This is a genomic window from Candidatus Binatia bacterium, assembly GCA_029243485.1.
Taxonomy (GTDB): domain Bacteria; phylum Desulfobacterota; class Binatia; order UBA12015; family UBA12015; genus VGTG01.
Genome location: JAQWRY010000013.1, coordinates 1 through 50,120, shown reverse-complemented (window position 1 = coordinate 50,120; position 50,120 = coordinate 1). Strand labels below are relative to the sequence as shown.

Here is a 50,120-nt window from a genome sequence, read left to right as displayed (position 1 = left end):
CCGGCATCACGCCGCTTCCCCCGTGTTCGAACTCTGGAGCCGGTTCGGTCGCTTCGATCAACCCTTTGGTTCAGAGCTTCAACTCGAACCTGAACTGCCAGTCGCCTAGTGGCGCGTTCATCGACACGGTTCTGTTCTAAGTCGACACTCGTCCCTTGAAAGAAAAAGGCGGGTGGGGAATCAACCCCACCCGCCTTTTTTCGTTCAGGAACCGCCGCCAGGCCCCCGAAAGCGCCTAGCCCGCGGCGTCGATCGCCTCGTTCACGTGCCCGATGGTGCGCCGCGTGAGAGTCGAGCCCAGGTCCGAGGTGACCTCGATCACGAGGAAGGCGCCGTAACCGCGGTCCTCGTCGAGCCAAGCCGTGGAGCCGTAGGCGCCCGGATCGGTGATCAGAGACGGGTTCTGCCGGTCGACCCACCAGCCCATGCCGTAGCCGGGCCCATTGCCGTACGTGCGCGCAACGCGGTCCTCGTGGAGTTGGGCGACCGCGGCCTCGGACAGCACGCGGTTCTCACCGCACATCCCGCCCCGCAGATGCATCAAGAGCAGTTCCCCGTAGTCGGCGATGGAGGTGTATACCCCGCCCTCCATGTTCGGGTTGTCCGACGGCAGCAGAACGCCCGGGTTGCCGTCGAAGGCGGGAGGGTAGCCGAAGGGATCTCCGTCTTCGGCCATGACCTGGACGAAGTGGTTGTTGTAACCCAGCGCCGTGAGGCCGCAGGGCTGGGTGTAGGTCTCGTCGATGAGCTCCGCCCAGCTCTTGCCCGAGACGATCTCGGCCACGGCACCCGCGACCTGCCATTGGGCGCCCCCGTAGCGGAACTCCGTATCGGGCGGGATCACGTCGGCGTCGTCCTGATCGGTCGTGAAGATCTGCCGAGCGCAGTCCTGGAGCGTGCCGGTGAAGAGGTACTGGCAGAGGTACGGCCCGTAGGTCGGATCGGGCCCGAGGCCCACCAGGCCGGAGCTATTCGACACAAGCTGGGCCGGGGTGATCGCAGGGTTGTCGTTCCCCCACTCCCCCACTGCCTCAACGATGGGCTCGTTCATGTCGAGAATGCCCTGATCCTGGAGCCGTAGAAGCACGCCCGCCGTGATCATCTTGGAGGACGACGCGATCAGCGAGATCCGGTCCTCGTGGTAGTTGCCGAAGCCCCTCTTCAGAACCACACCCTCGTCGCGGTGGACGATGATGGCGCCGACCCCTTCGACCTCGGCGTTATCCGCGATGAACGCGTCGACCTCAGCCTCGAAAGCCGAAAAATCGAATGTTCGTAGTGAGTTTTCGGGGTTCACCCCCGAACCAGTCGGGGAACTGTCGCCGCACGCGGCAAGGAGGAGCACCGCGCCGAGTGAGATTCGCTGAGCTGTCTTCATGACCTGGGACACTAGCCCCGCCGAATTGGACGGGAAAGCGCTTTCGAGCCCACCCGTCGAACCGGACGCCGACCCGACTCAGCGGCCCTCGAACGTCGCCTCGCGCTTTTCCAGGAAGGACGCCAGCGCCTCTGCGAAGTCCTTGGTGCGGAAAAGCTGGAGGAGCTCCGCCATCACGTGGTGGGCATTGGCATCGAAGCTCGACTCGAGCCCGAGGCGCATCGACCGCTTGGTCGCCGCGACCGCCAGGGGGGCGTTGGCCGCGATCTCCTCGGCCCAGGCACGGGCCTCGTCCAAGAGGCGATCGTGCTCGATGACCCGGTTCACGAGGCCCAATTCGAGCAACTGGGCCGGCTCGAGCGGCCGCCCGATGAGGAGGATCTCCGACGCCTTCTGCCAGCCCACCAGCCGCGGGAGGAGCCAGGTCCCGCCGCTCTCCGGCACGACACCACGCCGGACCGGGCAGACCATCTTGGCCCGGTCGGACGCCAGGATCATGTCGCACCCGAGCGCCAGATCCATCCCGTAGCCCGCGGCGGGCCCGTTCATCACACAGATGATCGGCGTATCGATCCGCCGCAGAACCATGGGCGGCAGACCGTCGATCTTGACGGCGCTCTGGCTCTGGCCGCGCCCGCCCGGGGCGAGACTCGAACCGCCCCCCATGGCCGACACGTCCTGCAGATCCAGACCCGCACAGAAGCCGCGGCCGGCACCCGTGAGGAGGATGCACCGCACGTCAGGTTCCAGGTCGGCGCTCCGGAGCGCGTCCGCGAGGCCGGTCAGCATGTTGCCCGAGATCGCGTTCATGCGCTCCGGGCGATTCAACGTGATCGTGAGAACGTTGCCGGAACGCTCGGTCTGCAGATCTGCCATGAAACCTCTCCTCAGGACGCCGCCGGCCAACCGACAGTCTTGGTCTCGGTGAACATCTCGAGCCCCTCGCGCCCGCACTGACGGCCGATTCCCGACGACTTGTAGCCGCCGAAGGGGGCGTCGGGGCCGTACCAGATCCCGCCGTTCAGCCCGAGCGTGCCGGTCCGAATACGGCGCGCGACGCTCTTCGCGCGATCGAGGCTCCCGGACGTGATCATCCCAGACAGGCCGTAGGGCGAGTCATTGGCGATTCGTACCGCATCGGCTTCGTCGTCGTAGCCAATCACGCACAGTACCGGCCCGAAGATCTCCTCCTGCGCGATCGTCATCGAATTGTCGACGTCGGCGAACACGGTCGGCTCGACGAAGAACCCCCTCGACAGGTGCTTCGGAATGCCTCCGCCCGTCACGACGCGGGCCCCCTCCTCGCGGCCTTTCGCGATGTAGCCGAGCACGCGTTCCTGCTGCAGCTTCGAAACCTGCGGGCCCTGGAAATTCGAGGCATCGGTCGGGTCTCCGTAGCCGACGTTCTCGAACGCGACCTTCGCGAGTTCGACACTTTCGTCGTAACGCGACTTCGGCACGAGCAGCCGCGTCGACATCGCGCAGCCCTGTCCGGCGTGCATGCACATCCCGGCGGCACCGGGAACGGTCGCGGCAAAATCCGCATCATCGAGAACAAGGTTCACCGACTTCCCACCGAGTTCGAGGAAGACGGGCTTCAGAGTCTCCGCAGCCGCCGCCATGATCCGACGGCCGGTGGCGGTCGAGCCGGTGAACGCGATGAGATCGACATCGGGCGACCTGCTTAGAACCTCACCCACCGCGTGATCTCGGGACGGCACGATGTTCACGACACCCGGCGGCATGTCGGTCTTCTCCGCGATGAGCCGACCGATCCGCGTTGCATTCCACGACGTGTCCGGAGCCGGCTTCAGGACGACCGTGTTCCCCATCGCAAGAGCGGGCCCAAGCTTGTTCAGGATGATCTCGAGCGGGAAATTCCACGGCACGATCACGGCGACGACGCCGATCGGCTCCTTCCAAACCTCGCGCTCGTTGTCCCCGATCCCGAACGGGTTCCCGAGGCCGATCGAACGCGCCCATTGGAACTCGTCGATCTGGGCGGCCGGCCAGGTGAGCGCCTCGCGCAGGGGTGCGTCGAGCTGTGGGCCGAACGTCGTCAACAGCGGACAACCGACTTCGGCCACCAACTCGGAGCGAAGCTCCTCGCGCTCGCCTTCGAGCGCGGCCTGGAGTTGGAGCAGGCACTTCTTGCGAAACGCTCCGTCCGTGCCCCAATCCGTGCCGTCGAAGGCACGGCGGGCGGCAGCGACGGCGCGCGCCATGTCGCTCGCGGAACCGCTCGCGACCTGCCCCAAGACCTCTTCGGTCGCCGGATTCAGGTTATCGAAAGTCGCCCCACCCTCGGCCTCCACCAGCTTGCCGTCGATGAGCATTCGCAGCTCGCCCATGGTTCGTCCCCTTCTGTCGTGCAGGTTGGAAGAATAGTCGGATGATTCCTAGCAACCGGCTCGCGGGGCGCACGCCCGGGCGGGGAAATACTCCCAGTCGCCAGGGAAGTTCTTTAATCTCGGCGGTTTCTCTAATCGTCACTCTTGTGGCGGTTTGTCGGAGGGGGGGCTTCGGTGGTTCGTCTTGGTCTCCAGCGGGCACGGGAGCTTCTACGGACCTCGGTCGGACGCGGGAGTCGCTGGCGGGTCGGAGCGATCCCCGGCGAAGGAGTTGGGGGTTTCACTGGCGCCGGGGTCAGGACGGGTCGAAGAGGACCGGCAACGTGACCGGCCCGCGAAACGCATGACCACGGATCTCGGCTGGCGGTGCACCGGGATCGAACCGCAGATTCGGCAATCGGTCGAGCACGGCGTTCACCCCGACCAACAACTCGAGACGCGCCAGATGCATCCCGAGGCACAGGTGGCGTCCCCATCCGAACGACAGGTGCCCCGGCTGTTCGGGACGATCGAGATTCCACTCGTCCGGTTCCTCGAAATGTTGCTCGTCGCGGTTCGACGCGCCGACCATCATCGATACCACCGTCCCCGCGGCGATCGGGCACCCGGCGACTTTAGTGTCCTGCTTTGCCACGCGAGACACCAACGTCACCGACGTCTGCCATCGAAGCGTCTCCTCGATCGCCCGAGGCACGAGCGAGCGGTCGGTGCGAACGCGTTCGAGCGCGCTCTGATCAGAGAGCAGTGCGAAGAGCGTGTTGCCGAAGACCCGGTACGTCGTCTCCGCTCCGGCCGGCAACAGAAGTCGGAGAAACCCGTAGATGTGCTCGTCGGAGAGACGCTCGCCGGCGACCTCGGCGGTCACGATGTCGGTCACCAGGTCGTCCTTCGGATTCCGCTTTCGTTCCTCGACGATGGGCGTGAGGTAGTCGCGCATCGCCTTGGAGGACGCGAGTCCGCGTTCGGGGTTGAGCGGGCCACTGCTCACGTCTTCCGCCCACGATTGGAAGCGATCCACATCCTCGACGGGTACGCCCATGAGGCTCGTGATCACTTTGAGCGGATAGCGGCTCGTGACAGCACGAACGAGGTCCGCGCGGCCGTCCGGGACGATCGCATCGAGGAGCTCCCCGATCGTCGGCTCGATGAGCTCCGACTCCCATCGCTCGAGGGCCGAGCGTCGGAACGCGTGCGAGACGAGGTTCCGGTACACGGTGTGCTCGGGGCCATCCATCCCGAGAAGGACCGTCCCCATGTACGGGCCCATGCTCTCCTGATTCACCCTCGCCGAGAAGGCGGCTTCATCCTTCAGCACGGCCTCGCACGCGTCTCGCGTGAAGGCCTTCGCGTTTGGAAGCCCCATCACCTGCTTGATCTCGACCGGCCCGGCCTCCCTGCGGGCCTTCCAATCCGGGTAGGGGTCGAGCACCGTCAGCTCGAGTTCGGCCAGCGTGGGCAGTCGATCGTCCATCGAGCCCGGCTTACCAGGATTCCGCCCACAGGCGAAGGCCACCGGACCCGCTGCTTGTTTCCGGAGCGCGCAACCGCGAATCTCGCTGGATGTCGTCGCGAAAGTTCGGCCTCGTCTTGCTAGCTCTGACCCTGGTCGCCTGCGGCCCGGCCGTCACCGTGAAGCGGGTGAGTCCGCACGACGTCTACCAAGGCGACTCGGCAAGCATCCTCGAGACCGGCGAGACCACGCGCTTCTCGAGCATCGAGTTGCACCTGGCGGGGATCTCCGAGGAGAAGGCCCGGCGCGACATGCTGATCAAGATGCACAAGCGCGCGGTCGTGGACGGCTACCGGGGGCCCCTGCTCGCTCTCGCGGAGCTCGCGTATCTCGAGGGGCAACGCACCGAGAGGCAGACCGAGTATCTCGGTGCGGCAGTCTACGCCTATCTCTACCTGTTCGGCGATCTCGAAGGAGCGAAGCCGACCGCGTGGGACCCGCGGACGCGCATCGCGGCGGACATCTACAACCGCGCTCTCGCCCGAGCATTCTCGACCGACGATGGCGACCACTTCCTGCTCGAGAGTGGCACACGACGGCTCCCCGTTGGGCAGATCGCCATCACCGTCCCTGTCTCGACGATCCAGTGGGAGGACAACGTCCTCTTCGAGACCTTCCAGCCGGCCGACATCTACGAGGTCGACGGTCTCGCGGCCCGCTACCGACAACCCGGACTCGGCGCTCCTCTCATCGGCACGCGAACACTCCGTTTAGGCGAGAAGGGCCTCTATCCGCCGGAGCTCGACATCCCGGCGACCGCGTTCCTTCGGGTCGACGGTGGGCTGGAGCAACTCCGGACCGGAACGCTCCACGGAACCCTGGAACTTTACGACCCACTCGCCACTCCGACGATCTCGGTCGCCGGTCAGGTGATCCCCCTCGAAGCGCAGACCACGACGGCGTATGCGTACCTGCTGGGCTCTTCCCCCGTGTGGGACTTCGAGTTGGCCGGATTCCTCTCCGGCGCCGACGAGACGATCCCGCCCGGGATCTCCCTCGCCGAGCCCTACCGGCCAGACGCAATCCCGGTCGTCCTGGTGCACGGTACCGCCTCGAGCCCGGCGCGTTGGGCCGGCCTGTTCAACGATCTGAACAACGACCCGACGATCCAGAAGTACTTCCAGTTCTGGTTCTTCACCTACAACAGCGGCAACCCGATCGCGTACTCCGCGGCCAAGCTCCGCAAGGCGATCGGCGAAACCCTCCACGAGCTCGACCCGGACGGCGACGACCCCGCCATCCGCGACATGGTCCTGATCGGCCATAGCCAGGGCGGGCTGCTGGTGCGCGGGGCGATCGCCGACTCGACGGAGCTCGACTGGAAATCGCTCGGGATCCAACCCCCAGGTGAGCTCGAGCTCGAACCCGACGAGCGCGCGACCTTGGAGGAGATGATGATCTTCTCACCGACGCCGGGCGTAAAACGTGCCGTGTTCGTCGCGACTCCACACAAAGGCAGCTTCGTCGCGGGGGGCATCTTCGGCCAGATCGGCGCGGGGCTCGTGTCCGTCTCGAAGACCGTCTTGAAAATCCCGATCCAAGCCGTCAGCGTTCCGCTCGAACTAGCGACGAAGGGTACGGTCGCGTTCAACGAGTCGGAGGTCCCCAACGCCGTCAACAACATGGCGCCCGACAGTCGTTTCAATCGAGTCCTGCAAGCGATCCCGATGGCAGCCCACGTCCCTCGCCACTCGATCATCGCCGTCGCGGGAGACGGTCCGGTCGAGGAAGGGAACGACGGCGTCGTCGAGTACAAGAGCGCCCACCTCGAAGAGGTGGAATCCGAAGTCGTCGTGAAGTCGAGCCACTCCGTGCAATCGAACCCGGCCACGGTCCGCGAAGTCCGGCGCATCCTGCTCGAGCACTTGAAGGCCTCGGGCGAGGAGAAGACCGCGGCGGGATCCGCGAGAGCACTGAAAGTTCACGTCACTCGGAGTGCCGAGAGCAATATGGCATCTGCCATTGCACCTGCGTGGGCCCGCCTTGTGGGTTGACCATGGGTATGACATCGGAGTATCGCCACGAAATAACATCGCGAACTCTATTCTCTAGTTCTGAAGGAGAAGCTCGATGAGGCTTCACGCTTTTTTCACGCCCCTGTACCTACTGCTCATCGCTGCGCTCGCGTTGCCCTCGGCCAGTTTCGCGATCGACTACCCGATTCGCGGCCAATCCGGCCTCGCGCGAATCGAGACCAACACCGGTCTACCCCGCCTTGCAAAGATGCGTTCACGCGCTCCCAGAGGGAGCAGCATCAAGATGCCCAAGCCCGGTAGCGCGGACGACCCGACCATCGTCGGCGGAACCTTCCGCAAGTGCGTCTTCCCGGCCGGCCCAGGCTGCGACAGAATCGACCTGCCCGCCGAAAACTGGCGAGGCCTTGGCTTCCCCGCCGGAATCAAGGGATGGCGCTACATCGGCTACGGCACGGCCAACGACCCCTGCCGATCCATCCGCATCACCCACAGCAGCATCAAGTTAACCTGCCAGGGCCCCCACAGCCTGGACGAGAACTTCACGCTCCCTGTGGGCGACAGGTCTGTCGTCGACGAGCTCACGCTCGGCGACACCCGCTACTGCACGAAGTTCAACCGCCCGTTCCGCAAGGACAGCGCGAAGAAAGGCAACTGGCGCTCGAAGGGCGCCCCGGCACCCGCAACGTGCCCTTCGCTCGACGCGATGCCGACGCCCGTTCCGACGCCGACATCCGTACCGACGCCGACGCTCGTTCCGACGCCGGCGCCGACGCCGGTTCCGACTCCGACTCCGACTCCGACGCCCGTTCCGACTCCGACGCCCGTTCCGACTCCGACGCCGACTCCGACTCCGACTCCGACTCCGACGCCGACGCCGACTCCGGAGCCGCTCTACGGATCGACCTCGGAAGCGTTTGTAGCTGCGACGGCAAGCTTTTTGGACTGAGGGATCCGGACCGCGGGCTGTGCGCGTAACGGCCGGGAGTCTTCTCGGAGCACCGGGATCTTACCGGCCGGGTTGAGCGCCAGGTACTCGGGCGTCTGCGTTTCGCCCGTCCGAGACTGGATGGGGCGCGTTTCGTGCGGCAGGCCCAGTTCGTGAAGAACCCAATGCACGCGCATCGTGCGCCCCGTCCCCGCTCAGAGCCGGTAGCTCAGTTCCGCGCCGTACGTTCGGCCGACCTGGAACCAGCGGTTTCCGGTCCCGAAACTCGAAGACGACGAGAACGCGTAGTCGAAGTATGCCTCGTCCAGGAGGTTTCGGGTCCACAGTCCGACCTGTGCCCGGTCGTCGAGGAAGTCGTAGCTGACCCGCAGGTGCACGAGATTGTACCCCGACTGCGTGCCCTGCGGGATCTCGGGGCCCAGATACAGGACGTTCCCTTGATAGGACCAGTCCACCCGGGGAGTGATCCAACCCTGCAGCCACTGCGGCCCCGCGAAAGACACCGGCAGCGAGTACTGGATAGCGATGTGGGACTGGATCTCCGGAGTCAGCAAGAACCGTTGCCCGGCCCGGTCGACGTTGTCGCCCGTCACGTCGTCTAGGCCTTCGAAGTCGTCATACCGAGCGTCGAGCAGTCCGACAGAGCCCGTGATTCGCAGCCCGTCCATCGGCAAGGCCTGCAGTTCGAGTTCGAGACCCTTCGTCGTCCCGCTCGCCGCATTGAGCGTAACGCGCTGAAGGTTCGGCAACCCGTCGCCATCGGTGTCGCCCAGGTCCTGGAACTTCGTGATCTGAATATCCTCATAGTTGCCGAGGAAGAGTGACAAGTTGAGCGTCACCCGTTGCTCGAACGAGATCGTCTTCACTCCAAACTCGAATGAATCGAGTGTCTCCGGATCGAACCGGTTCAGCTCCTCGGCAAACGGCGATGTCACCGCGTCGAAGCCGCCCCCTTTGAACCCGCGAGAGTACGTGAAGTACCCCATCAGGTGGTTCAGCGGCGTGCCGTCCGTATATTCGTCGGGCAGTCGAAGCGCGAGGCTCCCCATCGGTGTCCACGCAGAGAAGATCACGCTCTTGTCGCGATCGAGCTGCGGCGGCTCGGGCATGCGGGGATCGTAGAACAGGAGGTGCAGGCCCTTCTTGTCCTCGGTGTACCGCAGCCCCGCCGTGAGGCTCGCCCAATCCGTCATGTCCAGCGTTGCTTGCGCGAACGGCGCCCACGTCCAGTTGCTGAAGTCCACGTCCGTCGTGGTCGCCGCGTCGAGTGCGTTGCCCATTGCCCAGATCGTCCAGAGCGCGGTGCCCTTCTCCCACAATACGAAGTAGCCGCCCACGAAGTTGAGACGATCGTCCCACGCCGAAGCGTTCAGCTGGATCTCCTGGCTGATCTGCTGCTGGAACCCGGGCTCGCCGTCGAGCACCCCGCCGCCGACACTCGCGAGCTGGATTACGGGGAACTCCGTCATGTCGAAGTCGTCCCGCCCGCGCGGGTGCTGCTGACGCCACGAGGTGATCGACTTCACCTTGAGGTGATCAATGGGCCCGACTTCACCCACGTCCCATGCAATGGTTCCCCACGTGCCGTAGCTCTCGACGTCCGCGATCGTCGCGGGATCGGCTTCGAACTCATACTTCCCCGACGCGCGACACGCGTCGTACAGCCCCGGCTGCAGGTTTCCGAGGACGGTCTCGCGAACGACCAGGCATTGCCCGCCCCGCTGGCGACCGTGATTGCGCGACCACGAGCCACTCACGTTGATCGATACGTCGTCGACCGGCGTGAACCGAAGCGAGCCCAAGAAGGCGAGAGAGTTCGTATCGGACCAGTACTCATTTCGAAACGTGTTGTAGGTGTACCCCCGCCGATTCGTGGAACTGAACGCCACTCGCGCCGCCAGTCTCTCGCGCAGCCAACCGGTTCCGATCGGCGTGTTCACCATCATCCGCGTGTGCAACGAGCCCAGATTGCCGGGCCGCAACAGGGCCCACGCTTCGAGCTGCTGCGTCGGCTTCACGGTCGTGATGTTGAGCGCCCCGCCGACCGTATTCTTTCCGAAGAGCGTCCCCTGGGGGCCGCGCAGGACCTCCACCTGCTCGATGTCGAGCACGTCGACGAGCTGCCCGAGAGACCGCGGCAGATAAACGCCATCTACGTATACTCCGACGCCCGGATCGAAGGCGACCTCGCTGGTCGACGTGCCGATCCCTCGAATCCGAATGCGACCCTCGAGGCCCGAACGTCCCGTCGGCATCTGGAGGTTCGGAACGAGTTCCTGGATCTCGTCGAGGCGAGTGACACCGGCCTCGCGCAGCGTCGCCTCGCTCAGTGCCGTGACGGAGATCGGCGTATCCTCCAACAGCTCCGCACGCCGCCGGGCGGTGACGACAATCTCTTCGATGCTGCGGCTCTCGTGCCGCGAAAGGGTCGCGCCCTCGGGCGCAGTCTCTTGCCCGCCGGCAACGGTCGGCAAGCAGAGCGTCGCAAGGAGGCTCGAGAGGAGAAAAATTCCCGAACTCACACCCCCAGGGATATCGCGGCGAGCCCCCGCCGGGCAAACGCACCCCGCTCAGAAGTTCTTCGGCAGGCCGAGTCCGCGCGTCGCGATGATGTTCTTCTGGATCTCACTCGCGCCGCCGCCGATCGTGTCGACGACCGTGTACCGATAGCTGCGCTCGAACTTCCCATCCAGGAGCGCCCCCTCCTCGCCCGGGCGCAAAACGCCGTCGGGCCCCAAGAGATCGAGAGCGGCATCCGCCACGTGCTGTCCACATTCGTTCATAAACAGCTTGTATTGGGACGACTGGATCGTCGGAATCTTGTCCTTCAGCGCAGAGGAGATGACCCGCGCCTGAAGCATGCGCGAAACCTCGAGCTCGGTTACGAGCCGCGCGATCTGATGACGCACGATCGGGTCCTCTCGAAGACGCCGGCCGGAGACCTCGGCATCGTGCGCGTGCGCGCAAAGCGCTTCCACCTTCTTCTCGAGCCCACCGATCGGCATCATTGCAAATCGCTCGAGATCCAGAGCTTCGCAGATGTACGTCCAACCGTGATTCACCTCCCCGACGACCATGTCGGCCGAGACCTCGACGTTCTCGAAGAACACTTCGTTGGTGCGTTCGTCCCCGATTGTCCAGATCGGTCGGATGCTCAGCCCCGGGTGCTTCATCGGAATCAGGAACAGCGTGATGCCCTTGTGCTTCGAATCCGGATCAGTTCGGGCCCCCACCCAATACCAGTCGGCGAAGTGGGCGGACGTGGTCCACAGCTTGGCGCCGTTGAGAACCCAGCCGTCGCCCTTCCGTTCCGCCTTGAGTCGCATCGAAGCAGCGTCCGAGCCGGCGTCCGGCTCGCTGTAACCGATCGCGAATTCGATCTCGCCGCGAAGGATCTTCGGCAGGACCTCGCTCTTCATCTTGTCGCTTCCGTGCCGGATCAGCGTCTTGCCCACGATCCCGACGCCCTTGCCGGGCTGCGGCGCCCCACGCCGTGCAAGCGCCTCCGTGAGCACGAAGTCGTAGATGCCCGACATTTCCCGGCCGCCGTACTCTTTCGGCCAGGACATGCCGAGCCACCCACGCTCGGCAAGCTTCCCTATGAAAGCTCGCTTCGCCGGCGTATCCACCGTCTGGGACAACTGCTCGGGGTGCGGGTCCATCACGTCGGGCGATGCGTTCTCGTTGAGGAAGGCCTCGACCTCCTCCGCGAAGGCGCGCTCATCGGATTCAAGATCGAACTTCATGACGGTCAGTTTACCGAACCGCCGGCTGGTTTGCCCGTGGCGTCACCGCCGGGAGCGCGCGCCGCTTCCGATGATCCCAAGGTCGAACAGGGCCGCCAGGCCGACCGCGAACAGCGAGGCCCCCTGGACCGCGCCCGTGATCGGATCGAAGCAGTACGCGTAGACCAAGGTCGTGAGCGGAAGGAACAGCCACCCCACGAGGAGCCAGAGAAAGTTTCCACCGAAGACGTGCTCGACGGCCGCGGGCGCCATGAACCAAACGATGAAGAGAACCATCCGCGGAAAAAAAAAGCCGAGCAACGCAAGTAAAACGGGCATGTACGGAGAGTCTGGCAGACCCGTTGCCACCGCGAAAGCGCGGCCCGCGCCCTGGCCTCGAGACGACGCCGACGCACCCGCCTGATCCGAAGCTTCCAGACGACCTGCTAGACTCGACTCGTGACCCACCCCCAAGGCCCGGCGGGCGAGAGCACGAGCTATCGCGGTGCGTGTCGCGTGTGCGGTACACACCACGGCCTCGAGCGAACCCCCGACGCCGCGGCCGTCGCCCAGCAGCTGATGGCTCGGTTGCTGCACGATCCGAGATTCGAGCGCGCCGGCAAGATGTTCGGCGTCCTCGTCGGGGAATCTTCCGACGGCAGCGCCGCGGAGCTACATGCGTTTTCCGGCATGCTCGACGGAGAGCCCTTCGCGCACGGCTTCGTCGGTCCGACGCGATCCGCGCGGCTGACTGCCCAAGCGGAGGCGGCCACGCTCACGGCCCTCACCGAGTTGAGCACCCGAATCGAAGCGCTCGACGTCACGGGCGCAGAGCGAGCACTCGCGACCGCACGCCATCGCTTCGACCACGAGATCGCGGCGCTCGTGTCAGCGCGCAACGCACAAAAGCGGCTTCGCGAGCACGAGCGCGAAGCACTGCGAGCCTCCGGCGAGGACACCGCCGACCGCCTCGCGGAAATGGAGGCCATCTCCCAGCGCGAAGGCGGTCGTCTTCGCGCGATACGGCGCGAACGACGCGAGGCCCTCACACCTCTGGAAGAAACGGCCAGCGACCTGCGCGAACGCCGAGCCCTCCTCCGTCGCGAGCGCGGCGACCGGTCCCGCACTCTGCAGGCAGCCATGCACGCCTCCCACGGACTGCTCAACTTCGCCGGTCGCTACGCGCGCCTCGAGGAGTTCTTCCACGCGGGCATCCCGACCGGCGCCGGCGAGTGTTGCGCCCCGAAGCTCCTGCACGAAGCCGCGCTTCGCGGGATTCGACCCACGGGCGTCGCCGAGTTCTGGTGGGGGCCGCCGCCTGCGTCGGGCGGACGGGAACACGGTCGGTTCTATCCACCATGTGCCGAGAAGTGCGGGCCGATCCTCGGGCATCTCCTCTGTGGGCACGAAGCCCCGCACGCCCCCCTCGATATCCTGTACGAGGACGACGACCTCCTCGCGATCGACAAGCCCGCAGGCCTGCTCTCCGTTCCTGGCCGTACGAGCGCCTCTGCGGACTGCGTCGAGACGCGGCTGGAACTACTCCGTCCCCTCGAATTTTTGCGGTCCGCGCACCGCCTCGACCAGGCCACGTCCGGCGTCCTCGTGATCGCCCGCTCGCGCGAAGCCCACCGGCAGCTGAGTGCGGCCTTCGCGAGCGGCCGCGTCGCGAAGCGCTACCGCGCCAGGGTCGGGGGTAGGGTCGCCAAGGACTCCGGCGAGATCCGCCTCCCCCTCCGCGGTCCGATGGAGACGAGACCACGGCAAGTCATCGACGTGGACTCCGGACGACCCGCGTCAACCCGCTTCGTCGTCGTCGCTCGCGGGGAGAACACCACCGACCTCCTCCTCGAACCCCACACCGGCCGCACTCACCAACTGCGCGTGCATTGCGCCGACCCCGCCGGGCTGGGGACACCCATCATCGGCGACGCGCTGTACGGCACCGCCGCACCGGGGCAACGGCTCCTCCTCCACGCGAACGCGCTTCGACTCGCCCACCCGAGGACCGGAGCCCCCCTCGAGATTACCTCCCCACTCCCCGCGGAACTCGATCAGTAACGAGGCTTCCGCTCCGAGAAGAAGAGCTTCTCCGCGTTTGCGTAAAGGTACTTGTCGAGGACCCCTTCGCGGAGATCGAGCGCCTGCGCTTCCGCGAGGCAGCGGTTGAACGAGAGCACTGGGTGATCGGACGCGAACAGGACCTTGTCTTTACCCCGCGTGTTCATGAAATGAACGAACTCGTCGGGCAAGTACTTCGGCGAGTACGCAGACGTCATCAGATAGAGGTTGCGGTACTTGATCATGAGCCGGCTCGCGACACCCCACCAGGGATCCGCACCGTGCGCCATGCAGACCTTGAGTTCGGGAAACTGGAAACAGATGCGATCGAGGTAGATCGGATTCTGACACTCCCCCGGCATCGGCGGCCCCGGCAGCCCAGTATTGATGGACACCGGCAAGTCGAGCTCGATACATTTCACGTACAACGGGTAGTAGAGGGGATCCGTCGGAGGACGATCGACGGAGAACGGAACCACGCGCGCCATCGCGATCGGATAGTCGCGAACGAGCGCCTCGAGAGCCCACACTTCATCCATCTTGCCCGTGGGCTGCAGCCACGCCGCGTACGCAAACCGGCCGGGGTACTTCACGTGGAACTGAAGCACCCGTGGATCGGGCTGCTGAGTCCCGATGGAGAGCACGGCCTTCTCGATGCCCGCCGCGTCCATGTCGGCGACGAGCCTCTCGGCCTCGATGCTCTGAAAGAACTCTTCCCCGGCCTTGAAGTAGTCCTCCTTCACGCGAATGAGGTATTCCTCGGGCCGGGTCTCGCCCATGTTCACATTGACCCAGGGGTCAATCGCTCGAATCTTCATGAAGGTACTATGTCGATCCGTTATCGATCCGGCAACGCCCCGCGCTGGTCGAACGGGAACGTGCAGTTCGCCTCGAGCAGGCAACCGCGGAGGTCTTCACAGCTCGCAATCTCACACTCGTCCATGCGGGCAAAGGTCTCGCTTCCGAATACGAACGACAATCCGCGACAGACACCCGCGAAGATGTTCTCCGGGTCGCACGAAGAAACCGCCGCTTCGATCGATCCGAAGATCTCGATGTTGCCAGGCGCCGGCGAGAGCGTCGGGAACAAGGGCGGCATGCAGCCATCGAGAAGGATCGTGATGGGGCCCCTTCGCGCCGGGCACGAGATTGAAGAGCCCATTGTGCACCGCCTCGGATCCGAGCACTGGATCGGGCGCGCCGAAGAGCGTGAGGAACGGCTTGTCGTAGGCTGCGAGTCCCGCCGTCGCATCCTCCACGACCTGGCTCGGCCGGAGTAACGGCGTGCGAAGCGACCACTCGATCCAGCGATCGAAGTCGGCGAAACCTTCGAAGTCACCGAGCGTGCAATCGATCTCGCTCGACTCGGGCAGCCGGAACGGATTCGCAGCCCCACGATCCCACCCCAATCCTGCCCGAAAAGGGTAATCTCCTGCAGGCGCAGCTCCTCCACGAATTGCCAGGCCCACGCGGTGTGCTGGTCGTAGGTATACGCGTCGAGGTCGATCGGTTTGTCCGAGCGACCGAGACCGATGAAGTCGACTGAAATCACCGGCCGGCCCGATACCGCGAGCACCGGGATCAGGCTACACCCGGGCATACGCTGCCCGATCGGGAACGCGCCGAGCGTCTGGCTGAAGCGCCCGAAAACATTGCTGGGGATTCCCACCGGGAGCACATAGAGGAGGAGTTTCCCGCTCCCCGTCAGCTTCGTCGTACTGGCGATCGCTTGAAGATCGTCGAGACGGACGCCGAGCGCATCGATCGCGCCTCCTCCCCTTCCCAAACGCCGGGGGGGGGGCATCTGGACCGCCCGCTCAAGCGACGATACACAACGGACATGAGCTCTCCCGACCGGATCTACTCCTGCGACGACCACCTCGACATCTCGGCCACCCCCCGCGACCTGTGGTCGACGCGACTTCCCGCCAAGTACCGTGACATCGGCCCGCGGGTCGTGGAGATGGGCAGCGCCCAGGTGTGGATGGTCGGCGACACACCGTTCGGGTTGAGCGGCAGCACCGGCGGCTATCCGACCGCGCTTTCCCGGGTCGAGGGGCTCGAGGACGACGCGTTTCGCCCTTCCAATCCGGTCCGGCGACTCGAGGACATGGAGCGTGACGGCGTTCACGCCTCGATCGTGTACGGGCCCGCCGCGTTGTTCCGCTTCCCAATCGACGAAGTGGAACACACGAACGCCACGCTGCGCGCCTGGAACGATTGGGCCGCGGAGGAGTTCAACAGCCACGCGCCCGACCGCTTGAGCGCCCTCCCCTTCCTTCCGAGCGACTCTCCCGAAGCCGCGGTCGAGGAGTTCCATCGCTGCGCAAAACTCGGCCACCGCGGTGCGATCCTGAACCCCTTCGAGGCCGCCATCGAAGACCCCGCCTGGGACCGACTCTGGTCCGCGGCCGCCGAGGCCCGCCTCCCCATCAGCTTTCACGTCGGCGGCGGAACGCGCGTCATGCCCGAACGCGATAGTTGGAAGATCGCCACCTTCGCTTCGGTGGTCCCCATGCAGCTCGACGAGCCGCTCGCGATCATGATCTTTTCCGGCGCCCTCGAGCGCGTGCCGAACTTCAATCTCGTTCTCGCCGAGTGCGGCGTCGGGTGGCTGCCCTATTTCCTGGCGCGACTCGACGCGACGTACGACAAGCACTCCGCTCCGTATCCGAGCTACAGCATCAAGACCAAGCCGAGCGAGATCTTCGAACGGCAGATCTACGCGACCTTCGAGGAAGAACCTCTGGGGCCGACTCTTCTGCCACTGCTTCCGCCCCGGAATTTCATGTGGGCGTCCGACTACCCCCACCCGGACAGCACGTGGCCGGAATCACGAAAGGCCATTGCGCACGCCCTCTCGAGCCTTCCCCCGGAGACGGTGCGCCTCGTGACGAGCGACAACTGTAAGGGTCTCTACAACCTCCCCTGAGTCGCTTCGCGACACCGACGGCACCCGCCACCGTAGGCGCCGCGGCGTCACGCACTTCGAGCGGAGTTTACAGCAAGCACGATGCACAGGCGTGCACCGCGACTGAACGCCCCTTCGTTACCGGGGTGGTCCCCGGCTCCCTCCCACCCGAAGGAACTCACGATGAACACGCTTTGCTCAGTCGCACTCACCGCCTCGTGAACGGCTACGCCCTCTCCAAGAACGGCGCGATCGACTACGTCACGTGGTCCGTCGACAGCAACGCCAAGGAACTCGTGCGCTTCGGCGACGACACCGACAAGTTCCTCCGCGCAAAAGAGATCGAGCTCCAGCGGATTCCCATCACGAGTCTCCGCATCCACCCCGCCGACCTGTTCGACGTACAGCTCGTGTGGCCCAAGGCTGCGCAGCAGTAGACCATCGGATCGATCGAGCTCACGCGCAGCGATTGAGGCAAGCCCTCGTGAGCGCAACCATTCCGACCAACCGGTCGACCGAACTCCGGTGGACCGGAGGCGACCCCGTCGGCTCCGGAGTGGGGGCCGGCGTCAACGCCGGCGTCGGGCTCGGACCTTCTAGCGACGGAACATCTTTAGGAGCGGCCCGAGCTTCACTGGCTTGCCGCGCCCGATGAAGTGCCACCAAAAGAGTGCCGTCCAGCCGCCGCCTGCGAGCAGCCCACATAGGACGCCGAGCGTCAGGTGCCCACCGCCCCCGGCAACGAGCAAGGCCGCACAAATCGAGAGCGACGCGGCGAACGCCGCGACCGCGAGCCGGCTCGCCATCTGGTGGAGAAGCGCCGGGATCTCGTCGAGGCCGGGCGTGACCGCGTGCACCTGCAGATTTCCCGTCTCCACGTCGTGCAGCACCTGATCGAGCTGCGCGGGCAAGCGCTGCGCGATCGATCCGAGATCACCCAGGTCCGAGGCGAGGCCCTGCAGGACCGACGCGGGCGAGAAGCGCTCCGCCACGACGTGTTCGACGTAGGGCCGCGCCAGGCTCACGAGATCGACATCCGGATGGAGGCTGCGAATCACGCCCTCGAGCGTCGCAGCGGACTTCGTGAGGACCGAATACTCCGGGGCCAGCTTGATGCGAAAGTGGCCCGCCGCGGCTGCGAAATCCTCGACGAATCCTGCAGAGTCGACGTCGGACAGACGAGCACCCGAGAGGTACTCCTCGTGAATCCGGTCGATCTCCCTCTTCAAGGCGCCGAGATCCACGCGCTGCGTCGGCGTCCCCATCCGCAGGAGTACACGCGCGATCGTGCCCGAGTCGCCCGAGATCACAGCGACGATCAGCGTCACTAGATCTTGCCGTTGCTCCTCGCGCAGTTTGCCGACGAGACCGAAGTCGATCAGGCAAACGCGCCCCTCGCCGTCGACCAGGATGTTGCCCGCGTGCGGATCGCCGTGGAAGAAGCCGTCGACGAAGACCTGCTTGCACGTCGAGCCCAGCAGCTCCTCGACTGCCGACCGTGCTTCGTCGCTCCCCGAAGTGAGCTCCCGCAGAGCGCACCCCTCGAAGAGCTCCATGCAGAGCACGGTGCGACTCGAAAGCTCTGGGAACGGCCGCGGCACGACCACGCTCCGTTCAGAATCGAGGAACTGCCGCGCCGCGAGAAGGTTTTTCAGCTCCTCTCGGAAGTCCAACTCCTCGAGGAGCGCTCGCTCGAACTCTTGGACGACGTCGGTGATGCCCATGAGCTGCATCTCGTCGATGCTGGCTTCGAGAACCTGCGCGGCGAGGTAGAGCAGGTCGAGATCGCCCCGCATCGTCTCCTCGATGCCCGGACGCTGCACTTTCACGACGACCGCCGTCCCGGCGTGCGTGACGGCGCGGTGGGTCTGCGCAATCGAGGCGGTCCCCAGAGGCCTCTCGTCGAACGACTGGAAGCTCTCTTCGATCGACGCCCCGAGGCCCTCCTCCACGGCCATCCGCACCTCGCCCGCCGGGAGAACGGGCGCATCATCCTGCAGGGTCTCTAGCGCGGTGATGTACTCGTCGGGCAAGAGGTCGCGGCGTGTCGAGAGGATTTGGCCAAGCTTGATGTACGTCGGACCCAGCGAGCCGAGGAGCCGCGCGAGCCGGACGGCCGCCGACTCCGATTCGAGCCCCGTCTCTTCATCCGGCGGCGCATCGCCGCCGAAGGCCTTCCGCACGAGGGGAGTGTCGGCCAGGAGCTCGCCGAAGCCGTGCTTGGCGACGGCTGTGGCGACCTCGCGCAGCCGGGCGAGATCTCGGAGCGCGACTCCTAGGGCGGAGGGGGTGGGGGTGTCCGACGGCATCGAGGCGCGATACTATCCGTAGACGCCGCCCTTTCCCAATCACGGTGAGGTCAGCAATACTCGTCTCGACGTGGATCCTGATTTCAGCCTAATGAGGCGGGAGCGCCTGGCGCGCCTCCAAACGAGTCTCGCCGATTCGGGCGCGGACGGCCTCGTGCTGCTCTCACCCTCGAACCAGGAGTACGCCGGCGTCCGGCGGCCGTGCTCCGACGCGATGCGGGTCTACTACGAGCCGACCGTAGTGGCCCTGACAGCCGACGCCGTCCTCCACGTCTGGACTCCCTTCGAGGACGGCGTCCCCCCCGAGGTGCCGACGGAGAACGTCCACCGCGAATTGGACGTCGAGTTCCCCGAGGGGATCGACGCGCTCGGTGCGGCGCTTCGAACGATCTTCGGCGACCAGCCTCGCCTCGGCATCGACGAGCTGACCGGCCCGTTGCTCGAACGCCTCGGCGATCCGAGCTCTGGGTTCACCTGGATCGACGGCTCCCGGGTGACGGGCCCCGCACGCCTTCAGAAGACCCGCGACGAGATCGGCTGCCTCGTGCGCGCACAGCGCATCAACGAAGCTGCGATCGCGGACGTCCAGGCCGCGCTCCGGCCCGGCGTTCGACAGACGGAACTGTCCGCCCTCCTGTTCCGCCGCGCGTTCGAGCTGGGAGCGACCGCCAGCTGCGTCGATCCGATCTGGAACCTCACCCCGAAGAACCGAGCCGATCAGACCCGCACAGTAAACGGCGACGTCGGCTTCCCGATCGCGTCGAGCGACCGGTTCCTGCGCGAAGGCGACCTGATCCTCTGCGACACGGGCCTCGTGTGGGAGGGCTACCACTCCGACTTCGGCGCCACCTGGATCTGCGGAGACGATCCGACCCCGAGCGCGGGACTACAGGACTGCTTCCGCCGCTGGCGAGACGTGATGTCCTGCGTCTACGACTCCGTCCGCCCCGGCCGCTCCGCGACCGACATCGTTCGCGAGGTCATCGCTCTCGAACCGCAATACAAGCTCGACCACTTCTATCTCGCCCACGGCGTCGGATGCGATTCGGCCGAAGCGCCGTTCATGGGAACCGACCGTAGCCTCGAAGGCGACGACGACATCGAACTGCTCCCCGGGATGACCATCGTCTTCGAGCCCGTGATCTGGCAGGACGGAATCGGCGGCTACCGCAGCGAAGAGCTGGTCGTCGTCACCGACACGGGCTGTGACCGCCTCAGTGCCCACGGCTACGCTCCTTTCGAGGAGACTCCGTAGTGGCGAGCCACGAGATCGCGATCGGCCCGCGGGAGGACCGCGCCGGCATCGACTTCGCCGCTTTGCGCCGCGCGAGGCGCGGGCGTGTCTTTGCCGCCATGGAGCAGCTCGGGTTGGATGCCTGCCTATTCGGCCGCGAAACCAACGCGCGCTACGTGGCGGGACAGCGGCGGCTGTGGACATCGAACACCCGCGCCTATCTCCCCACCTGCATCGCAATCCGCAGAACCGGCCGCGTCCATGTCATGACCCTCTCGTCGAGCGTCGAAGACGCCCCCGAAGACCTCCCGAGCGAAGACGTCTACGGCCGATCCTTCGACGCCGCCCGGCTTCTCGGCATCTACCGCGCCCTACCCGGCTTGCCCGAAGCGAAGCGAGTCGGCGTCGACGGACTCACCGTGCCGACGCGCGATCTGATCGGCCACATCTGTCCGAACGCCGAGATCGTTGCGGCCGAAGCCACGATGCGCGAGCTCCGGCGCGTGAAGCTCCCGGCGGAAGTCGACTGCATCCGCGTCGCCCTCGCGATCGCCGAGTCGTCCCTCCAGTGCACCGCGGACCTTCTGCGCCCGGGCGTCACGGGCCAGGAGCTGCAGTCACGATACCTGGAGCGCATGTGCACGCTGGGAACCTCTCTGTTCGCACAGCAGGGAACCTTCCACCCCGCGAGACCCGGCGCGGTGCCCCCGTTCGGAACGCGCGCGGAGCCCTTCACGCCGGGCCAGCTCGTCGTCCTGTCCGGCGGCGCGCTCTGGAGCGGCTACGAGGGATCACTCGCGCGCACGTGGCGATGCCCGGACGGTGACGATCCTTCGGCCGGACAGCGCGCACTCTACTCGCGTTGGCGCGAGCTCCTCGCCCGCCTCCTCGAACAGTGCCGGCCCGGGCGTTCGGGGGCCGAGCTGGTGAGCGCCTATCAAGCGTCGGGCGAACCCCTTCCCCGAGGCGCGTTCGCTTACAGCGTCGGCCTGGGGCACGAGGGCCCCATCGCGGGAAGCGGCCAGGGGGCATACCTGGACCGACGACAAGTCCTCGCGCATGACATGGTCGTCGCGCTTCGCCCCTGGGTGTCCGACGAACAGTGTGGGTTCCTCGGCGAGGAAGTCGTCCGAATCACCGGCGGAGCACCGGAGCGACTCACGACGATGAGCCACGGACCGCTGTCTCACGCCGGTAGCGGGCTCGTATGAAGGACCCTCTCGCATTCAACCCGTTTGATCCCGCCGAGGCGCACGGCATGTGGGACGTAGCGGCCGCGCTCCGCCGCCAGGGGCCCGTGGTTCGACTCGCCAACGGCTTCGTCTTCGCATCGCGCTACGCAGCCGCCCGGACGGTCCTCCTCGAGAGCCGGACGTTCTGCGCGCAGGGTGGATTTCGCCCCGATGGCCAATACGTCCCGATGGAGGATCGGAACATCGGCGAGCTCGACCCGCCCGAGCACGGACCGATCCGACAACTCGCGCGTTCCGGTGCCGGCGGACGCGGCGTCGCGGAGAACCTCCGCCCCTTCGTGCGTGCACACGCAGAACAGCTCCTCGACACGCTCGTCGCCGCCGGGGGCGGCGATCTCATCACCGGCTACGGACTCGCCCTCACGAACCTCGTGATCGCCCAGTTGCTCGGCGTTCCGCTCGAGGACAGCCCCAAGCTCGCGCACTGGACCGAAGAAGTCGTGAGCTCCAACACGACAGGCGGCCCGAAGGACTCCGCGCGGGGGCGCGCCGACGCGTTCCCCGACTTCATCGGCTACGTCGACGGCCTGATCGAGGCGCGGCTGTCGGCCGAAACCGCGCCACAAGACGCCATCACCCGCATCGTCCAGACAGGGATCGAAGACGCCGAGCTACCCGTCCCGATGGTTCGAATGATTCTGGTCAACCTGCTCCTCGGCGGCACCGCGACCACGCGCGACACGATCGGCAACCTTCTGCACGAGCTGATCGTACACCACGATCTGCACGAACGGCTGCGGGCGGACCGCTCCCTCGTGCCGGCCGCGGTAGAGGAATCGCTGCGGCTCGCGCCTCCCGTTCTCTTCGTCCTCCGAAGGACGACCGAGTCCACCCTCCTCGGCGGGCTCGACGTCAGCCCCGGCGAACGGATTCTCGTCGCGATCGCATCCGCGAATCGCGACGAGGAAATCTACCCCGAGGCGGAGACGTTCTCTCTCGACCGGGTCGACCCGGAACCGCATCTCTCCTTTGGACATGGCGCGCACCTCTGCGTCGGCGCGGCCCTGTCACGGATGGAGGTCCAGGAGGCGCTCGACGTGTTCCTGGACCGGTTCGCGCCCGGCGATCTCGCACACGCGCGGGGCTTCGAGTTCGCTCACGTCCCCGTACCATTCCTTTTCGGTCCGCAGAGCGTCGACGTCACGCTCACCCCACGCTTCCACGAGGAGAGTCCCCATGCCCGCTGAGGTCCGAGTAAATCACGTCGGCCACGCCGTTGCCGATCTCGACCGCGCCCGAGCCTTCTGGACCGGAGCCTTCGATTTCAAGGTCGTGAAGGAACTCGCAGCACCCGATGAAGGCACGAGCCGGCTCCTCGGTATCCCTGCGCCGGTCGGCCTGAAGGCCGTGTACCTGCGCTGCGACGATTTCGTTCTCGAACTCTTGCACTACGCCGATGCCGGCCTCGAGGAACGGGGCCCACGCATCATGAACGAAGCCGGCCTCACGCACCTGTCCCTCCTCGTCGACGACCTCGACACGCGCCTCGACAAGGTGCGGGCTCTGGGCGGGACGGTGCTCGACGAGACACGCATCGGCGACTACGCGATCTTGATTCTCGATCCGGATGGGCAACGCGTCGAGCTGCTGACCAACTGGGAGAAGCCCTGACGCTTCATCCGCCGACCACGCGGCCTTCGCCGGTGCTGATCTCGAAGCGTGTCCCGCGCGGGACGTGCAGTTCGTAGCCCAGCTCCCACATGCTCTGCGGGCCCTCGGGCGGCTCGATGCGGCAAACGCTCGTGATGTGAAGCGCACCGTCGTGGCTCTCGATCTCCACATACAGATCGTCGTGCTTCCTGCGGTGCACCACGAGTTCGAGCTCTTGGCTGTCGGTCTCGACGTTGACGTAGTTCGTCCAGAGAGCAACCGACTAGTCGGCACCGATTGCATGGAAGCGCCCTCCACCACCCCCGGAGCGAGAAGCCCCGTGAGCACACCCAAAGCCACCAGACCCACCGTTGCGAAGAAGCGCCAAGACATTCGGAATCCCGCCCTTGGCCGGCACGAAACCGGCATTTCTGGGACTACGACGCACGCGAGCCGAAATGGGTTGGGCGCACAGCATGAATCAACGATCAATTTTACGGTGAGGACGCCCCCACGACCACGCGCCGGGCCGGCTCAACCATTTTCGCTCGGCGGGCCTCCAACGGGTCAGGATGCTCCTTTCCGGCCCAGAGTCGGGAGCCGTGACGGACCCGGGCGGAAGAACTCACGCAGGACACCTTCGTCCGCCTCGCCTGTGCGAGTTCCTCCCGGCGGCGATCGGTGTTCTCGTGGGTGTTGATGGTCCACCCCGTTTGCCCCACCGAGACCATTTGCACGACCTCGACTCGATCACCGGGCAGATGCAGAATCCCGCTCCATCGGGTGCGAGATGAAGTTCCCCGTCCGATCGACCATGCACGAGTACCCGCGATCGACATCGCTATCCTCGATCACGGCCGGGAACTCAGCCACCACCTGCTCGTGCGGCAAACCCTGCTGAAGCCGCGTATCCACGAACCGACCGAGCGCGCGCACCTGCCGCACGTCTCGCGGGCTTGCGCGATGTTAGGGCGGATGCTGAACATCGGCCATGACCCAAAAGTACCGACTCTTCTCCTGGGAGCTCAGCTACTTCTCGGGCAAGGTCCGCGCGTACATGCGCTACAAGGATCACTTCGACGCCCTAGGTCCCGGGTACGAAGACATCCTCTGCTCGTTCGACCTCATCCTCGGACTCCTCGCGCCGAACACCGGCGCAGCGACCGTCCCCCAGATCCTTGCCCCCGACGGCACGTGGGTGCACGACTCCAGCGAGATCATCGACTACTTCGAGGGTCTGTACCCCGAGCCGCGCGTGACCCCGGATCCGCGCACCCGCCCGCGGCAAGCGCTCACCGCGCACCTCATCGAACTGCTGGCCGACGAGTGGATGGTCGTGTGGGGTTTCTGGGAGCGCTGGCACCACTCCCTCGAAGGCGTCGAGCCCAATCACCTACAGTTCAACCTCCAGCAATGGGGGAGTGCCTTCGCCCCCGGTGAATCCGGCACGGGCCGGCGCGACGCTGCGCGCACGATGTACGACGCAATGCTCGGGCCCACCGTGCACGCAGGACTCACCGACCTCGGCATGAGCAAACGGACCGAGGCCGCGTGGACGACCAGCATGCACCGGATCCTCCAGCGCCTCGAAGACCACTTCGACCGCCACGACTACGTCTTGGGTGGCCGACCCTCCCTTGCCGACTTCGGCTTGCTCGGCCCCCTGTACGCGCACCTCTACCGGGACCCGGTTCCGGGATTCGATCTCCGCGTCCGGTACCCCTTGGTGACCCAATGGGTCGAACGTACGAACGGCACGAACGCGCTCGACGCCCGCAGCTACAATCAGCTCCTCTATTCACTCGTCGACGGCGAACTCGTGGGTCGACCCGCGACGAGCGACGGCGGCGAGTGGCTCGAAGACGACCAGATCCCCGAAACGCTCGGGCCGGTCCTCGACGTGTTCTTCGAAGAGATGTGGCCCATGCTCGACTCCACGATCGAGCGCACGACGGCGTACGTCGCGAGCGATGCGCATGCGCCCGGGGGCGAGTTGCCCTCGTATACCTTCCACGCGAGCGCCGGATGGGAGGAAGTGCAGCGCGACGGGGGCGCCCTCACGCACGAGTTTCGGATCGGCGACGTGACCGAGCGGCGGATGGTCGTGCCCTATCACCTCTGGATGCTCCAGCGGATCGCAGACGCCGTGCGTGCAGGCACGTCGACCCCGGAAGGCCGCGCAGCGTTGGAACCATTCCTCGCTACGTTCAACGGCGGCCGCGACATTCTCGAACTCGACGGGAGACTCGAGGGTTGCCGCGTACGAAAGGACGGCGGTCGCATCTTCAGCGCCGCCTGAACGCCAGGATGCAAGGCCGACAGGTCATTCCCTACGCTCCCTAGGATGAGCACCCGCTTCGACCGAGACACGTCCGTTACCCTGAACCCCGCAGGCTCCTTCGACGCTCGCATCGATCGGGCCTGGTGGATCGTCCGCGGGCCGAACGGCGGCTATATCGCCGCCATCCTCGTCCGCGCGATGCAGACGGCCGTCGCGGATCACGCGCGCACCCTACGCTCGCTCACCGTTCACTACTTGCGCCCGCCCGCCGAAGGCCCAGCGACCGTCGTCACTCGGATCGAGCGCGAGGGACGCGGCCTCACTACGGTCACCGCTCGGCTCGAACAGAACGGGAAACTGCAAGCCCTTGCGACCGCCGCATTCGCAAAGAGCCGAGGGGGCCCGAAGCTGGCCCACGCCGTGATGCCCGAGGTCGCGCCACCCGAGCAGTGCCCCCTTCGAGAAGCGGCCCCGACTCCACTGCACGAGCAGTTCGAAACGCGCATCGCCATCGGCCCTAAGAGTTTCGACCCGTCAGAAAAGGAACGCGCGGCCCTGACCGGCGGCTGGATCCGACTCGCCGATCCGCGCCCGATCGACGCCGCCCTTCTCGCGGCCTACACCGACGCCTGGCCCCCCGCCGTCTTCGCGACGAAGGACTTCCCGCCGCCGATGGGTGGCGTTCCTACGGTCGACCTGACCGTGCACATCCGGACACCTCTCCCCGTCGACGTCCCGGTCGACGACTTCGTGCTGGTGGTGTTTCGAACACGCCAGGTCCACGACGGATTCCTCGAAGAAGACGGAGAGATCTGGAGTCGCGACGGCCAGCTGCTCGCACACTCACGCCAACTCGGCGTGGCCGTCTGAGTGCCCCCCACGCCCAGTAGGCCTCCAGACCGAAACTGAAGAGCACTGCCCCAAGAAGGGCCGACCTTGTGGACGCCCGTGGCCCCGAAGACCAACCAGGGGGCGCCGAAATCACGAAAAGCTCCCGCGCCCGGAGCAGATCAAGACGAACCACCGAAGGTACCGCCGAAACACAAACCGCCTACGGCTTGTCCGTCACCAGCCCGCGCTTCTCTAGGTCGGCACACATCTCCGGGTGATGGAGTCGCAGGGTCTCCCACGCCATGACCCAGAGGCCCTGGCTCACCGTGCGGCCCGGGTTCGCGTGATTGTGCCAAGGCTTGCGACCAATGGTCCAATGGATGCCGAAGCTGTGCGGCACATCGGTGCGCATTGCGTTGAACCGCGGATCGATCGCGGTCCACGCGTCTTGCATCTCCACCTGTAGGAAGTGCTGCTCGGGGAAGCCGTACTTGATCCCGTCCTCAAAGTGCTCACGGTGCTTGGGGCCCCACTCCGCCATCGGCTTGTCGATTCGAGCCGACCAGTCCTCGAAGAGTTCGCGCTTGGGCTCGATTACGAGCAGGCCCGCGTTCACGCCGCCGCGAATGTCGTCGTCGCTCGTGACCTCGAGAATCTGCGGCGGAACGGGCTCCCCGTGTCGCACGCCGTGCATGTGCTGCATGTACGCGTACTGGCTTGTCGGGTGGACGCTCTCGATTACACCCGCCGGACCGCTCAGCGTGAAGAGGTGGTCGAAACACCGGATCGGAAGCAGATCCGCGTCGATGAAGGTGATGCGTTCGTACGGAAGGAGATCCGAGTCGAACAAGTGAAGCTTTGTATAAACATCGCGGTACGCCTCGGACAGTAGGTGTTCGGGGTAGCTACTCTCATGGGCGCGCAACCGTTTCACTTCGAGCACGCGATCGTAGATGATCTCGAGCATCTCGCGGGCGCCCTTGCTCACCTTGTCGTCGACGAGACAGATGAGCGTCGCCTTCGACTGGATCTGGTAGCGCAGTGCCGCGCCGACGACGAGACAACCCGGGAGATAGGTATCGCCCGCCATGAGAAGCGTCGTGTGCGCGTACTTCGCCGGACGGAGATCGTCGGGCTCGACCGTGAAGATCCGGGGGTCGATGGTCGGGTCCACGATGTCGCCCTCGTGATCCACGAGGAGGAGCTCGCCTGCGAGCCCACGCGCGAGCTTGCGGATGGCCGGGCTCTCCGTGAAGCGCGCGAGGAGATGGGACGCGGGGTCGTCCTGGATGTGAGGGCCTCGATCGCTCATCGGGGCTCACACTTCTCTACGGCTACGACGAGCTCCTCGCGAAACGCCTCGTACTCCTTCCCGACGTTCTCGAGCCACTGCTTGCGCTCGACGTTGGGGTCGATCTTCGCGGTCTGCTCGGCGATCACCGAGATCATCCGAGTCGTCTGCGCTTGCAAGAACACGAAACGCATCCCGAACTCGCCATCAGGGAACAGCAGCTCCTTCGTCCCGTCCCATTTCGCGGCCGCCTCGATCGCGCTGCCGATTGGCGACGGTGGCGGCTTCGCCGTAGCCACCGGAGCGAGCTTTCGGAGCTTGTCGAGCTCGTCCACGCGCTTGTTCGAGGTCTCGTAGATCGTCGTCATCAGACGCTCGACCTCTTTGCTCGGACCCTGCAGCATGAGCTCACGCAGCCAGAGCAGGTACTTTAGCTGTCCCTCGGCCGACATTGCACCAGAGAGGAGATTGTACCCGATGAGCAAGTCGTCCCGCTTGGTCGCGGCGCTGTCCGCGGCGAGCGGACCGCTCGACGAGAACAAGACACACAGCGCCGCAGCGATTCCGACGAACGGATTCCCTAGCCCACGAGATCGTTTCATCGGACTATGGTACCAGCATCCTGCGTTTAGGAAACGCCCCCGTCCGTCTCGATCGGAAATCCGCCCGCGCCCCACTCGAGCCACGAGCCGTCGTAGACCCGCACGTCCTCAAACCCGAGCAACTCGAGCGCGATCCAGCCGAAGGAAGCACGCCATCCTACGAGGCAGTACACGACGGTCGTCTTCTTCTTGTCGAGCCCGGCGTGAAGCGCCTCGATGTCCTCTCGCGGCAGGAGGAAACCCTCTTCGAGATTCCTCGTCCATTGGACGTGCAACGCGCCCGGGATCCGGCCGGCGGCGAATTCCTTGGGCGAGCGCGCGTCCACGATCTGGATCGCGGGGTCGTCGTCCGGAGGGGCCCCCAGCTGGTCGACGATCCAATCAGCGGTCACGCGGAGCGCATCCACGGGCGCGCCCATCTCGTAGTCCGAGGACGGTTCACCCGACGGCCCGGTCTCGACCGCCCCACCCGCCGCCTGCCAGGCGGCCCATCCGCCATCGAGATACCGCACATCGTCGTGACCGTAGTACCGCATCGCCCACACGACTCGCGCCGGATCGAACTCGGGCGGCTTGCCGTACACGACGAGCGTCGTCCCCGCGCGGATCCCGCGTTCACGCAGGAGAGGTCCCGCGAGGGACGCCGGAGCGACCTGCGCCTGAACGCCCCCGACCGCCGAAGACAGCTCCAACGGATCCAGCCGGATGGCCCCTGGGATGTGGCCCGCATCGAACTCGGACTGCGTGGTACGCGCGTCCACGACCTGGGTACTCGAATCACCGAGGCGATCGGCCAACCAACCGACGTCCACGACGATGTCGGCGGCCGAAGGCGCCGTGCCACCGGTGCCATTCGACGCGCTGTCCCCACAGCCGGCAGCGAGGACCAAGAACGCGAGCAGAAGGGGAAGACGTCCGAAACAGATGAACAGTCGTGTCGTCATGGGCGCTCCTCAGGTCGGGATGGGAAGTGCTTGTGGTTTCGCACCTCTGCTCGGAGAGCTCAACCATGCCGTGAATTGACAGATCTCCAGCTCGCCCAGTACGGAATCTGGACGAAGGAGGATTTCATCATGGGTCTGCTCGACGGAAAAGTTGCTCTCGTCACCGGCGCTGGAGGCGGCCTCGGCCGCGCCCACGCGCTTCTCTTGGCAAAAGAAGGCGCCGCGGTCGTCGTCAACGATCTCGGCGGCTCACGCGACGGCAAAGGCGCCGGCCAGGGAATGGCCGATCAGGTCGTCGCGGAGATCGAGAGCGCCGGCGGGAAGGCCGTCGCCAACTACGGCTCTGTTTCCGACCCCGCGCAGGCCGCGGCGATGGTGCAGACCGCCGTCGCGCACTTCGGCGGCATCGACATCTGCATCAACAACGCCGGCATCCTTCGGGACAAGTCGTTCAAGAACATGAACGACGAGATGTGGGACGTCATCATCGACGTGCACCTCCGCGGCACCTACCTCGTCACGAAGGCCGCGTACGATCAGATGCTCGTGCAGGGACGCGGCGGCCGCATCATCATGACGAGCTCGACGTCCGGCCTCCTCGGGAATTTCGGCCAGACGAATTACGGCGCGGCGAAGGCCGGCATCGCGGGCTTCGCGCGATGCCTCTATCCCGAAGCGACGAAATACGGGATCACCGTGAACGTCCTGGCACCAGGCGCGTGGTCGCGCATGACCGAGGACCTGTATCCGGAGGAAACCAAGGCCGCAGCCAAGGAAGCCGCCGCTCCGGAGAAGGTCTCCCCCGCGATCGTTTGGCTCTGCACCGACGAGGCGGCCGGCATCACCGGGCGCACCTTCATGATCTCCGGCAACCGCGTGTCTCTCCTCTCCTGGCAGCGCACCGAGGTGGCCGCCAAGAGCAGTCAGGGAGACCCGTGGAACGTGCGCGACATCGGCGATGCAATCCTCGCGAGTGAGAACAGCTGGCCGCCGATCAAACCCGAGCGACCCAAGTGAAGCGCGGCTAAACTAGGAAGCCTGACCCGATCTCGACGGCGAGACACTAGGACCGCCCGGGGATCATCTTCTTCGGGTTCCGGCCGTCGACGTATCCGACGAAGGTTCCTTGGAGAAGGTTGTAGCCAACAAGGTCCTGAATCCGTTCGGAATAGCGCGCAGCCAACTCCGGCGGTGTACCGAGCATCAGGTTCTCGAGCTGTCGCAGCCACGGCTGACAATACTGAATCGTGAGGCCCAGCCGCTTCGTGTCAGCCCGATTCGAACCGGCCCGATGGAAGAGCGAGCCGGGGAAGATCGCAACGGAGCCCAGATCGTCGACACACCCTGCGCCGGTCGGGGCGGTGCCGGCGCGCCGAGAGCGGCGGAGGGGAGGTAGCTCGCGGCGAGGAAGTGATCGGCTACCGCCAGTACAGCCTCGTGCTCGATCAACACCGCGACGGAAGGCGTCTTCGCGAGCAGGCGATAGACACGCTCCGATCGAGTGCCCTCGAAGTCGTTCCTGCCCACCAAGCGGCTCTGTAGGTAGGGCGAGAGTTCCTCGCGCAGTATTCCGACTGCTCGCTCATCGATCGCGTTCGGAACGATGACGTAACCGCCCTCCTCGATCTCGGACCTCCACTGCTCGGGCAACCTGGTCAAACGCTGAGAATACGGTAGTCCACTCCACCCGGCAATATGGGAAGGACGGGCACTAGTCGGCGACGAGCAGCTCGCCGCGGCTCTCGATGATCTTCTCGAGCGACTTCTTGTCGACCTTCCCACTCGCGGTCATTGGCACCTCGTTCGGCGCGCACACCCAGATCCGGCGTGGCACCGTGAAGGCAGAGATCACCTTCCGAAGCCGATCCCAAAGATCGTGCGGCGTCGGCGACATCGCCTTCTCCGGAACCACGACCGCAGCGACGAGACGCCCGCGCGTCGAATGCGGAACGCCGACGACCGCGGCGAGCGTGACGTCATCGAACGCCATCAAGGCGGCCTCCACCTCACGAGCCGAAACGTTCACGCCTGCCGTCTTGATGAGTTCGTCCTTGCGGCCCTCGAAGAAGAGGTGCCCAGTCTCGTTGAACGAACCGTGGTCGCCTGTACGGTACCAGCCATCTCGGTCGAACACGTCGGCGCGCTCCACCTTGTGCAGGCCCAGCATGACGTTCGGACCGCGCACACAGATCTCGCCGGACTCCCCGGGACCCAGGACCTCGCCGCTGTCGGGGTCCACTACACGGTGCTCGGTATCCGGCACCGCGCGGCCGAACGACCCGCGCAACTCTTCGGGCAGCTCGACAAGCGGATCATCCCACGTGTGGGGTCCGGCGGTCTCGGTCATGCCGAGCGCGTTCGTTCGCAGCAGCGGATCCTTCGGTCGCAGCTCGGGCGGAACCGCCTCGAGCAGGTTCCCGGCACGGACCGAACTCAGGTCGTAGTCGCCGGACACGAACTCCCGACGCAGCCCTTCCAAAGTGGCGGGCCACGCGTTGAACACCGTCACGCGCTCGGTCGCGAGGAATCGAAGCGTCGTCGCCGGGTCGGCCCCTTCGATCGCGAGACACGTGAGGCCCGCGTCGAGGCAGTCCAGAAGACCGACGACGAGACCGCCGACCCAGAAGAAGGGCATCGGCGTGAACACCCGATCGGCATCGACGTGGTTCCGAAACGGATGCAAATGAGCGACGCGCCGGACCAGGCCCCCGTGGGTATGCAAGGCGCCCTTCGGCTTGGACGTACTGCCCGAGCTGTACAGAGTCACGGCAACGTCTGCAGGCGTGACGCACGCCTCGATCGCATCGACGAGCTCGGAAGCGACACCTCCTGCGACAGCAACGAGGTCGGCGTCCACACACGAGGCCCACGCGGGCGCGTCGCCCCAGAAGACCACCGACCGAAGGTAGGGCGCAGCCGCGGTGCGCAGTTCCGGACGGTCCGCCGAACGCAGATCCGGCAGCGCCTCCTCCAAGACGGCAGCGAAGTCCCGCCCGAACATCGAGCGGCCGCACAGAAGGATCTCGACGTCCGCGTGCCGCAGGATCCACGCCATCTCCGGTGGCTGGTAGAACGTGCTGATCGGCACCGCGATCGCGCCGATCCGGGTCACAGCGAGCCACGCGTTCGCCCACGCGGGGCCGTTGGGGAGCTGGATCCCGACTCGGCTCCCCTTTCCGACCCCCTTATGCAGAAGCGCCCGCGCCAGGAGGCGCGATTCCTCCTCCGCGGCCCGATACGTGAGACGCTCGGTCGGCGTCACCATCAAATCGCGATCGGCGTATGTCTCCACCGCGCGCGAGAGCATTCCTGGGAGCGTGTCCGCCATTGCCGGGAGACGTTCGTCTACTTGGCGCCAGGTCGTCAAGAGTGACCGAGCAACTCCGACACCCGGCGCGCGATCGCGCCCGCCGACGTGAGGCCCGGCGACTCGATTCCGATGAGCTGCACCATGCCCGGAGCGCCGAGATGAGATGTCTCCTCGATCACGAAGTCGGCGAACGGTCCGCCCGGGCCGACGCGTTTCGGCCGGATGCCGGCCATCTCGGGATGGAGATCCTCCGGGCGAATCTCGGGAAGATAGCGTTGCACGGCTTCGGCGAAACGATCCCGCTTCGACGGATCGACCCGGTACGAAATCTCGTCGACGGGCTCCGCGTCCGGCCCGAACCGATACCGACCGTCCAGATCGATCGTGACGTGGGCGCCAAGCCCTCCGTCGGTGGGAACCGGATAGACGAGGTGCGTCGTCAGTGGGCCGAGCCCGGGGGCAGCACCGAAGTAGCTGCCTTTGCAGAAGTGGAGTCGCCACGCCTGTTCGTCGAGATCAATGCCGGCCATCTCTGCAACCCGATCCGATCCGAGGCCCGCCGCATTCACGAGCAGCGGAACGTCGAGAGTGAACGTCGCGCCGTCGGGCCCGATGGTCTCGACCCGCCAGCCGTCCGTCGTTCGCGCGAGGCCCACTACCTCAGTGCGCAGCGCGACGACGCCCCCGGCCGATTCCATCTCGGCGCGGTAGCTCTCGACGAGCGCGTGCGCGTCGACGATCCCGGTGTTCGGCGACCAGAGGCCCGCGACGGCCCGAACGCGCGGCTCACGCCGAGCGATCTCCGCCGCGTCGCACCACTCGATGCCACCGGCCCCGTTCGCGACGGCGCGCGCCTGCATCCGCTCCAGAGTGGGGATCTCCTCGGGGGCCGTCGCCACGATGAGTTTTCCGACCCTCCGGTGGGGGATGCCCAACCGCTCGCAGCGCTCGTACAGAAGATCCCGTCCCTCCACACAGCAAAGCGCCTTGTGGGTCCCTTCGAGGTAGTAGATCCCCGCGTGGATGACCTGGCTGTTGCGCGACGACGTTTCCGCCCCGACTCGCCCGCCCCGCTCCAGGACCAGAACCCGTTGCCCGGCGCACGCAAGTTCAGCTCCGCAGGCGAGCCCGACCACCCCGCCCCCGATGATGGCGACGTCGACGTCCCGTGAGAATGTGGGGTCACTCAACTGCATGATTGCTTCGCCGCTGCCCTTTGCTTCGATACAACGTAGGAGACCAAACCACCCATGAAACTCGCCCTGACCGACGAACAGGAACTCCTGCGCGATACCTTCTCCGATTTGTTCGCGTCCGAGTCGAGCCCCGAGCGGGTTCGGAGGGCCGAGGAATCCGGTTTCGACGAGGATCTCTGGCGGAAACTGGCGGAAACCGGAGCGTTCGGCATCCGCGTACCGGAGGCCGCCGGCGGTATCGGCCTTGGTCTGCTCGAAGCGACGATTCTGATGTACGAGGCTGGCCGCAGGCTGGCCACGGGGCCACTCACCGAGAGTACCGTGGCAGCGAGACTGCTCGCCGACCTTGGTGAATCGAGCCTCCTGCCCGAAGTCCTCGTAGGCGAGTCCGTCGTCTCCCTCTCGCTTCGTCCCTTCGACGTGGGCCAGGACCTCACCGTTCCCGGAGGTTCGACCGCCGCCGCCATCGTCGCACGACACGGCGACGACGTCGTGTTGATCCAACGTCCCGCCACGGTCCACCCCGTTCGAAACCTCGGCAACCCCGGGCTCGCACGCTGGTCGGGAATCGGCGCTAGCGAGGTCGACGTGCTCGGGCGCGGGCGTGCGGCGTGTGACGCGTTCGGCGCCGCTGCCGAAGAATGGAAGCTCCTCACGGCCTCGTATCTGACCGGCCTCGCGCGGGAAGCGCTCCGCATCGCCGCCGCGTACGCGACCGAGCGCATCCAGTTCGACCGACCGATCGGCGCCTTCCAGGCCGTCGCCCATCCTCTCGCCGATGCGGTGACCGATGTGGAGGCCGCGCATCTCCTCGCGCACGAAGCCATCTGGGCAATCAGCGGTGGACGACCCGAAGCCGCCGCGCTCGTGTCCATGACCTCCGCCTGGGCTGCGCTCGCCGCGACGCGCGCCGTCCGGCGCAGCTTGCACACGCACGGGGGATACGGGCTCTCCCTCGAATACGACGTTCAGCTCTACTTCCGTCGCGCCAAGGCCGTCGCCCTCATGGACGGCGATCCGCGCGATGAGCTCGTCCGCGTCACCGACCGCCTGTGGAGAAACGAGCGCGTCCCGCTCCCGGAAGCGGGGCCACATCCATTCGATTTCGAGCTGGGCGAGGCAGCCGAGTCGTTCCGCACCACCGTCCGCAAATTCTTCGAAGAGAACCTCACCGACGAGCTACGGACGCATGCCCACTTCAGCTGGGACGGGCACCACCCCGAGTTCAACCAGAAGCTCGCGGCCGCCGGCCTCGCCTTCCCGTCCTGGCCCCGCGAATACGGCGGCGAGGAACGCGGCATCTACGAGCAGATGGCGCTCGAGGAGGAGTTCTACCGCTGTGGCTGGGCGACGCACCCCCTCGGCACGACGCGCATGGTCGGCGCGACGTTAATGAAGCTCGGGAGCGACGAACTGAAAGCGGAAGTGCTTCCACGCCTCGCGCGCGGCGAGGCCATCACGTCTCTGGGGTATACAGAGCCCGGCTCGGGCTCCGACGTCGCTGCCGCGCAGACCCGCGCTGTCCGGGACGGGGACAGCTGGGTCATCAACGGGCAGAAGATGTTCACCAGCGGCGCAAACCTCGCGCAGTACGTGCTGCTCCTCACTCGCAGCGACCCGAAGGCGAAGAAGCATCGCGGGCTCACGATGTTCCTCGTCCCGCTCGACACACCGGGCATCGAGGTCCAGGCCGTGCACACGGTGAGCGAGGAGCGAACGAACATCACGTACTACTCCGACGTCCGCGTCCCCGACCGCTATCGGATCGGTGAGGTGAACGGCGGTTGGGCGGTACTGTCGTACGCGCTCGAGTTGGAACACGGCGGAGCCTACCCGAATCACCACGAGGATCTCGTGAACGCCGCCGCGCAGTGGGCGCGAACCACGTCGCGCGACGGCCGCCCCGCGCTCGAGGACGTCCGCGTCCGCGAGCGTCTCGGCCTGGCCGCAACCCACTTCGAGGCTTCACGCGTGCTTTCCCGCCGCACGCTCTGGATGGCCGCCGAAGGACGGCCGGACCAGGGCGAAGGGCCGATGGCCAAGCTCTTCCAGACCGAGATCCTCGTCCAGGACGCGCAGGACCTGCTCGATCTCGCGGCACCCGAGTCCCTCCTCGCCGCGGGGGAGCCTGGCGCGGCCGCCGACGGCGAGTTCGAAAACACCTATCGATTCTCGCCGGCGCCGACGATCTATGCCGGAACGAGCGAGATCATGCGGAGCATCATCGCCCAACTCGCGCTCGGTCTCCCTCGGAGCCGCTCGTGAGGGCAAGGACCACGACATGAGCATTCAGAGCATCATCTTCGTACACGGCGCGAACCACGGGTCGTGGTGCTGGGAGCTGATGCGCCCGCTCCTGTCCGCGCCGTTCGCGAGCCTGGATCTCCCCGGCCGTGGCATGTTTCCGCTCGACCCCGCCGAGATCGAGATCGGCGCGTGGGTCGACCACGTCTGCAACGCGATCACCGGCCCCGATCTCCACGATGTCATCCTCGTCGGGCACTCTCTCGCGGGGATCACGCTCCCCCGTGTCGTCGACCGGATTCCGGATCGAATCGCCCACGTGGTCTACGTCGCCGCAGCGGTCCCCGCCGCCGGCGAATCGATCGCCGACATGGTCCTCGACGGGAAAGCCCCCCCGGCGACGGTCGGACCGCCGGAGGACGCCGCCGTCCGGGCGGCTTTCTGCAACGACATGGACGAGCGCCAGACGAAGTTCGTTCTCGAACGACTCGTCCCCGAGGCTGGCAGGCCGTTCGCCGAGCCGATGGACCTCGCGGGACTCGCCCATCCAGTGCCGCGCACCTTCGTGAAACTTCTTCGCGACCAGTCGCTGCGCCCGCAACTACAAGACGAGGTGATCGAGCGACTCGCCCCAGTGAACGTCGTCGAGCTCGACACCGGCCACGACGTGATGATCTCGAAGCCGCAAGCACTCGCGCCGATCCTGAACGCGCTCACCAAGAAAAACTGAGCCCGATTAACCGAGGAGCTCGCCGGCGCCCATGTCGATGGCGTGGCGCGCGTGCCGACTCGCCATCGCGACAAACATTTCATCACCGCGCTCGGTTTGCCCGACCAGCATCGACGCGATGATCGTCACGGCGAAACCGGAGAACGTGCCGCGGCGATAGTCCTGCCAGCAATCCTCCCACGCGTAGCCGGACACACCCGCGTCACCCAGAGCGCCGTGATAGGCTCGGACGATCTCCTCCTCCACCGGGCGCCGATCTTCGGCGAGAAGTCCGGCCCCGAGGAAATAGGCGACATCGGACAGCGGGCTCCCGAGCGCCACACTCTGCCAATCCACGACCGAAATGCGCGGCGGCGTCTGCGCCGCGTCAATCAGGAGATTGTCGAGCCGGTAATCGATGTGGACCAGCGACCACGGATCCCGGAGCAACTGGAACGGCGGCCCCTGCGATTCGGCGACCGCCTCGATGATCGCCACCTCGTCCGGAGCGAGGCGCGCACCGTACCGCTCGAGGAACCCCGGTAGGTTCGTCTTGTAGAGCATGCGCCCCATCTGGATGGTCATGTCGCTCGGTTCGCCGAGCCACTCGGGCCCGCGCAGCGTCTCGTCCTTCCAACTCGGCGCGTGCAGGCCGACCAACTCGAGCACCGCCGCCTTCGCGATCTCGGGCGAACAGCCCGCGAGCTGATCGCCCTGCTCTGCCGGGGCCATGTCTTCGAGCAGCAACACGAAGTCGGGCCCGTCGCCCTCGATGTCGGCGTAGTAGCACCGCGGCGTCGAGATCGAGAGGCGCGAGACGAGCTCGCGATAGAACGACACCTCCTTGATGTAGTTCTTGAGAAGAATCCCCGTCTGCCGACTCGTCGGATCGTCCGATGCGAACTTCCCAACGAGCGTCCGAGGCGTCGAGGCGTCGGCTCCTTCCAGGTCGAGCTCGTAGCGGATGCACATCCCCACCTGGCCGGTGCCGATCCGTTGCTTGGTGAGACCGCGAACCGTCGCAGTGGCGTGCCCGGCGTCGCGTAAGCGCTCCGTGAGCCAGGCGGCGTCGATCGTCTCCGGGGTCGGTAGATTCGGCATGTCCCAAACGTATGCCGAATTCGCCGCCCGGGTTCCACAAACGACGAGATCAGGGCAGCCGATTGTCCCGGATCAGCCGATCACGTCGATCCGCGAGAAGCGGCCGACGTCCTTCTGCATGAAGTCGCCGGTGTTCAACGACTCGTGCGTCGTTTCGCCGGAGCACTTCTCTCGAGGAGCGCCGCCACGGCCTCCTCGACGACCCGCCGCGTGCGATCACGGCCAAGCTTCTGGTCCGTACGCATCCGATCCCAGGCCTCGAATGACGTCAGGAGTTCCACCCCGTCGCGATACGGCCCGACTTCCGGCAGAGAACGCACGAGGTCGTCGCGAAGCGTCCGAACCGGCGCTGCCGGCTCCGGATGCAGCCCCCTCGACACCCGCACCTGCATCTCGCGGTAGAGCCCTTCCATGTCCTCGAAATGCCGATAGACCGTTCAGAGTAAGCACCCAGCACGCGACCATCGACCTCCTGCGCGTCATCTCCTCCCCCTGCATCGGACATCGCCTTTACGTCTGCCGGATCCGTGGGCGGCAGCCAAGATCTATGGACCAGCTCCATGTCGATATCGGACTCCTATTGACATAGAGACTGTCAGTTTACATCATTGCCCTCCATGATGACCCGAACCAAAGACGGCGACGTTCACGTTCTGACGATGCAGAACGGACAGAACACGATCGACCTCGAGTTCCTCACGACACTGACCGAGAACCTCAACGCCGTCGAGGCCGACGCCGAAGGCCCCGCCGCCCTCGTGCTCACAGGAGAGGGGAAGTTCTTCTCGAACGGCCTCAACCTGGATTTCATGATGAGCGCGTCCGACGATCAGCGAAAGCAGTTCGGCGGCGCGATGATGTCGATGATGAAGAAGTTGACCCTCTTCCCGGCACCGGTCATCGCCGCGCTGAATGGACACGCGTTCGCGGCAGGTTGTTTCCTCGCTCTCGCGTGCGATTTTCGCATTCAGCGCGAGGACCGAGGTTGGATCTGCGTCTCCGAGGTCGACGTCGGTGTCCCCATCGGCAAACCGATGATGGGGCTGCTCAACGGGAAACTGACGCCGGCCGTCGCGCGAGAGGCCGCCCTTACCGGAAAGCGCTACGCCGCGGACGATGCGATCGCGGCCGGCTTCAGCGATGCGAAGGCCTCGGAGGCCAACCTGCTGGGCGAGGCTACGAAGGTCGCCGCCACCCTCGCCGCGAAGGAACGTCAGATCTTCAAGGCGATCAAGCAGGATCTCTACGGCGAGATCGCCGCGGGCTTCCGAATCCCGGCCTGAAACGAGCGCGGTCGCTCACGAGCCCGAAGTAGGGACGTTCCTTAGTCTCGGCGATTTCTTGAATCGTTACTCTGATTGAGGTGCATGGGCCCAGCCCTCCTCGAGAAACCTGGCTGAAGCTGCGGGGGCACTCGTCAGGTGCGGGAACAACGGCGCCGACGGCAGAGGCCCGGTTCCCACGCTTCCCCTTGTTCGCGCCGATCTCAATCGCCTCCCCTATGGCTTTGGCGCAACGGGCGCCCGGACTTCGCGCGGAATCTGTACCTGGCGCGTCCAATCGAGTTGGCGTATGTCACATGGCTGAGAACGATGGCTGGATCTCTACCCTTAGCTCTCGTCTACCTCTGCTTCTTCCTCTCCGGAGCCAGCAGCCTGGTCTACGAAGTAGTGTGGATGAGGTGGCTGGTGCTCACCCTAGGCAGCACCACGGCGGCCGTGAGCACGGTGCTGTTCACGTTCATGGTGGGTCTCGCACTTGGAGCCTGGGCCTTCGGAGGTATCGCGGATCGGAGTCGGTCCCCGCTCAAGCTCTATGCCTTTCTCGAAGCGGGCATCGGCCTCTACGCGCTGCTGCTTCCGTGGCTCGTCGGCGGGCTCACGCCCGTGTACGTCGCGATCGCCCAAGCTCTCGAAGGGTACGCCTTCGCCCTGACTCTCGTACGATTCGCTTCGGGCGCAGCGGTCTTGCTGATTCCCACCGTACTCATGGGCGCGACATTGCCGGTCCTGATTCGCTTCGTTGGAACGCACGGGTCCATGGGCCGATCCCTAGGCCTCCTTTACGGCACCAACGTGGCGGGCGCGGTGCTCGGCTGCACCGCCGCCGGGTTCGTCCTCATTCGCCACCTCGGTCTCTCCGGCACCACCACCGTCGCGCTGGTCGCCAACCTGGTCGCAGCCGGGCTCGCGTTTCTCGCAGCGGGGATGGCGACGCCGGGCGAGCGAGCGGGCGAAGAGCCGCCTCCCGCGTGGGAACCGCCGGCTCCGTCGCCGCGATGGCTGATGTGGTTCATCGTGTTCCTCTCGGGCTTCGTCACGATGGCCTGGGAGGTCCTCTGGACCCGCATCCTGATCTTCTCCATCGACAGCACCGCCCAGGCGTTCACCGTCATCCTGGCGGTGTTCCTCTCGGGGCTGGCGCTCGGGAGCTGGATCTTCGCCGTTCTGATCGCCGGCAAGCGCGAAACACTGCCGGTTCTAGCTGGCGCGGAGATCACCGCCGGGATCCTGGCCCTGCTCCTAGTCCCCTGGGGGGTGCGCGCCTTCGACCTGATGCTCGTCTTCCTGGACTACGCCGGGGTGAGCTACGCGTCGCAGGCGATGGGAAACGCGCTGGCCGCGGGGGCTCTGATGCTGCTGCCCACCGTGCTGCTCGGAATCGTCTTCCCGATGGCGAGCCGCATGCTCGCCGACCGCGTGGCCACAGTCGGAGAAAAGATCGGTCGCGCCTACTTCGTCAACACCGTGGGCAGCGCGCTCGGGGCGCTCGCCGCCCCGTTCGTCCTTCTTCCCTGGCTCACCCTCAAGGGGAGCTTCTTCGCCTTGTCGGTACTCCCGATCGTGGCGGGTTGGGCGCTGCTCGCCGCGTCCCCGCTCCCCGGTCGGCGACGCGATCTGGCAATCGCCGGATCGGCCGCGGCGCTCGGACTCTGCACCATCCTGTTCGTTTGGCTGCTCCCCGGCCCAAATCCCTTCGATCCTCCCTCCCGCTTCCGCACAGGGGACTGGAGCGTGCTCGCGCACGAAGACACGGCCAATGCGTCGGTGTCGGTGATCGAGTACGCGATGGGTGGGCGGTCGCTGCGCATCGACGGCTTCGAGGCAGCAGGCTCCGACGGCGGATCCCTCTACGGCTACATGCAGCTGATGAGCCACTTACCCATCCTCCTCCACCCCGACCCCAAGCGAGTGCTCGTGATCTCGGTCGGCACGGGGTCCACGGCCGGCGCCGCCGCCCTCCACCCGGGGACCTCGGTGGACATGGTCGACATCAACCAGACCGTCCTGGACTTCACTCCGTATTTCGCGACGGCAAACGCCAACGTGGCCGAGAATCCGCGCGCACACGGCATCGTGGATGACGGCCGGAACCACCTCCTCGTCTCGAACGAGAAGTACGACGTCATCACCTCGGAGCCGATGCCCCCCACGTTCGCGGGAATCGTGAACCTCTACTCGCGAGAGTACTACGAGCAGGCGAAGGAGCGGTTGAACGAGGGAGGCTACTTGGTGCAGTGGCTGCCCTTCCACCTGCTAGAATGGCACCAAGCGCTGTCGATCCTGCGCACCGTGCAGGACGTCTTTCCCGAGACGAGCCTCTGGATGCACTTCTACACTGGCATCATCGTCGCGCGCCGAGACGGACCCATCGAGATCGACCTACCGCGCCTTCGGCGCCAGCTGGCCGCATCGCCAGTCCGTGAAGGTATGCGCCAGATCCACATACGCACCGCATCCCAGATCGTCGACCTCTACGGCCTGGGACCGGAGCAGGTGGAGGACCTAGTCGCCGGGGCCTCACTGATCACCGACGATCATCCCACGCTCGAGTTCGAAACGGCGCGCCCACTCGCTCCCGAAGAGCTGCAGGAATCGATACACCTGATCCACACCCGGAGACTCTCCGAGGCACCGCCCCTGCGCAACGCGACGCCGAAGGAGACACGGCTACTCGAGGAGCACCGCAGCGTCGCGACCTCCATCAGAGTCGCCAGGCTGTGGTCGTCCCGGCGACAATTCGAACGCGCTCGCTCCTTTCTCGATGCGGCGCTCGAGACCACGACCACCGACGCCAACCGAGCGCAGTTGCTGCTGCGACTCGCGCTGCTCGCCCAAGAGGAAGGGGACGACGACGAGGCCCGCCGACGAGTAGAGGAGAGCTTGAGGCTCCGCCCGATGAACGATGTGGCCCGGAGGCTCCGCTCCGATCTGGCCCAGCAAGCACCGTCGGGCGCGGAGGACAGTCGGGGCTAGAGCCGCAGGTGGGTGCGCCAGTTCCACGCGCAACGGTCGCACCCGCCGCACAATGGGTTGGCGCGGCGCGAAAGGGGTAGAAGCTACTGCGCGGGTGCGCCGGTGATGCCGTCGCGCACGCCTTGGGCGAGCGCGCGTACGACGTCCCACTTGCCGCGGGCGGCGTAAATGGCCGCACTGCCCGCGATCAGAGCGGCGTACACGGGAGTGAACGCGAGCCACGCGCCAACGCCGGCGTGCTTCCGCATCAGGTGGAACATGTTCCGGCACTTGAGCCGCGCGGCGTAGGGGGTGAGCCCCGCGGTGAACCCGCGCATCCCGTCGTGGAGGACGACCGCGCGGGGTTCGAGCATCGGGCCGTAACCGAGGGCCCGGGCCCGGAGACAGAAATCGACCTCTTCGTAGTAGACGAGGAGGCCCTCGTCGTACGGACCGACGCGCTCGAAGCACTCTCGGGTCACGAAAATCGCCGACCCCATGATGCCCCCCACGGGATATGGTCGATTGTCTCCGGTCGAACGTACCTTCAAGAGGGTCCGCGGGACCGCGAGAGACCAGGACGAGTATCGCTCTCCGAGGGAGAGCGCGTGTCGGTCGCCCAGGTCCAGAAGCGCCGGGCCGACGATCCCCGCTTCGGGCATGGCCTCTGCGACGGCGACCATCCGCGCGACGCAGTCCGGCTCGATCACGGTATCGTTGTTCAGAATGAAAAGGTGCGTGGCTCCGAGTTCGAGGGCACGGACCGCACCACCGTTCACACCCCCGGCAAAGTGCCGATTCTCGGGCAGGCGAACGATCTCCACGTCGTCCGCGCCGGCGTAGGCCTTCTCCAGCTCTTCGAGATCCGACGCGTCCGATGCGTTGTCTGCAATCACGACCTGGACCCGCGGACCTTGCCCACCGCGAAGCGAATCGACGCAGGCCCGGGTGACCGGCGCGCCGTTGTAGTTGACCACGACCGCGCCGACCAGGCGCTCCATCGGAGGACGTTCCGCCGGACTCATCCCCAAGTACCTATCAAGCCAGCCCAACGAAGCACGGCATACTAGAATCAGGGAGGAACGGAGATTCGACGAGGTGATCAAGCGCCTGCACCGCGCTGCCTACCGCTGCCGCGACTCGGAGGAGACGCGGAAGTTCTGCGAGGATTTCCGCGGTCTGACGGTCGTCGTGTACCCGTGGCCCACGCAAATTCTCCACGGCGACGTGGAGTCGCGGCAGGTCGTCTTCTGGCAAGAGTGGGCCCGCGCGCGCGGCCACCTTCCTAAACCTGTTCCCAGGCTTCATCGCGCAGGACCCCAGGATCGATCAGGCCACGTTCGAGATGCGATTCATCGACGGCGACTACCACTGGAACGAAGCCCCCCACCAGCTCGCGGCCAAGCTCGTGATCGAGCAGCCCGTCGAGCGCTTCACTCCTCGGGAAGCTTCGAGAAGTCCGGAGGACGCTTCTCCCAGAACGCAGTGAGTGCCTCCACGTTCTCGGGCGTCCCCATCCGGAGAGCAAAGGCCGCGTTCTCCCGCTCCACCGCGGCCAGGACCTGATCGCGACGGGCTTCCAGCAAGAGACGCTTCGTCGCGCGAACGGCCCCCGGCGGATCCCCGGCTATGCGATCGGCCGTCGCCTGCGCCGTCGCCATCAACGCGTCCGGCTCAACGCAGGCGTTGGCGAGTCCGAGAGCAACCGCGCGCGGCCCGTCGATGAAGTCGGTCGCGTAGAGCAGCTCCGCCGTGTTCCGCACGCCGAGGATCTCCTGAAAGAGAAAGCTCGACGCCGCCTCCGGCACGACGCCCAGCTTCACGAACGGCGCGCGAAGGCGCGCACGACTGCTCACGTAGACGAAGTCGCAGTGCAGCAGGATCGTGAGGCCGAAACCGATCGCGACGCCGTCGACCGCAGCGATCATCGGCTTGTCGAAGGTGGTGGTGAGGTGATCCATCACGCCGCTGAATGGATGCGGCCCGCTCGAGTCGCCCTCGCCCTTTCCTTCGATGAGCGCCATGTCGGCCCCAGCGGTGAAGTTGCTATCGGCGCCAGTCAGGACGACGACGCGCGCGCCGGGATCGGCAAGCACCCCGCCGAGCGCAGCGAGGAAGTCGTGCCACATCGCGTCCGTGAAGGCGTTCTTGCGCTCCGGCCGGTTAAGGGTGATCCGCGCGACGCCGGCCCGCGTCTCGACGTGGACGGTCGATCCCGCCGCCACTTCAGACCGCCGTTCCGCCCCCACTACTTTGGCGGGCTCTCGTCGAAGGGCGTCGCGAAGGCGGTCGCCATCTGACTGATGATGTCACCGACGGTGGCGTACCCGCGCTCGTAGTCCGACGGCGCCTTGCCGCCCTTCCCGCCCTTGGGCGTGAGGTCCACGTGCGTCGCCTGCGAGCGAAGCGCAGCCACCGTGCACTGCTCACGCGGGATGTGCCGGAACGGATCGTACTGGAAATGCCGCATCGAATTCAGATGCGTCATCTTGTCGATGTCTTCGTCGGAAACGCCGCCAAGAGAGGCCCACAGCTTCTCTGGCGAATGAGGCCAGGTCGTATCGGAGTGCGGGTAGTCGCACTCCCAGGTGATGGTGTCGATCCCGATCCGGTCGCGCGTCGCAATGCCCACGGCGTCATCGATGAAGCAGGTGATGATGTGATCGCGGAACACGTCGCTCGGCTTCTTCCCGTCGGGGAAGCGATGCAACGTCCAGGGATTATGGTGCTCGTGCACGTAGTCCATTCGCTCGAGACAGTACGCGATCCAGCCCGTTCCACCTTCGGAGAGTGCAACCTTGAGATCCGGGAACTTGCGGAAGGCATCGCTGAAGACCAACTCGACCGCGCAGTTGTAGAGCGTGATCGGCGTGCTCGAGATCATCACCTCGATTGGCGCGGTCGTATCCTGGAGGCTCATCCCGGTGCCGGATCCGATGTGGATGCACACGACCGTGCCTTCGTCCTGACAGGCCTGCCAGAAGGGATCCCAGTGGTCGCTGTGAACACTGGGGTACCCGAGCCCGCTCGGAACATCAGGGAACGTGATCGCGTGACAGCCCTTCTTCGCGACGCGCCGAACCTCCTCGGCCATCAGCTTCGGATCCCACATCATCGGGATCGCGAGGGGGATGAACCGGCCGGGATGCGCCCCGCACCACTCGTCGATGTGCCAGTCGTTGTAGGCTCGCGCCATCACGAGAGCGAGCTCGGGATCGTTGTTTTCCTTGGCCTGCCTGGCGAACAGCTCGCCGGTGAAGCCCGGTACAGAGGGGAAGCACAGCGACCCGAGGACACCGTTTACGTTCATGTCATCGATGCGGGCGGCACTGTTCCAACAGCCGTCGCGCAGCTGGCTGAGCGCGGTCGGTTCCATCCCGTACTCTTCGGGAGGACGACCGGCGACGGCGTTCAAGCCGACGTTGGGTATCTGGTTTCCGTCGAAGACCCAGACGTCCGAGCCGTCCGACTTGTGCTGCAGCTTCGGCGCCTTGTCCTTCCACTTCGCCGGAACGGAATTATCGAACATGTCGGGAGGCTCGCACACGTGGTCATCGACGCTGACCAAAATCATGTCTTCCATCTTCATGCCCATGACGTTCCTCCTGAGAGTGCTCTTGTGGCGCGGGGTAGGTGTTGGATTCCCCACGGTCGCTCGTCGCGGCACGCACCGCAAGTCCTCGAAAGCTGAACAATCGTCCAAATCGCAGCGCGCTTATGCGATAAACGCGAACGAGGGCGGCGCCGAAAAAGGTACCTGGAGCGGGAACGACGTCGACAGGCCTTCGAGCGCGACCCCGAAGGGGCCGATCTGCAGCCCCCTTGCGTGGAGCGGGAGCCACGGCTCTGGCAGCGACTCGCCCCTGTAATGGTGCTCGTCGATCTCACCGCCGGCTCAGCGGTCGCGTGGCAAACCTACCGCCTCTTCCGCACCTTCGAGTAGCCCGGAGCGCGTCAGACGCGCGCGCCCGGCGTATTGGCGGACGAGCCGAAGCGGGCCAGACCCAACTCGTCCCGGACGTCTTTACTCACAGCTTCGAGCGTCGCATCGAGCGGGATTCCGGTGGAATCCGCGATGCGGTCGACGACGTTGAACGCGCCGACCGTCGCGACGGCATCCACGTACTCTTCGTCGTTGAGCGCCTTGCGTTCGCGCTCCAGCTCCGCGTCTTTTCCCCGCATTACGGCATCCGTGAATGCCAGAAGGCGAGCGCCGTGCGAAATGCCGGCGTCGCCCTCCCCTTCACCTTCGTTCACCCCACCGAGCTCGATCTCGCTACCGGTTGCTAGGCTGCTCACACGGAGCAGCGCGGAGTGCGCGGTCGTTCAATAGAAGCATTCGTTGAGCGCCGAGACCCTCGACGCCACGAGTTCCACTCCCATTTGATCGAGATGCCGCTTCGCGAGCGGGTCCATCATCGTGTCCATCTCGAAGTAGTGCGCGTTCGAACTGCGGATGAGCGCACGAACCTGATCCCGCACGAGGCTGAGCGCCCTCATGATGTTGGGCACCATATTCTGGCCGCCGTACGTTCCTTCTTCCGGACCGACGGCATCTTCGGCAGCGACGAGCGGAACCTACGCGATCCCGTGCCTGGCTCCCGCCGGGCGATGGCGACTCGGCTCTCCCGGCTTCGGCGCCGGCAGCTCCGCGCGCGGTACGCCGAGGGCACGGGCGAAGTAGTCGACGCCCGCAATGATCGTGACGACGCCGACGAGTTCCACGTACTACTCTTCTGAGACCCCACCGGCGATCACCGAGTCGTACCAACCCTTCGAAAGGCGGCCGGGATCCGTGCGGATCCGATGGACCACGTCGACGACGTTCTGGGAGAACTGACCGAGGTTATCGTGCTCGCCCCGCACCACGTTCGGCGACAGCGCCGCTTTGCGTTTGCGACACAGAGCGCAGTCGTGACCGTTGCGACTCTCTTCGACGAGCGCCACGCGTTCCGCCGCCGTCCACCAGGTTCCGGGCGACGCTACGTGCTCCAGAATGGCGGCGTGGGACTGCTGAAGCTCCTCACGCACCGGGACCCCCGAGTCTTCCTACCGCAGGGTACTCATGAAGCTTGTATGTACAAGCCTTCCTGGAGGCAAGTCAATGCCTCCCCTCGGATCGGGCGTTAGAGCGAGACCCGCACTCCATCCTTCGCCGCGACGTAGGCTGCGTAGACGACCCGCGTCGTCTCGAGTCCGAGCACTCCGTCGGCCGGCGTATCCCCGCCCGAGCGCACCGCATCCGCGAACGCCTGACACATCGGCAGATGGCCCGAGGTCCAGTCCTCGTTCGGCATGGGTGTGGTCCAGCCCGACCCGCCGTCGATCTTCTCCATCAGGTAGGCGTCGCCGAATACGCCGGCGTCGGGCGCGTACGCACGCAGCATGTCGTTCGGACTCATGTTGACCTTCACGTGCGCGTTCGCTCCGTAGAGTTCGAGCTTGCTCTCCATCCCACCCAGGACCGCGTCGCTGCCGTAGGCCACGCCGCGAGAGCCGTCCTCGAAGTGCAGGATCGCGCAGCCCCAGTTCTCGACGTCCTGCCAACCGGTGGCGACGCGAAGCTCCGCGCCACCCGCCGCGCCGGTCAGATCGGTGACATCGGCCGTCACGGCGATGGGACGGATGGGCTTCCCCGTCCGGCGTAGGCCCTCGGCGCGCTTCAGGTGAAGCATCGCGCCGATCGGATGTGCGCCGAGCCGCAACAGCGCTCCGCCGCCTGCATGACGCCACGACTTCGAGTACGGCGAGTGCGAACCGTTGTGGCACTCCCATCCGCGCATCTCGAGGAGCACGGTGTCACCCTCGACAAGCAAACGACTCGCACGTTCGAGCGCCGGCGCGTACAGCCAGTTCTCTCCGTAGAACAAACGTACGCCCGCGGCGGCCGCCGCATCGACCATCGCCCGCGCCTCGGCCTCGGCGACGCGCCACATCTCTCGGCGATCGCGGCCGGCGATGTCCTCGTCGCTCGCATCGGCCGCGAGGTCCTGGCCGACGTAGGCCGTGAGCGGTTTCGTGCAGAGGACGTGTTTTCCCGCGCGCGCGGCGGCCTCCGTGAGAGAACGGTGCACCAGGTTGGGCACGCAGAGGTCTACGAGGTCGACGTCGGGGCTCGCGAAGAGTTCTTCGGCCGTGGCGAACGCACGGGGCACGGCGTGTCGCTTCGCGAAGTCCGCGGCGCGCTCGGGCCGAACGGACGCAACGGCTTCGATGTGCACCCCACGGGCCGCGGCCCAACAACGTGCCCGGGTTTCGGCCAGGAAGCCCGCGCCCACCAAGCCGATGCGGATGTCGGCCACCCTTCTAGTCCGGGTCCGGCATGAGCGCTGCCGCGTCGATCGCCCCGGTCATCACGCCACCGGTCGTGCCGCCGTCGGAGAAGATGTTCTCCCCATTGATGTAGCCGGCGAGATCACTCCCCAAGAAGGCGAGGATCCAAGCTTGCTGCTCGGGCGTCGAGTCGCCGCCGAGCGGACGCGGGTAGCGATCCATGTAGCTCTTGCCGGCCGTCTCGATGAAGTCGGGCATCATTGGCGTCGCCGTCGGCCCCGGACTGATGCAATTGAGACGGATCCCCTTCTCCGGAGCGAGCTTGGCGGCGCGCTGCATCGTGTAGACGATCGTGCACATCTTGGAGAAGGCGTACGCGCTGAACATCGGCTGATCCTTCATCCCGTCGAGCGCGGCGCGTGGCTCGTCGTGGCCAGCGAGCGCCATGAACTGGCTGACCTCGGCCACCGAACCCAAGTACCCCATCCCGGCCGCCGACGAGATGGTCGCGATCGAGCCGGCGCGCGGGATGTGGGGGATGCAGGCCTCGACCGTTTCCCGGAGACCCAGAAAGTTCACGAGCATCACGTCGAAGTCCGGATGAACCGGGCTCAGGCCGGCGCAGTAGAAGAGCGTGTCGATCGGACCGCCGCTCGCGACCTCGGCCACCGCGCTGCGGATCGCGGACGGGTCCTTCAAGTTCACTTCCCGGAACTCGTCGATCGGGATCTCGGGCTTCTTGATGTCGAAACCGGAGACGAAACCCCCCAGTTCCTTCACGATCTTGGCCGTCGCGGCGCCCATTCCGGAGAAGCAGCCGGCCACCAAGACCCGCTTGCCTTCATAACTCAGGGGATTCGACATGATCTTTCTCCCTCCACTGGGCTTGCTCTATTTGGCTGCGCGCCGCGCCACAAGGGACGACGGCCCGTCTCCTGAGAGAGCTGGTTCTTCGGGACCGATTCGTGGTCGGCCCGCACGCACTCCTGTATACCGGCTGTCGAGTCGACGGGCCCCTAGGGAAACGGGCCTGCCAACACGGGAGTCGTCGAATGGCCGCCGAGTTCTTGAAGATCGAGCGTCGAGATCACATCGCCACCGTCTCGTTCGACCGCCCGCCGGTGAACGCCCTCACGGATCAGGTTTTCGCGGAGATCCGCGACACTTTCAGTACGGTGGCCGAGGACTGGGACACCCGGGCTGTGATCTTCGGTTCTGCGGTGGATCGAGCGTTCTGCGCCGGCGCCGACCTGAAAACGCGCGGGACCGAGAAGCCGCCGGTCCCCCTCCCCACCGACGCACGCAAGATCGCCCGCGATGCCATGTGGGCCGTCCTCGACTGCCCGGTCCCCGTCATCGCGGCGGTGAACGGCCCGGCGCTCGGCGGCGGCCTGTGCTTCGCCGCGGTCTGCGACATCATCGTGGCGTCCGAGCGCGCAACGTTCGGCTGCCCGGAAATCGGCGTAGGGCTTCTCGGCGCCGGCTCACACATGAAGCGAATGATCGGCCCCTACCGGATGCGCGAGCTGTACTTCACCGGCCGCGCCGTCTCCGCTGCCGAGATGTACGAGATGGGCGGCCTCTCCCGCGTCGTCCCCCACGCCGAACTCGACCAGGCCGCGCGCCAAATCGCCACCGAGATCGCCTCGAAGAGCCCCGCCGCCATCCGCCTCGCAAAAGAGTCCCTGAACCGCACCGACGAAATGCCCTTCAAAGACGCCTACCGAACCGAACAAGACTACACGGCCCGCCTCTCGCACTACGAAGACTCAAAAGAGGCCATGACCGCCTTCCGCGAAAAACGCCCCCCAATCTTCAAGGGAGGCTAGGGGGGGGACGTTGGTTAGTCACGCGCCAAA

The 50,120-nt window shown here is 65.9% G+C and carries 48 protein-coding genes; 17 read left to right on the top strand and 31 right to left on the bottom strand.

The features are described from left to right. Nucleotides 1–235 precede the first annotated feature (235 nt). The 4 genes from P8R42_06505 to P8R42_06490 form a co-directional block, all read right to left on the bottom strand. The gene (locus P8R42_06505; GenBank protein MDG2304299.1) at nucleotides 236–1,378 is read right to left on the bottom strand and encodes a serine hydrolase; all 1,143 of its coding nucleotides are present in this window, start codon (nucleotides 1,376–1,378) and stop codon (nucleotides 236–238) included. A gap of 78 nt (nucleotides 1,379–1,456) precedes the next feature. Continuing rightward, entirely contained in the window at nucleotides 1,457–2,254 is a 798-nt protein-coding gene (locus P8R42_06500; GenBank protein ID MDG2304298.1) for an enoyl-CoA hydratase-related protein, read from the bottom strand. 11 nt (nucleotides 2,255–2,265) lie between these two features. Then, a complete protein-coding gene (locus P8R42_06495) occupies nucleotides 2,266–3,729 on the bottom strand; it encodes an aldehyde dehydrogenase family protein (GenBank protein ID MDG2304297.1) in 1,464 nt (487 codons plus the stop codon). 295 nt (nucleotides 3,730–4,024) lie between these two features. Further along, a complete protein-coding gene (locus tag P8R42_06490) occupies nucleotides 4,025–5,200 on the bottom strand; it encodes a cytochrome P450 (protein ID MDG2304296.1) in 1,176 nt (391 codons plus the stop codon). A gap of 89 nt (nucleotides 5,201–5,289) precedes the next feature. Between P8R42_06490 and P8R42_06485 the strand changes: the two genes are divergently transcribed. Both P8R42_06485 and P8R42_06480 read left to right on the top strand, forming a co-directional pair. Further along, nucleotides 5,290–7,233 (top strand): hypothetical protein, encoded by a 1,944-nt coding sequence (locus P8R42_06485; GenBank protein ID MDG2304295.1) that lies wholly within the window; start codon nucleotides 5,290–5,292, stop codon nucleotides 7,231–7,233. Nucleotides 7,234–7,309: 76 nt separating this feature from the next. Then, complete coding sequence (locus tag P8R42_06480; protein MDG2304294.1) at nucleotides 7,310–8,161, top strand: hypothetical protein; 852 nt, start codon at nucleotides 7,310–7,312, stop codon at nucleotides 8,159–8,161. Here P8R42_06480 and P8R42_06475 read toward each other — a convergent pair. From P8R42_06475 to P8R42_06460, 4 genes are read right to left on the bottom strand one after another with little or no spacing between them, the layout of a single operon-like run. Further along, nucleotides 8,107–8,337, bottom strand: a complete 231-nt coding sequence (locus P8R42_06475; protein MDG2304293.1) for a glutathione S-transferase N-terminal domain-containing protein — start codon at nucleotides 8,335–8,337, stop codon at nucleotides 8,107–8,109. The two genes, P8R42_06480 and P8R42_06475, sit on opposite strands and share 55 nt — an antisense overlap. 18 nt (nucleotides 8,338–8,355) lie before the next feature. Continuing rightward, nucleotides 8,356–10,683, bottom strand: coding sequence for a TonB-dependent receptor (locus tag P8R42_06470; GenBank protein ID MDG2304292.1), 2,328 nt, complete (start codon nucleotides 10,681–10,683; stop codon nucleotides 8,356–8,358). 48 nt (nucleotides 10,684–10,731) lie between these two features. Beyond that, nucleotides 10,732–11,907, bottom strand: a complete 1,176-nt coding sequence (locus P8R42_06465) for an acyl-CoA dehydrogenase family protein (GenBank protein ID MDG2304291.1) — start codon at nucleotides 11,905–11,907, stop codon at nucleotides 10,732–10,734. A 42-nt stretch (nucleotides 11,908–11,949) separates the two neighbouring features. Further along, entirely contained in the window at nucleotides 11,950–12,183 is a 234-nt protein-coding gene (locus tag P8R42_06460) for a hypothetical protein (protein MDG2304290.1), read from the bottom strand. A gap of 162 nt (nucleotides 12,184–12,345) precedes the next feature. Between P8R42_06460 and P8R42_06455 the strand changes: the two genes are divergently transcribed. Further along, nucleotides 12,346–13,947 carry an RluA family pseudouridine synthase gene (locus P8R42_06455; protein MDG2304289.1) on the top strand — a complete coding sequence of 534 codons (1,602 nt, stop codon included), beginning with the start codon at nucleotides 12,346–12,348 and terminating at the stop codon, nucleotides 13,945–13,947. On the opposite strand, the gene P8R42_06450 is transcribed toward P8R42_06455, so the two are convergent. Continuing rightward, entirely contained in the window at nucleotides 13,941–14,765 is an 825-nt protein-coding gene (locus P8R42_06450; protein MDG2304288.1) for an amidohydrolase family protein, read from the bottom strand. The two genes, P8R42_06455 and P8R42_06450, sit on opposite strands and share 7 nt — an antisense overlap. Before the next feature lie 20 nt (nucleotides 14,766–14,785). Next, nucleotides 14,786–15,109, bottom strand: coding sequence for a hypothetical protein (locus tag P8R42_06445; protein MDG2304287.1), 324 nt, complete (start codon nucleotides 15,107–15,109; stop codon nucleotides 14,786–14,788). A 678-nt stretch (nucleotides 15,110–15,787) separates the two neighbouring features. Between P8R42_06445 and P8R42_06440 the strand changes: the two genes are divergently transcribed. Together P8R42_06440 and P8R42_06435 are read left to right on the top strand one after the other, a co-directional pair. Beyond that, nucleotides 15,788–16,879: an amidohydrolase family protein gene (locus P8R42_06440; protein MDG2304286.1), complete on the top strand. Its 1,092-nt coding sequence runs from the start codon at nucleotides 15,788–15,790 to the stop codon at nucleotides 16,877–16,879. 197 nt (nucleotides 16,880–17,076) lie between these two features. Next, nucleotides 17,077–17,295 carry a hypothetical protein gene (locus P8R42_06435; protein ID MDG2304285.1) on the top strand — a complete coding sequence of 73 codons (219 nt, stop codon included), beginning with the start codon at nucleotides 17,077–17,079 and terminating at the stop codon, nucleotides 17,293–17,295. A gap of 159 nt (nucleotides 17,296–17,454) precedes the next feature. On the opposite strand, the gene P8R42_06430 is transcribed toward P8R42_06435, so the two are convergent. After that, nucleotides 17,455–19,167 (bottom strand): AarF/UbiB family protein, encoded by a 1,713-nt coding sequence (locus P8R42_06430; GenBank protein ID MDG2304284.1) that lies wholly within the window; start codon nucleotides 19,165–19,167, stop codon nucleotides 17,455–17,457. 91 nt (nucleotides 19,168–19,258) lie between these two features. Here P8R42_06430 and P8R42_06425 point away from each other — a divergent pair, with 91 nt between their 5' ends. Genes P8R42_06425 through P8R42_06410 form a run of 4 tightly spaced genes read left to right on the top strand, consistent with a single transcriptional unit; the run spans nucleotide 19,259 to nucleotide 23,265 of the window. Then, nucleotides 19,259–20,422: a Xaa-Pro peptidase family protein gene (locus P8R42_06425; protein MDG2304283.1), complete on the top strand. Its 1,164-nt coding sequence runs from the start codon at nucleotides 19,259–19,261 to the stop codon at nucleotides 20,420–20,422. Next, complete coding sequence (locus P8R42_06420) at nucleotides 20,422–21,612, top strand: M24 family metallopeptidase (protein ID MDG2304282.1); 1,191 nt, start codon at nucleotides 20,422–20,424, stop codon at nucleotides 21,610–21,612. Before P8R42_06425 ends, P8R42_06420 begins: the two co-directional genes overlap by 1 nt. Next, entirely contained in the window at nucleotides 21,609–22,841 is a 1,233-nt protein-coding gene (locus tag P8R42_06415; protein MDG2304281.1) for a cytochrome P450, read from the top strand. Before P8R42_06420 ends, P8R42_06415 begins: the two co-directional genes overlap by 4 nt. Beyond that, entirely contained in the window at nucleotides 22,831–23,265 is a 435-nt protein-coding gene (locus tag P8R42_06410) for a VOC family protein (GenBank protein MDG2304280.1), read from the top strand. The genes P8R42_06415 and P8R42_06410 overlap by 11 nt, the downstream gene beginning before the upstream one ends. A 4-nt stretch (nucleotides 23,266–23,269) precedes the next feature. Here P8R42_06410 and P8R42_06405 read toward each other — a convergent pair whose 3' ends face one another. Both P8R42_06405 and P8R42_06400 read right to left on the bottom strand, forming a co-directional pair. After that, nucleotides 23,270–23,467: a hypothetical protein gene (locus P8R42_06405; GenBank protein MDG2304279.1), complete on the bottom strand. Its 198-nt coding sequence runs from the start codon at nucleotides 23,465–23,467 to the stop codon at nucleotides 23,270–23,272. A 527-nt stretch (nucleotides 23,468–23,994) separates the two neighbouring features. After that, nucleotides 23,995–24,189: a hypothetical protein gene (locus P8R42_06400; protein ID MDG2304278.1), complete on the bottom strand. Its 195-nt coding sequence runs from the start codon at nucleotides 24,187–24,189 to the stop codon at nucleotides 23,995–23,997. A gap of 46 nt (nucleotides 24,190–24,235) precedes the next feature. Here P8R42_06400 and P8R42_06395 point away from each other — a divergent pair, with 46 nt between their 5' ends. Continuing rightward, the gene (locus P8R42_06395) at nucleotides 24,236–25,543 is read left to right on the top strand and encodes a glutathione S-transferase (protein ID MDG2304277.1); all 1,308 of its coding nucleotides are present in this window, start codon (nucleotides 24,236–24,238) and stop codon (nucleotides 25,541–25,543) included. A gap of 45 nt (nucleotides 25,544–25,588) precedes the next feature. Continuing rightward, nucleotides 25,589–26,395, top strand: coding sequence for a thioesterase family protein (locus P8R42_06390; protein ID MDG2304276.1), 807 nt, complete (start codon nucleotides 25,589–25,591; stop codon nucleotides 26,393–26,395). A 181-nt stretch (nucleotides 26,396–26,576) separates the two neighbouring features. On the opposite strand, the gene P8R42_06385 is transcribed toward P8R42_06390, so the two are convergent. From P8R42_06385 to P8R42_06375, 3 genes are read right to left on the bottom strand one after another with little or no spacing between them, the layout of a single operon-like run. Then, nucleotides 26,577–27,668: a hypothetical protein gene (locus P8R42_06385; GenBank protein ID MDG2304275.1), complete on the bottom strand. Its 1,092-nt coding sequence runs from the start codon at nucleotides 27,666–27,668 to the stop codon at nucleotides 26,577–26,579. Further along, entirely contained in the window at nucleotides 27,665–28,249 is a 585-nt protein-coding gene (locus tag P8R42_06380) for a hypothetical protein (GenBank protein MDG2304274.1), read from the bottom strand. Before P8R42_06380 ends, P8R42_06385 begins: the two co-directional genes overlap by 4 nt. Nucleotides 28,250–28,275: 26 nt before the next feature. Then, nucleotides 28,276–29,193, bottom strand: coding sequence for a rhodanese-like domain-containing protein (locus P8R42_06375; GenBank protein ID MDG2304273.1), 918 nt, complete (start codon nucleotides 29,191–29,193; stop codon nucleotides 28,276–28,278). Between the two features lie 75 nt (nucleotides 29,194–29,268). Between P8R42_06375 and P8R42_06370 the strand changes: the two genes are divergently transcribed. Further along, on the top strand, nucleotides 29,269–30,210 hold the full coding sequence (locus tag P8R42_06370; protein ID MDG2304272.1) for an SDR family NAD(P)-dependent oxidoreductase: 942 nt from the start codon (nucleotides 29,269–29,271) through the stop codon (nucleotides 30,208–30,210). Between the two features lie 46 nt (nucleotides 30,211–30,256). Here P8R42_06370 and P8R42_06365 read toward each other — a convergent pair whose 3' ends face one another. The 4 genes from P8R42_06365 to P8R42_06350 are packed head-to-tail and all read right to left on the bottom strand — an operon-like array spanning nucleotide 30,257 to nucleotide 33,699. After that, nucleotides 30,257–30,397 carry a hypothetical protein gene (locus tag P8R42_06365; protein MDG2304271.1) on the bottom strand — a complete coding sequence of 47 codons (141 nt, stop codon included), beginning with the start codon at nucleotides 30,395–30,397 and terminating at the stop codon, nucleotides 30,257–30,259. Further along, nucleotides 30,397–30,852: a hypothetical protein gene (locus P8R42_06360; GenBank protein MDG2304270.1), complete on the bottom strand. Its 456-nt coding sequence runs from the start codon at nucleotides 30,850–30,852 to the stop codon at nucleotides 30,397–30,399. Before P8R42_06360 ends, P8R42_06365 begins: the two co-directional genes overlap by 1 nt. A gap of 52 nt (nucleotides 30,853–30,904) precedes the next feature. Beyond that, nucleotides 30,905–32,521: a class I adenylate-forming enzyme family protein gene (locus P8R42_06355; protein MDG2304269.1), complete on the bottom strand. Its 1,617-nt coding sequence runs from the start codon at nucleotides 32,519–32,521 to the stop codon at nucleotides 30,905–30,907. Nucleotides 32,522–32,556: 35 nt separating this feature from the next. Further along, nucleotides 32,557–33,699 carry an NAD(P)/FAD-dependent oxidoreductase gene (locus P8R42_06350; protein ID MDG2304268.1) on the bottom strand — a complete coding sequence of 381 codons (1,143 nt, stop codon included), beginning with the start codon at nucleotides 33,697–33,699 and terminating at the stop codon, nucleotides 32,557–32,559. A gap of 54 nt (nucleotides 33,700–33,753) precedes the next feature. Here P8R42_06350 and P8R42_06345 point away from each other — a divergent pair, with 54 nt between their 5' ends. Together P8R42_06345 and P8R42_06340 are read left to right on the top strand one after the other, a co-directional pair. Further along, nucleotides 33,754–35,964, top strand: coding sequence for an acyl-CoA dehydrogenase (locus P8R42_06345; protein MDG2304267.1), 2,211 nt, complete (start codon nucleotides 33,754–33,756; stop codon nucleotides 35,962–35,964). A 16-nt stretch (nucleotides 35,965–35,980) separates the two neighbouring features. Beyond that, entirely contained in the window at nucleotides 35,981–36,673 is a 693-nt protein-coding gene (locus tag P8R42_06340; protein ID MDG2304266.1) for an alpha/beta fold hydrolase, read from the top strand. Nucleotides 36,674–36,679: 6 nt separating this feature from the next. Here the strand turns inward: P8R42_06340 and P8R42_06335 are convergent, their stop codons facing one another. Both P8R42_06335 and P8R42_06330 read right to left on the bottom strand, forming a co-directional pair. Beyond that, nucleotides 36,680–37,753 carry a phosphotransferase gene (locus tag P8R42_06335; GenBank protein MDG2304265.1) on the bottom strand — a complete coding sequence of 358 codons (1,074 nt, stop codon included), beginning with the start codon at nucleotides 37,751–37,753 and terminating at the stop codon, nucleotides 36,680–36,682. A 134-nt stretch (nucleotides 37,754–37,887) separates the two neighbouring features. After that, a complete protein-coding gene (locus P8R42_06330; GenBank protein MDG2304264.1) occupies nucleotides 37,888–38,166 on the bottom strand; it encodes a hypothetical protein in 279 nt (92 codons plus the stop codon). A gap of 204 nt (nucleotides 38,167–38,370) precedes the next feature. On the opposite strand from P8R42_06330, the gene P8R42_06325 reads away from it, so the two are divergent. Beyond that, nucleotides 38,371–39,036, top strand: coding sequence for an enoyl-CoA hydratase/isomerase family protein (locus P8R42_06325; protein MDG2304263.1), 666 nt, complete (start codon nucleotides 38,371–38,373; stop codon nucleotides 39,034–39,036). A 309-nt stretch (nucleotides 39,037–39,345) separates the two neighbouring features. Beyond that, nucleotides 39,346–42,009 (top strand): fused MFS/spermidine synthase, encoded by a 2,664-nt coding sequence (locus P8R42_06320; GenBank protein MDG2304262.1) that lies wholly within the window; start codon nucleotides 39,346–39,348, stop codon nucleotides 42,007–42,009. An 83-nt stretch (nucleotides 42,010–42,092) separates the two neighbouring features. On the opposite strand, the gene P8R42_06315 is transcribed toward P8R42_06320, so the two are convergent. The 9 genes from P8R42_06315 to P8R42_06275 form a co-directional block, all read right to left on the bottom strand. After that, entirely contained in the window at nucleotides 42,093–43,013 is a 921-nt protein-coding gene (locus P8R42_06315; protein MDG2304261.1) for a glycosyltransferase family 2 protein, read from the bottom strand. 408 nt (nucleotides 43,014–43,421) lie between these two features. Continuing rightward, nucleotides 43,422–44,213: an enoyl-CoA hydratase-related protein gene (locus P8R42_06310; protein ID MDG2304260.1), complete on the bottom strand. Its 792-nt coding sequence runs from the start codon at nucleotides 44,211–44,213 to the stop codon at nucleotides 43,422–43,424. Nucleotides 44,214–44,236: 23 nt separating this feature from the next. Beyond that, nucleotides 44,237–45,583, bottom strand: a complete 1,347-nt coding sequence (locus tag P8R42_06305) for an amidohydrolase family protein (GenBank protein MDG2304259.1) — start codon at nucleotides 45,581–45,583, stop codon at nucleotides 44,237–44,239. Between the two features lie 359 nt (nucleotides 45,584–45,942). Further along, complete coding sequence (locus P8R42_06300) at nucleotides 45,943–46,287, bottom strand: hypothetical protein (protein ID MDG2304258.1); 345 nt, start codon at nucleotides 46,285–46,287, stop codon at nucleotides 45,943–45,945. 27 nt (nucleotides 46,288–46,314) lie between these two features. Beyond that, complete coding sequence (locus P8R42_06295; GenBank protein ID MDG2304257.1) at nucleotides 46,315–46,488, bottom strand: hypothetical protein; 174 nt, start codon at nucleotides 46,486–46,488, stop codon at nucleotides 46,315–46,317. Nucleotides 46,489–46,566: 78 nt separating this feature from the next. Next, nucleotides 46,567–46,713 carry a hypothetical protein gene (locus P8R42_06290; GenBank protein ID MDG2304256.1) on the bottom strand — a complete coding sequence of 49 codons (147 nt, stop codon included), beginning with the start codon at nucleotides 46,711–46,713 and terminating at the stop codon, nucleotides 46,567–46,569. Nucleotides 46,714–46,716: 3 nt separating this feature from the next. Beyond that, on the bottom strand, nucleotides 46,717–47,019 hold the full coding sequence (locus tag P8R42_06285) for a hypothetical protein (GenBank protein ID MDG2304255.1): 303 nt from the start codon (nucleotides 47,017–47,019) through the stop codon (nucleotides 46,717–46,719). Nucleotides 47,020–47,114: 95 nt separating this feature from the next. After that, nucleotides 47,115–48,290 (bottom strand): Gfo/Idh/MocA family oxidoreductase, encoded by a 1,176-nt coding sequence (locus P8R42_06280; GenBank protein MDG2304254.1) that lies wholly within the window; start codon nucleotides 48,288–48,290, stop codon nucleotides 47,115–47,117. Between the two features lie 4 nt (nucleotides 48,291–48,294). Continuing rightward, nucleotides 48,295–49,125, bottom strand: a complete 831-nt coding sequence (locus P8R42_06275; protein ID MDG2304253.1) for an SDR family oxidoreductase — start codon at nucleotides 49,123–49,125, stop codon at nucleotides 48,295–48,297. Nucleotides 49,126–49,313: 188 nt separating this feature from the next. Here P8R42_06275 and P8R42_06270 point away from each other — a divergent pair, with 188 nt between their 5' ends. Continuing rightward, nucleotides 49,314–50,090, top strand: coding sequence for an enoyl-CoA hydratase-related protein (locus P8R42_06270; GenBank protein ID MDG2304252.1), 777 nt, complete (start codon nucleotides 49,314–49,316; stop codon nucleotides 50,088–50,090). Nucleotides 50,091–50,120 lie beyond the last annotated feature (30 nt).

Bases quoted from the DNA above. Each gene is read 5' to 3' on its own strand.
- P8R42_06295 (MDG2304257.1), bottom strand. From the start codon at position 46,488: ATGAGGGCGCTCAGCCTCGTGCGGGATCAGGTTCGTGCGCTCATCCGC.
- P8R42_06480 (MDG2304294.1), top strand. From the start codon at position 7,310: ATGAGGCTTCACGCTTTTTTCACGCCCCTGTACCTACTGCTCATCGCT.
- P8R42_06375 (MDG2304273.1), bottom strand. From the start codon at position 29,193: ATGACGACACGACTGTTCATCTGTTTCGGACGTCTTCCCCTTCTGCTC.
- P8R42_06380 (MDG2304274.1), bottom strand. From the start codon at position 28,249: ATGAAACGATCTCGTGGGCTAGGGAATCCGTTCGTCGGAATCGCTGCG.
- P8R42_06275 (MDG2304253.1), bottom strand. From the start codon at position 49,125: ATGTCGAATCCCCTGAGTTATGAAGGCAAGCGGGTCTTGGTGGCCGGC.
- P8R42_06495 (MDG2304297.1), bottom strand. From the start codon at position 3,729: ATGGGCGAGCTGCGAATGCTCATCGACGGCAAGCTGGTGGAGGCCGAG.
- P8R42_06325 (MDG2304263.1), top strand. From the start codon at position 38,371: ATGATGACCCGAACCAAAGACGGCGACGTTCACGTTCTGACGATGCAG.
- P8R42_06430 (MDG2304284.1), bottom strand. From the start codon at position 19,167: ATGCCGTCGGACACCCCCACCCCCTCCGCCCTAGGAGTCGCGCTCCGA.
- P8R42_06500 (MDG2304298.1), bottom strand. From the start codon at position 2,254: ATGGCAGATCTGCAGACCGAGCGTTCCGGCAACGTTCTCACGATCACG.
- P8R42_06475 (MDG2304293.1), bottom strand. From the start codon at position 8,337: ATGCGCGTGCATTGGGTTCTTCACGAACTGGGCCTGCCGCACGAAACG.
- P8R42_06350 (MDG2304268.1), bottom strand. From the start codon at position 33,699: ATGCAGTTGAGTGACCCCACATTCTCACGGGACGTCGACGTCGCCATC.
- P8R42_06415 (MDG2304281.1), top strand. From the start codon at position 21,609: ATGAAGGACCCTCTCGCATTCAACCCGTTTGATCCCGCCGAGGCGCAC.
- P8R42_06345 (MDG2304267.1), top strand. From the start codon at position 33,754: ATGAAACTCGCCCTGACCGACGAACAGGAACTCCTGCGCGATACCTTC.
- P8R42_06485 (MDG2304295.1), top strand. From the start codon at position 5,290: ATGTCGTCGCGAAAGTTCGGCCTCGTCTTGCTAGCTCTGACCCTGGTC.
- P8R42_06335 (MDG2304265.1), bottom strand. From the start codon at position 37,753: ATGCCGAATCTACCGACCCCGGAGACGATCGACGCCGCCTGGCTCACG.
- P8R42_06320 (MDG2304262.1), top strand. From the start codon at position 39,346: ATGGCTGGATCTCTACCCTTAGCTCTCGTCTACCTCTGCTTCTTCCTC.
- P8R42_06465 (MDG2304291.1), bottom strand. From the start codon at position 11,907: ATGAAGTTCGATCTTGAATCCGATGAGCGCGCCTTCGCGGAGGAGGTC.
- P8R42_06340 (MDG2304266.1), top strand. From the start codon at position 35,981: ATGAGCATTCAGAGCATCATCTTCGTACACGGCGCGAACCACGGGTCG.
- P8R42_06445 (MDG2304287.1), bottom strand. From the start codon at position 15,109: ATGGGCTCTTCAATCTCGTGCCCGGCGCGAAGGGGCCCCATCACGATC.
- P8R42_06390 (MDG2304276.1), top strand. From the start codon at position 25,589: ATGAGCACCCGCTTCGACCGAGACACGTCCGTTACCCTGAACCCCGCA.
- P8R42_06410 (MDG2304280.1), top strand. From the start codon at position 22,831: ATGCCCGCTGAGGTCCGAGTAAATCACGTCGGCCACGCCGTTGCCGAT.
- P8R42_06330 (MDG2304264.1), bottom strand. From the start codon at position 38,166: ATGGAAGGGCTCTACCGCGAGATGCAGGTGCGGGTGTCGAGGGGGCTG.
- P8R42_06395 (MDG2304277.1), top strand. From the start codon at position 24,236: ATGACCCAAAAGTACCGACTCTTCTCCTGGGAGCTCAGCTACTTCTCG.
- P8R42_06385 (MDG2304275.1), bottom strand. From the start codon at position 27,668: ATGAGCGATCGAGGCCCTCACATCCAGGACGACCCCGCGTCCCATCTC.
- P8R42_06365 (MDG2304271.1), bottom strand. From the start codon at position 30,397: ATGCTCGGTACACCGCCGGAGTTGGCTGCGCGCTATTCCGAACGGATT.
- P8R42_06315 (MDG2304261.1), bottom strand. From the start codon at position 43,013: ATGAGTCCGGCGGAACGTCCTCCGATGGAGCGCCTGGTCGGCGCGGTC.
- P8R42_06425 (MDG2304283.1), top strand. From the start codon at position 19,259: ATGAGGCGGGAGCGCCTGGCGCGCCTCCAAACGAGTCTCGCCGATTCG.
- P8R42_06305 (MDG2304259.1), bottom strand. From the start codon at position 45,583: ATGGGCATGAAGATGGAAGACATGATTTTGGTCAGCGTCGATGACCAC.
- P8R42_06505 (MDG2304299.1), bottom strand. From the start codon at position 1,378: ATGAAGACAGCTCAGCGAATCTCACTCGGCGCGGTGCTCCTCCTTGCC.
- P8R42_06490 (MDG2304296.1), bottom strand. From the start codon at position 5,200: ATGGACGATCGACTGCCCACGCTGGCCGAACTCGAGCTGACGGTGCTC.
- P8R42_06270 (MDG2304252.1), top strand. From the start codon at position 49,314: ATGGCCGCCGAGTTCTTGAAGATCGAGCGTCGAGATCACATCGCCACC.
- P8R42_06460 (MDG2304290.1), bottom strand. From the start codon at position 12,183: ATGGTTCTCTTCATCGTTTGGTTCATGGCGCCCGCGGCCGTCGAGCAC.
- P8R42_06355 (MDG2304269.1), bottom strand. From the start codon at position 32,521: ATGGCGGACACGCTCCCAGGAATGCTCTCGCGCGCGGTGGAGACATAC.
- P8R42_06440 (MDG2304286.1), top strand. From the start codon at position 15,788: ATGAGCTCTCCCGACCGGATCTACTCCTGCGACGACCACCTCGACATC.
- P8R42_06450 (MDG2304288.1), bottom strand. From the start codon at position 14,765: ATGAAGATTCGAGCGATTGACCCCTGGGTCAATGTGAACATGGGCGAG.